This is a genomic window from Actinomadura sp. 6N118 (assembly GCF_044326415.1).
Taxonomy (GTDB): domain Bacteria; phylum Actinomycetota; class Actinomycetes; order Streptosporangiales; family Streptosporangiaceae; genus Spirillospora.
The window spans coordinates 518016-572877 of the sequence record NZ_JBIRAZ010000003.1 but is presented as its reverse complement, the minus strand read 5'-3'; the positions used below and the strand labels follow the sequence as shown (position 1 = coordinate 572877).

Here is a 54862-nt window from a genome sequence, read left to right as displayed (position 1 = left end):
GCACTCTCTACTTCGGCGGTGGTCCCGCGTTCGAGTACCACGGCGACAAGGCCAAGACCGAGTCCTCGCGCGACCCGGGGGGCCATGGCTGGACCACCCTCGGCGACGTCGGCCACGTCGACGACGACGGCTTCCTCTACCTCACCGACCGGCGCTCGTACATGATCATCAGCGGGGGCGTGAACATCTACCCGCAGGAGGCCGAGAACGTCCTGGCCGTCCATCCCAAGGTCGCCGACGTCGCGGTGTTCGGCGTGCCCGACGCCGAGATGGGCGAGGCCGTCAAGGCCGTCGTCCAGCCCCTGTCGATGGACGACGCGGGGCCCGAGCTCGAAGCCGAGCTGATCGCGTACTGCCGCGACCATCTGGCCCACTACAAGTGCCCGCGTTCGGTCGACTTCCGCGCCGAGCTGCCACGCCATCCCACGGGCAAGCTCTACAAGCGCCTCCTCAAGGACGAGTACTGGCAGGCGCCAACGTCCGATGAGGGCCAAACATCCCGCGTCGGCCTGTAAACGGCGCTGAAGGCGCTGAGAGCGCTGAGAAGCCCGTACACGGCGAACGCCCCGGACCGGGGAGTGTTTCCCTGGACCGGGGCGTTCGGCCGCTGAGCGCCCCTGGCGGGGCCGCTCAATGATCTTTTAGTGCATCGGCATCGGCGCGTCGACCGCCGGGGTGGCCGGCTTCTTGCGCGGCAGCAGCAGCGCCGGCAGGAACGCCAGGAGCAGCAGTGCCGCGGCCCACCAGAAGGTGTGCTGGTAGGCGTCGGCCATCGGCGGCGCGATCTTGGCGAGAACCTCCGGCGGGGGCTTCTCTCCCGAGCCGATCTCGCCGCCGCCACTGCCGCCGAGCTTGTCGCTCAGCTGGTTGGCCAGCAGCACCGCGATCATCGCGGTGCCCACGGACGCGGACACCTGCTGGATGATGTTGAGCATCGTGCTGGCGCGCGGCACCTCATCGTGGACGAGGGTCTGGATGGCCGCGGCCATGGTGGGCATCATCGTCATGCCCATGCCGAGTCCCATGACGAACAGGACGGCGCCGAGGCTCCAGTAGGAGGTGTCGGCCTGCAGCAGCGAGGCGAAGCCCGCCACCGACAACACGACGACCACAAGGCCGACCAGGACGACCCGTCCCGGGCCGATCTTGTCGGTGAGCTTGCCGCCCACCGGCATGGTGACCATCGCGCCGAGACCCTGCGGAGCGAGGAGAAGGCCGGACATGAGCGCGCCCTCGCCGCGGACCGTCTGGTAGTAGAGCGGCATCAGCAGCATGGCGCCCATGAACGCCGCCATGAAGAGCACCATCGTGCCCGACGCGGCGGCCACCGAACGGCGCTTGAGCAGGCGCAGATCGATGAGCGGGCTCTTGGCGTTCAGCGCGCGGAAGACGAACGCGATCGTCAGCAGAGCGCCGATGGCGGTCGGGATGAGCGCCTCGGTCTTGGTGAAGTCGCCCAGCTCGGCGCCCTTAGCCAGACCGTAGATCAGCGAGGCCAGACCCGGGGAGAGCAGGAGCAGCCCGAGGAAGTCCAGGCGTTCGCCGCGTTGCGGGCTGTCGGGCTTGAGGATCCGCGCGGCCATGACCAGCGCCACGATGCCGATCGGCAGGTTGATGAAGAAGATCCAGCGCCAGGACACGTCGTCGACCAGCCAGCCGCCGAGGATCGGGCCCATGATCGGGCCGAGCAACATCGGGATGCCGACGACGCTCATGACCTGGCCGACCCGGGACGGGCCCGCGGCCTGGGTGAGGATCGTCATGCCGGCGGGCATGATCATGCCGCCGCCGAGGCCCTGCAGGACGCGGAACGCGATGAGCGACTCGGCCGACCAGGCCGCGCCGGCCAGCATCGACCCCAGCACGAAGAGCGTGATCGAGATCATGTAGAGGCGCTTGGTGCCGAACCGCGCCGAAGCCCAGCCGGTGATCGGGATGACGGTGGCGAGCGCGAGGGTGTACCCGGTGGCCACCCACTGGATGGTCGCGAGCGGAGTCTTGAACTCCTTGGCGAGGTCGTTGATCGCGACGTTGACGACGGTCACGTCCAGGATGGACATGATCGCGCCGAGCACGACGACCATGGCCACCGCGAGCACGCCACGATCAAGGCCACCGCCGGAACCGGAGGGTTCCGGTGGAGTGTCGGCCACCTTTGGGGACGCTGGGGCGGTCAAGTGAAAGTTCCAATCGTCAGGCTCGGGCACACGGGCGCCAGAGGTAAAGATCATGTTGGGGGTGTCACTGGAAAATACTGCAGTGACTGACACTTTGCGAGCGATTAAACCGAGCTCAGATCAGCAGTATTCCGGGAGCCTCGGACATTCTGCGCTGGTCCCACCCCCTCAGGATGGAACCTCGACCAAACTTGAGGGCAAGCCGGTGTGACGTACCTGACACTCACCTCGGCCGGTAGGTGAGCAGCGTGTTTCCGGAAGCGAAACGGCGTGTGTCCAGGAGCTCTAACGCGACCCGATCCGCACCGCCGAACAGTGACCGTCCCTCACCGAGCGCGACGGGCATCACCATGAGCCGCAGCTCGTCCAGGATGCCATGACGCAGCAAACTGGCGGTCAACGCCGAGCTGCCGAGAACGGCGATCTCCCGGCCCGCCTCCAGCTTCAGCTCAGCGATCGCCGAGACGTCCCGCACGACCCGGGTGCGTGCCCACTCGCTCGCCCCCAGCGTCCTGGAGACGACGACCTTGGCGGAGTCGTTCATCCGCGCCGCGACCTCCGGATCACCCTCCCGCGCCTCCTTGGTCGGCCAATACGAGGCCATCACCTCATACGTTGCCCGGCCGAAGACGAGCGTGTCGGCCGCATCCAGCTGCTCGATCGCGAACGCGTTGAACTCCTCATCAACGTTGTGCCAGTCGAGTTCGCCCTTGGCGCCCTCGTGATACCCGTCGACGCTCACCGATATGAACGAGAAGACCTTCCTCATCGCGCCCTCCGCACCTCGCTGTCAGAGGGATAGACCGACCCGCCCACCCAAACTCATCTGTGACCCCCACCACACCTCGCGGCCATATCAGCACGCCGTCAGTGGCGTATCAGCGGTGGCTGTGACCTTGGGGCAGGTGTCGCTGCGACCGGCAGGGCGTCCAGATCAAGGGAGTCACCATGTCTACACCCTGGGATGTCCACAGGCTCCCACGCGCAGCGGGCAAGACCTTCCTGGTCACCGGTGGCAACGCAGGGATCGGGTACTTCACCGCCGAGCAGCTGGCCGGAACGGGAGCCACCGTGGTCCTGGGTAGCCGGGATCCCGCCAAGGCCCAAGCCGCGATGCTCTCCATCCGTTCACGCATCCCGGACGCGGATGTGCGTCACCTCCTCCTGGACCTGGCCGACCTGGCGTCCCTCAAGTCCGCAGTGGACGCTCTGGACGTGGACCGCCTCGATGCGGTCGTCCACAACGCCGGGGTGGCGCTGGACCATCCACCGAGGCGCGAGACCAAAGACGGCAACGAGCTGATGTTCGGCACCAACCACCTCGGCCATTTCGCACTGACCCACTGGCTGGCGCCGCGCCTGAAGGCCGCACCCGCCGCACGCGTCGTCACGGTGGGGAGTTTCGCGGCCAAGTCCGAACGCCTGGACCTGGACGATCTGCAATCCACGTTGGACTACCGGCCGAAACGCACCTACGGGCGGTCGAAGCTGGCGCAGATGTACTTCGGTTTCGAACTCGACCGCCGCCTCCGCGCCGCCGGCAGCTCGGTGCTCAGCGTGGTGACCCACCCCGGCGGCGCGCTGGACTCCCTCACCCCCTCACGTCCGCCGGTGCACGTGCGGACCACAGGGGAAAGACTGCGCGGCCTGCCCGCCGCTCTATTGGTCCAGGGCAAAGAGGCCGGTGCGTGGCCCGCGGTACGGGCTGTCCTGGATCCGCAGGTGTCGGGTGACGAACTGTGGGCGCCCCGCGTCTTCGGCCTGCGCGGCAGGCCACACGCCCAAACCGTCAAAGACCACCTGGCCGACGCCGAAGTCGCCGCACGCTTGTGGGAGGCAAGCCGCGACCTGACCGACGCCGACCCAAGCCGCCCCTTGACCTAGCGGCCGTGAAAACCACATGCATGCCTGGCAGGTCGTCGGAGATCCTGCGACGCATGGACTCTGTGCGCATCAGGCCCATGACGAATGACGATCTCCACGCCGCCGAACGCGCCGCAGCCGTGACCTTCCTGGACGCCGATCGGCGAGCGGACGAACCGGAGCCGGAACCACCCACCGCCGCCGATTCGCGCCGATGGACCGACCTGATTGGTTTCCTCCTATCCGTAGATCCGAACGGCTGCTGGGTGGCGGAGCACGCCGACGAGATCGTCGGCTTCGCCGTCTCGCAGAACCGGGAGCGACTGTGGTTTCTGGTGACCTACGGCGTCCTGCCCGGCTGGCAGGGAAAGGGCATCGGCAAGCACCTGATGGACGCCGTTCTGTCACACGCCGACGGCCGCCCCGGTCTGTTCTCCTCGACGGTGCATCCGGCGGCAACCCGTCGCTACCGGCTCGCGGGCTTCACCCTGTACCCCAGATGCGGATGGTTGGCAGGGTCGACCGTTCGACCCTTCCTGCGGTCAGCGGGCTCCGGGACGGCCAGGGCAGCGACGTCGAATGGATGGACCGGCTTGACCACAGCCTGCGCGGCGCGGGCCATGGCCCCGACCACGAGTACATGATGACAACGCTGCGGCTGGTGGTCTCCCGCGCACCTGACCGTCCGGGATACGTCTACATCGACGATGCCCGGGGACGGCCGGCGCTTCTGGCCGCCGCGCACCCCGAGACCGCGGAGACGTTGCTGTGGGAGGCGCTCGCATCGTCCCACGGAGACACGCTCGTCAACTGCATCACCACCGCCAACCACTGGGCGGTCGATGTCGGTCTCGCCGCCCGCCTCGACATCGGCCAAGAGGGCTACCTCGCGGTGCGCGGCATGACCGATCCAGCGCCCTACCTGGCCAACGGCAACTTCCTTTAATGATCAACCTGGCGTCCCGGTGTGCCCCTCGGTGTGGGTTACACCCACACATAGTTGTCGTCTGTGACGGCGGGCAGGGCCGCATCGGTGAGCGCAGCGAGCGGGCTGGGAAGAGCGGCGAGCGCCGGACCGATCGGCGGGTCGGCGGTCGCGCGGTAGTCCACCCATTGGATCAGGCCGATCTCGTGGCCGCCGGGGACCTCGTCGTACTCCTCAGTGGCCAGTGTGGCGCGGACCTCGGACGTGACGTGAAGCCGGTAGATCAGGTGCAGCTTGCGCGGCGGCGGGGTCTCCCCAGGTCGCGAGACCATCTGGTCGATCACCCAGAGCAACTCCGGCTCGCCAGCCTGAGACGGGGAGAGGTCGAGTTCCTCGAACAACTCGCGCCATAGTGCGGCCATTAGGTCCTCGCCGTGCTCGACATTGCCGCCCGGCGGGATGTAATGGGTCGATTCAAGCCGGTCGCGGCGGATGAGAGCGACCTCGTCGCCGCAGAACACCATCGCGCCGACGCGGATCTTGATGCGGGAGAACGGAGCCGCCATGGCGTCAGGCAAGGGGTAAGAGGTCATGGCGCCAGTATTAAGCCGCCGCCCGGTTCGTGATCGCGTTGGCGCAGGGCGGCGGCCGCGATGCTGGCTACTGTTTCGATCATGTCTGAGACTTCCGGTCAGCTCCCCTTCGACAGTGACTTCGGATCCCACGCTGAGCCGTCCACCTCGGTACCGGGACTGCACTACATCGCCGACTGGATCAGCCCGGACGTCGGAGACCCCCTGCTTGCGGACATCGACGTTGAGCCGTGGTCGACGCAGCTGAAGCGGCGCGTTCAGCATTACGGCCATCGGTATGACTACGGCCGCCGCAGTGTGGCCGCAGCCTCGCCGACCATCGCGCCGCCGCTTCCAGATTGGGCACAGAAGATGGCCGCCCGCCTGGTCAGTGAGGGGCTGATGGACCGCGAGGCGGATCAAGTGATCATTAACGAGTATCAGCCGGGGCAGGGGATCAGCGCCCATGTCGACTGCATACCGTGCTTCGGTCCGGTCGTCGCGGCGATCTCCCTGGGCTCCGGCTGCCTCATGGACTTCAGCAATCCCGAGGACGGTTCCAAACTGGCGGTGCGTCTGGCGCCGGGCAGCCTTCTCGTCATGACCGGTCCAGCCCGGTTCACGTGGCGCCATGCCATCGCCGCGCGCAAGAGCGACCCCGGCGCGACAGGACGCGTCCCGCGCGGACGGCGAGTGTCGATCACCTTCCGCACGATCATCAATCCCGGCCAGTCCTAGTAGACCTCCATACGGCCGCCGAACGCCGTGGCGCCGCGCATCTCCTGACCAGCATGGTGCCTGACGACGAGATCGCGGTTCCCCGCAAGCGGTGACAGGTCCGAGCCGACAACCCTGACGACAACAGCGCCCACCCGAAGGCACCCGGACAGCCTTCTAACCACGCAAAACACGGCGGAAGGTCTGCGGCGTGTCCGCTCCTACCCGAACCTCTTGACCAGAGAAGACGCCCGTAGGCTCAGACTCGGAGGTTCTTGGTAACAGCCGCACCCACTGTCTCACCGGGTCGGTAGGCTCCCGCCGTCGCGGATTGGGCTAAGGAGTGGGTATGGGAGCCAAAACCGGATTTTTGCTATACACCGACAGTGATGCCAAGGAGGTTCTTCGAACGGCGCCCGCACCGGATCCAGAGCAGACCGCAGCTTTGATCGAGTGCCTTTATGCGGATTGGGTGGTTCGAGAGGTTGAAGGATCATCGCTCGGCGACGGTTGTTACCCGCCCTATGGGACAACGTACGCCGCGAGGCTTCCGGGAGCCGACATCATCTGCGATCAGCGGGTGATGCTCGACCGCCCCTCACAACTCGCGGCTCATCTGGTTGAGGCGAGCGCGGGACGCCGGCTGGTGCTGCACGCGATGCACAGCGTCGTCGACTGGCTGGCCTTCGCTGTATGGGAGGACGGTCGGCTGATCCGTTCCCTTAGCCTGTCCCCTGACAACGGGGTCATGGAGAACATCGGCGCCCCGTTTCCATTCGAAGCGGGCTATTGGGCAGGGGAACATCCGGTCACGCACCATCCCGCCTGGTCGGACGAGCCGTACGCACTGCCGTTCCACCCTCTCGAGCTTGGTGAAGACGCGCTGCGTGAGTTGTGTGGCTTCATCCTGGAAGGCATGCCTGAGCCAGACGATGCCGATCCGTTCGATGTCGCCCTCCTCGGCTATCAGCTCACTGATCCGTCCGATCCGGACGAGGTGGCCAAGCACAACGCCGCCATCGAGGAAGCTGTCCAGGCCATGGGGCCGCCACGACGCTTCACGTTCGGCCCTGACGGCTCATTGGTCGAGATCGACGGCTTCTGAGCAGTGGGCTGGACGCGAGAGCTTGAAGATGCGGCGCCGACTCCAGCCGCGCCAGCAACATCGCCTCGTACGACGGCAACTGCTCGGGGCGTGCACGGCGTCTCTGCCCAGTGGCGCGGCGCGTCATGCCAATGCTTGACGAGCGCGCGGATGTCGGTCGGGTCCTGGTGGGGTGGAGTGGTGTTCGCCGAGCCGCCTGCAGGCCCCGATAGTGGGCCGCGCCGTGGAACTGGCGGCGCTCGACGAGCTGCTGGCAGCGGCCGGCGGGGGGAACAAGCTGACCTCCGGATGCCGATCGGAACCGGAGATCCCTTATGGGCGCCGCAAGGAAAGACGCCGCAGGAAAGGACAGGACAATGACCGGAGACCGCCTTCGATCACGCCGCTTTCCCCGGGCTGCGCGTTACCACCCCGACTGGATCCGCTCCAGCGTCAGTGGCGGAGCCAACTCGCTGTGGCTGACCGAATGGCTGACCGAGGCGATGGACCTGCGGCCGGACATGCGCGTGCTGGATCTGGGCTGCGGCCGCGGAGCCTCCTCGATCTTCCTGCACCGGGAGTTCGGGGTGCAGGTGTGGGCCACCGACCTGTGGTTCAGCGCGGACGAGCGCCTGCACCGCATCCGCGACGCCGGCGTCGGGGACGCGGTGTTCCCCATCCATGCCGACGCCCGCGCGCTGCCCTTCGCCGCCGGCTTCTTCGACGCGGTGGTGAGCATCGACTCGTTCGTCTACTACGGAACCGACGACCTCTATCTGAACTACCTGGCCCGGTTCGTCCAACCCGAGGGTCAGATCGGCATCGCCGGTGCGGGACTGACACACGAGATCGACGGCCCGCCTCCGGGGCACCTGGCGGCGTGGTGGGAACCGAGCATGGCCTGCCTGCACTCGGCCACCTGGTGGCGCCGCCACTGGGAACGCAGCAGCATCGTTCACGTCGAGTCGGCCGACGCCATGACCGACGGCTGGACGCACTGGCTGGAGTGGCAACGGGCCGTCGCACCGGACAACCAGATGGAGATCGACGCCCTCACCGCCGACCAGGGACGCTATCTCGGCTACGTCCGAGCAATAGCCCGCCGCCGCCCCGATGCCATACCCGATGAACCGGTCACATCAGTTCCCGTGACGTACGCCAAGCAGCCCCTGTACCGCCCTGAATGACGATACCCCGGCTCCCGTACGGCCTCGCTCCGCCACCGAAGCCCGGGCACGCGGACACCCCTTCCTCCCGTGGCGTCGGGGGTGGCTGACCAGCCAGCGCACGGATACTGGCCCAGCCCGTCGTCTCGAGGAACGCTGCGCCACAGACCGGCCGACGTTGAACGCGGCGACTTCAACCGACACGCCACCAGGTATGGCGACAGGCGTCAGATGTTGTCGCTCTTGATGCCCTCGACGAAGCTCTGGAACGCCCCGGCCGAGAACGCCAACACCGGCCCATCCGGATCCTTGGAATCCCGCACGGCCACTACGCCCCGCGAGTCGTCCACCTCAACGCAGGCCCCACCGTTCGAGCCACTCGCTGAGGACTTGCGCCAGTCGGCGACCTCAACACAGTCGCCGCCGTTCGAGCCACTCGCCGATGACTTGCGCCACGCCGCGAGCTCAACGCAGTCGCCGCCGTTGCCAGCGCTTGCGGACGACTTGCGCCACGCTGCGTCCTCAACGCAGTCGCCGCCGTTGCCGTCACTTGCCGGCGACGTGTGCCACGCTGCGAGTTCAACGCAGTTGCCGCCGTTTGCGTCACTCGCGGAGGCCTTGCGCCACGTTGCGAGCTCGACACAATGGCCACCGTTTGCATCGCTGTACGATGACTTCCGCCACTGGAGTCTCGTCAGGTCCATAGCTCTTCTGCCGTCCTGTGAATAAGGTCGATCGACATGCCCACGGGCAAGGCGTGTGCCCTGAGGCTCTCAAACGACTCTCTCACTGCACGGATGTCTTGGCGACTGCCAAAGCTCATCCCTCGAACAGCTGTGTCCAGGTGTGCGACTTCGCTGAGGTCTTCGAGTGTGGCCAAGGCGAACGACCCACCTCTGTTCACGGGTGGGTTTGCGCCATAAGGGACGATCTGTATGGCGAGTCGCGGAGTTACTGCTGCGCTCAGACGCTCCAACTGCTCCCGCATGGTGTGCTTGTCGCCAATGGGGTAATGCAGGGCAGCCTCGTTGAGCAGGACCGTGACGACTGGCGGGGGTGGGTCTTCCCGGGTGAGAACTTCCTGCCTGCTAAGGCGCGCCTCTACGAGGTCTTGGTCGCCACCCAGAAGCGCGCCCGCATAGGCAGGCGTCTGGAGCAGTCCGTCCACGAGCAGGGCTTGATAGGTCTGCAGGTGGATGGCTGCTCCCTCGATCTTGGGCCAGTCGAACCAGACGGGGAACGCGGCGTTCATCACGAGGTCGTCCCAGAGAGACGGGAGGGTGCCGCGGGTGTCGAGGACGTCGTCCAGGAGGACGGCGAGTTCGCGTTGGCAGCGGGATTCGCCTCGTTCGATCGCGCCTATGAACGAGCCTGTGACGTGCCCCTTCAGACCTAGCTGGTCCTGCGACAGGCCCGTCAGTTCGCGGAAGCGCTTGAGCTGGGAGCCGAAGAGTTTGAGTGGGGTCTTCTCGTCCGAACGACGGGGGGTCATCGTTCCTCCCTCACAAGTCGCGGCAACCGCCGGCAAATGACCGGGGAGCCCCGGCGAGCCACGACGTCCCTGTGACGCCTTTGTCGCTCTAAGTATCACGTTCGCGCCAGGCTGACACCAGATCGAACGAAGAGAGGTGGTGGTCTGGGTGTCCGTCGTGGTCCTCGGCATGGTCCGGCTGCCGGTTTCCGATGCGAGTCCAAAGGTGGCGCGGGATATGGCGAACGCCGTGGCGCGGAGCTGGGAGCTGGAGGACGACGTCGCGTACCGGGCTCGGCTGGCCACTTCGGAGCTCGCGACCAATGCCATCCGGTACGGGAACGGCGGCACGATCCAGGTCGTGGTCAGCCGGAGGCAGCGATGCTTGCGAGGCGAGGTGCATGACGGGTCGCCGGTGCTGCCCGTACGGCAGCAGCCGGGCCTGTGCGAGTCGGGGCGGGGGCTGATCCTCGTGGAGGACGTGGTGACGGCGTGCGGGGCGTACGTGACGCCGTTCGGGAAGGCGGCCTGGTTCGAGATCGAAGCCAAGTGGCCGCTGGACTCGTGAAGCGTCGTACCGTACGGGCGTGGATGTATCGCATCAGCTCAAGGCCGCGCGGGTGCTCGTCGAGCTTCTCTCCGACGATCTGCCTGCCACCAACTGGAGTCTCTTCAATCACACGCGCGCGGACCTGCAGGGACAACTGGACTGCTCGCGCGCGGAGACTCCCGAGGAGGTCGAGAGGGCCCGCGCGGAGATCAAGCGGTGGGCCGACTTCCTCGACGTTGATGTGTACTCGCAGCCGCACGGCGAGAGCGGCGAATACATCAGCCTGCATGCCGAAGGCAATTACAAGCGCGTCATGGTCAGCGTCTTCGTCGTCGTCCCCGCCGACGCACGGCGCTAGCCGAAGGGTCACTCGCCGGGGACGACGAGGCCTGACTCGTAGGCGACCACTACGGCTTGGGCGCGGTCGCGCAGGCCTAGCTTGGCGAAGATGCGGGCTACGTGGGTCTTGACCGTCGCTTCGCTGAGCTGGAGGTGGGCGGCCAGTTCGGTGTTGGACAGGCCGCTGCCGACCAGGTGGAGCACCTCCTTCTCTCTTGGGGTCAGGTCGTCCAGTCCCTGGGGTGCCGGCTTGGGGCGGGCGAATCGCTCGACGAGGCGGCGGGTGATGGAGGGGGCGAGCAGGGCGTCGCCGGTCGCGACGAGCCGTACCGATGACACGAGGTGTTCGGGGGTGACGTCCTTGAGCAGGAAGCCGCTGGCGCCTGCGGCGAGCGCGGAGTACACGTACTGGTCGAGGTCGAAGGTCGTCAGGATCAGCACCCGGCACGCCGGGTCGTCGGCGAGTACCCGGCGGGTGGCCTCCAGGCCGTCGATTCCGGGCATCCGGATGTCCATCAGGACCACGTCGGGACGCAGCCGCCGGGCGGCGGTCACCGCCTCCAGCCCGTCGGCGGCCTCGCCGACCACCTCGATTCCGGCCCTGGTGAGGATCATCCGGAACCCGCCGCGCACCAGCGTCTGGTCGTCGGCGATCAGCACGCGGGTCACGGCCGCTCCAGGGGAATGCGCGCCCGCACCCGGTAGCCGCCGCCCAACCGCCGACGTGCGTCGAGGTCGCCGCCGTAGACCGCGACCCGTTCGCGCAGCCCGGCCAGGCCCCGGCCGCCCTTGCTGTCAGGTGGGGCGGGGGTGGTCCCCGTGAGCACGCTCGGGCCGGTGTTGAGCACCTCCAGCCGCAGGTTCCGCGTTCCGTAGCTCACTGTCACCTCCGCCGTCGCCCCGGCCGTGCCGTGTTTCAGCGCGTTGGTGAGCGCCTCCTGGACGATGCGGTATCCGGTCGCGTCGATCCCGGTGGGCAGTGGCCGCGGTTCGCCGGTCACCTTCACATCGACCGGCAGGCCCGCGAACGCGATCCGGTCGACCAGGGTCCCCAGATGCGCCAGCGACGGCTGCGGGGCGAACGTGTCGCCGTCCGGGGCGGGCGCGAGCACCCCGAGCAGGTGCCGCAGTTCGGTCATCGCCTCCCGCCCGGTCTGCTCGACGGCCAGCAGCGCCTCTTCGGCCTCGCCGTCGACGCCGTGCCGGGCCGCGCCCGCCTGCACGACCATGACGCTGACGCTGTGACTGACGATGTCGTGCAGTTCCCGGGCCACCCGGGCCCGTTCCTCCTCGACGGCCATGCGCGCGGCGCCCTCGCGTTCGCGTTCCAGCAGCCAGGTCCGCGCGCCCAGCTCGGCGTGGCGCCTGCGCCGCTCCCACAGCGCCCACACGCACGGGACCGCCACGAGCAGGGGCACGATCCACGCGGGCAGCATCTGCCCATCCTGGCGCGGACCCGGACGGAACGCATCATCCTGGCGGTTCAGGGCCGTACATCCCTCGGATGACCCGGCCGCGTACTTACATCCAGGGCCCGACGCGTGGACGGTGACCCGGCCCATACCGTCACGGCCATGGAACTGATGGTCCAGCTCAAGGACGTACGCAAGGAGTACGGCGAAACCGCCGCGCTCGCAGGGGTGAGCCTCGATATCCAGGCCGGTGAGGCCGTCGCGGTGATGGGCCCGTCGGGGTCGGGCAAGTCGACCCTCCTGAACATGGTCGCCGGCCTGGACCGGCCCACCTTGGGCACGGTGGTGGTACGCGGCGAGGACATCACGGCGATGGGCGAGGCCGCGCTGGCCAGATACCGGCGCCGTCGCATCGGCATGGTCTTCCAGTTCTTCAACCTGATCGACGACCTGCCGGTACTGGAGAACGTGATGCTGGCCGCCCAGCTGCTCGGCACCCCGCGCAAGCAGGCGCAGGCCCGGGCGATGGAACTGCTCGACGAACTGGGCATCGCCGACCGCCGCAACGCCTACCCGGTCGTGTTGTCGGGCGGGGAGCGGCAGCGGGTCGGCGTCGCCCGCGCGCTGATGAACCGGCCCGCCCTGCTGCTGGCCGACGAGCCGACCGGCGCGCTCGACTCGCGGGCCGGCGAGCAGGTCATGGACCTGCTCCTGGACCTCAACCAGATCGGCCAGACCCTGCTCATCGTCACCCACGACGAGCGGCTGGCCACCCGGGTCGCCGACCGGGTCGTCGCGTTCGAGGACGGCCGCGTGGCCGCCGAGGTGACCCGGTGAAGGCGATGTGGACGGCCGCGCGGTTCGCGGTGCGGCGGCGCAAGCTGCAGACGTCCATCATCGCGCTGGTGTTGTTGCTGTCGACCGCGACGGTCGTGCTGGCGCTGGGCCTGCTCGCCACCGTGGACGGTCCGTACGACAAGGCGTTCGCGCAGCAGCGCGGCGCACACCTGACGGTCTCCTACGACCCGGCGAAGGCGACGGCCGCACAGGTGGCGGCGTCGGCGTCCCGGCCGGGCGTGACGGCGGCGGGCGGCCCCTACCGCTCGCAGGTCATGAACGTCCCCGAAGGGAACGGGCGGGAGCTGCTCCCGCCCGGCCCCCTCACGGTCACCGAGCGGACCGGACGCGGCGACGACCCGGTGGACCGGCTGACGCTCAAGAGCGGCCGCTGGGCCACGGCTCCCGGCGAGATCGTGCTGGGCACCGACTACGCGCGGTTCCCCTTCGACCCGATCGGGATGAAGGCGACCTTCAGCGACCGCCGGAGCTTCACCGTCGTCGGGATCGGCCGGTCGATCACCCGGTCCGCCCAGGCGTGGGTGGCGCCGGGACAGCTGGCCGCCCCGGACGGCCTGCACATGCTCTATCGGCTCGCCGACCCGGCCGCCCCGGCCGGCGCGATCACCGCGGGCCTGCCGGAGATCTCGAGCCAGAGCTATCTCGTGCCCCGCCGGCAGGCCACCGAGGCCGGGAAGGTCGCGATCCCGTTCCTGGTCGCGTTCGGGATCGCCGGACTCGTCGTCGCGGTCCTCATCATCGGCAATGTGGTCAGCGGCGCTGTGGTGTCGGGATTCCGGCACATCGGCGTCCTGAAGGCCCTCGGGTTCACCCCCACCCAGGTCACCGGCGTTTATCTGGTGATGGTCGCGGTCCCGGGGGTGCTGGGCAGCCTGGTCGGCCTCGTGGTCGGCAACGCCCTCGCCGGGGTGGTCACCACCACGCTGGGCGAGTCGTACGACCTGCCGGCCGCCAGCGGCGTCTCGGCCTGGGTGGACGTCCTGGCCTTCGCGGGCGTGCTCGCGGTCGTCGTCGTCACCGCGCTGGTGCCGGCCGTCCGGGCGGGCCGGATCCCGGCGGCGCTCGCGGTCAGCGCGGGTGCCGCACCGCGGCGAGGCCGGGCCCTGCGGGCGCAGCGGGCGCTGGCCAGGACACGGCTGCCGCGCCCGGTCAGCCTGGGCCTGGGCCTGCCGTTCGCCCGGCCGGGCCGCACCGCGCTGACCGTCAGCGCCGTCGCGTTCGGGGTGGCGGCGGTGACGTTCTCCGCCGGCCTCGACCGGTCCCTCAGCGCCTACCTCGCGGACGCGGAACTCACCGAGACCGTCCACGTCCTGGTCCCTGACGACCAGGGCCGGCCGATCTCGCTGGAGGGCCGGCCCGGCACCGCCAAGGTCGCGGTCACGCGGTTCGAGCTGGTCCACGTGCCGGGGTTCGAACGGGCGGTACCGATCAAGGGTTACCAGGGGGACGTCACCGACCGGCACGGCTACCGGATGGTGCACGGCCGCTGGCTGGCCGGGCCGGGCGAAGCCGTCGTGGGCGACCCGTTCCTGAAGACCAGCGGCAAGAAGATCGGCGACACCGTCGTCCTGGCCAAGAACGGCAAGAAGGTCACGCTGCGGATCGTCGGAACGGCGATCGTGGACGGCGGTGACACCGCCCTCACGGACTGGGCGTCCCTCACCTCGCTCGCCGACCGCACAGCCGTACCCGCCGCCCAGGCGTCCTCCGGCCCGGCCACCTCGCTCCTGGAGGTCACCCTCACCCCCGGCACCTCTCCAAAGGACTATGTCGCCGCGCTCAAGGCGGACGGAGTGAACGCCGACCCGGCAGGCGAGAGCATCGAACCCGGCCAGGTGATCCTCCTCGGGCTCATCACCCTGCTGACCCTCGGGCTGGCCACGGTCGCCGGGCTCGGGGTGTTCAACACGGTCATCCTCAACACCCGGGACCGTGCACGCGACTTCGGTGTCCTGAAGTCGCTGGGCGCGACGCCGCGGCAGGTGCTGACGGTCGTGCTCGCCTCGATGTCCGCGCTCGGCCTGGTCGGCGGGCTCATCGGAGTGCCGATGGGCGTGGCCGCCCACCATGTGGTGATGCCGGCCATGGCCGACACCGGCGGCATCGTCCTCCCCTACGGTCTGATGGAGATCTTCCCCTGGCCGCTGATGGTCCTGTCCGTCCTGGCGGGCATCGCCATCGCGCTGCTCGGCGCGCTGATCCCGGCTGGCCGGGCGGCCCGGATCAAGACGGCGGCCGTACTGCATTCGGAGTGAGGGTGTTGCATAGGGCGTTTAGCGTTTCTGGGTATTGGCGTTCGGGCGGGGCGGCGAAGCCGATGATGAGGCCGCCGGGGCTTGTGATGGGGTCGTGGTGGAGGTCGGTTAGGCCACGTAGGGCGATTCCTTGCTGGGCGCACCTTGCTAGGGCCTCGGCCTCGTTGAGTCCGGTGACCATCATGGACAGGCCGGCCGGGACGCCGTGAACGGTCAGCTCGGGGAAGGCGGCCAGGCGGTCGAGCAGGAGCTGACGTCGGCGGCGGTAGCGCAGGCGCGATGCACGGATATGCCGGTCGTACGCGTGTGAGGTGATCAGCTCGGCTACCACCAGTTGGCCGAGAGCCTCGGTGTAGAAGTCGGCCTCCTCCTTCGCGGCTGTCAGGGGTGCGACGAGGTCTTGCGGGACGGCCAGCCAGCCGAGGCGGAGAACGGGAGAGAGGGTCTTTGATGCCGAGCCGCCGTAGACCACGTGCTCTGGGGCGATGCCCTGGAGGGCGCCGATCGGCTGGCGGTCGTAGCGGAATTCCCCGTCGTAGTCGTCCTCGATCACCAGCCCGCCTGTGGCGCGTGCCCAGGCGCATACGGCCTGGCGTCGCTTCGGATGCAGCGGCACGCCGGTCGGGTACTGGTGGGATGGCGTCAGGAAGACCGCTCCGGCTTGCTTGCTGATCGTCTCGATCTGGGCGCCTTCGGAGCCGACGGGCAGGGCCTCGATCCGCAACCGTCGTTCGACGGCGCCTCGGTAGGCGTCGTGCCCCGGGTCCTCGCAGGCTGCGGTCTCGATCCCGCCCGCGCGAAGGGCCCGGCTCAGCAGGCCGACGCCCTGGTAGTAGCCGGACGTGACGATGATCTGGTCGGGGGAAGTGCGGACGCCGCGGGTACGGCCGAGGTACTCGGCGAGCGCGCGGCGGAGCTCGATGCGGCCCTGCGGATCGCCGATGCCGAAGACGTCCCGGGTGTTCCGGCTGAGCACGCGTCGCGTGGCGGCGAGCCAAGCCCGGGTGGGGAACGCGCTGACATCGGGGCGTCCGGGGCGGAGGTCGTGCAGGGGTGTGTGTTCGTCAACGTTCCGGATGGCCGGCGGGTTTTGCGGCGGGAGGTCGGCCACCCGCGTTCCCGAGCCTGGCCGGATGATCAGGTAGCCCTCCTCCGCCAGCTGGTCATATGCGGCGGTGACCGTTCCGCGCGAGAGGCCCAGCTCGGTGGCCAGCCCGCGCGTGGACGGCAGGAGCGTGCCGGAGGTCAGGCGTCCCTCGCGGATGGCCGCACGGAGCGCGGACTCCAGTCCCGAACGGCGGCCGCCAGGTGCGACTTCGAGGTGGAGGTCTACTCGTGAACTGGACCAAGATTCAGGCATCGGACTGGATCTTAACTCTGGTCCGGTTGCGTCCTAGCGTCGAGTGCCATGACGGTTGTGATCGCCCACCTCAGCGACGTGCATATCGACGACGACCCGCGCAGTGCCGAGCGCACGCGTGCTGTCATGGCCTACTTGGACGCCCTTCGGTTGGACGTGGTGGTCGTCACCGGCGACATCGCCGACCATGGGCTCCGGGTCGAGTACGAGCGGGCCCGCGAGCTGCTGGCGACTCGCCATCCGACGTTGATCTGTCCTGGCAACCACGACGAGCGTTCGGCGTTCCGGCAGTATCTGCTGGAGCGGGCGCCATCATCTGAGCCGATCAATCAGATCCACCGGGGCGAACGTTTCGTGCTCGCCTTGTGCGACTCGTCCGTGCCCGGCAAGGACCACGGCGAGTTGTCCGACGAGACGCTCGACTGGCTGGAGTACGTGCTCGCGGGTGCCCCGGGTGACACTCCCGTGGTGGTCGGGTTTCACCATCCGCCGGTGCCGCTGCACATCCCGTATGTCGATGGCATCCGGATGTTCGGGGAGGAACGGCTTGCCTCACTCGCCGAGCGGCATCCGCGGCTGGTCGCGTTCCTTGCCGGGCACGCGCACACCGCCGCCGCCACGACGTTCGCTGGGCGTCCGCTGCTCGTCGCGCCCGGCGTGGTCTCCACCACCCGGCTGCCCTGGGTGCCGGGAGACGGGCTCGTTCATCTGGACGAGCCGCCCGCCCTCGCCTTCCATGTGCTGGACGAGGGCAGGCTCACGACTCACTTCCGGACGGTCACGACGGCGGCAGACCCAGAGCCCGCGCGATGAGCATGCGCTGCACCTCGGACGTGCCCTCGCCGACTTCGAGGATCTTGGCGTCGCGGTAGAAGCGGCCGACCGCGTACTCGTTCATGAAGCCGTATCCGCCGAAGATCTGCGTCGCGTCGCGGGCGTTGTCCATGGCGGCGTTGGAGGCCACCAGCTTGGCGATCGCCGCCTCCTTCTTGAACGGCTCGCCGGCCAGCAGATTCGCCGCCGCCGCGTAGTAGGCCAGGCGTGCTGTGTGGGCGCGCACCTCCATGTCGGCGACCTTGAACTGGATGGCCTGGTAACGGCCGATCTCCTTGCCGAACGCCTCGCGCTCGCGCACGTACCGCAGGCACTCGTCGACGCAGCCCTGGGCGAGGCCGACGGAGAGCGCGGCGATGGCGATGCGGCCCTCGTCGAGGATGCGCAGGAACTGGGCGTAGCCGCGGCCGCGTTCGCCGACGAGGTTCTCGGCGGGGACGCGGACGTCGTCGAAGGAGAGCTCGCGGGTGTCGGAGGCGGACCAGCCGACCTTGGAGTACTTCTTGCCGACGGTGAAGCCCGGCGTGCCGTTCGGCACGATGATCGTGGAGATCTCGTTGTCGCCGGTGAACGCCGTGACCGTCACGAACGCGGTGATGTCGGTGCCCGAGTTGGTGATGAACGACTTGGTGCCGTTGATCACCCAGTGGTCGCCGTCGAGCCGCGCGGTGGTCCGCATGCCGCCGGGCACGTCCGACCCGCCGCCCGGCTCGGTCAGGCCGAACGCGGCGAGGCGCTCACCCGAGGTGAGCTTGGGCAGCCACTCGGCCTTCTGGGCGTCGGAGCCGAAGCGGTAGATCGGCATCGCGCCGAGCGAGACACCGGCCTCCAGCGTGATCGCGACCGACGAGTCGACGCGTGCGAGCTCCTCCAGGGCCAGGCAGAGCGTGAAGTAGTCGCCGCCCATGCCGCCGTGCTCCTCGGGGAAGGGCAGCCCGAAGAGCCCCATCTTCCCCATCGCCGCGACGATCTCGTACGGGAACTCGCCCCGTTCGTACAGATCGCCGATCACCGGGGCGACGGTCTCGCGGGCGAACCGCTCGACCGTGCTCCGCAGCTCCTCCTGCTCGTCATCGAGCCTGAAGTCGATCATGAGACGGTTACTCCTTGTCTGACAATGCCTGGACGACGCGGGAGGGGCTGGGGCGGCCGAGGCGCTCGGCCATCCAGCGGCTGGTCGCGACGAGCTTGGCGAGGTCGACGCCGGTGTCGATGCCGAGCCCGTGCAGCATCCACACCAGGTCCTCGGTGGCGAGGTTGCCGGTGGCGCTTTCGGCGTACGGGCAGCCGCCGATGCCGCCCGCCGACGCGTCCACCGTGGTCACACCGGCCCGCAGCGCGGCGAGGGTGTTGGAGAGGGCCTGGCCGTAGGTGTCGTGGAAGTGCACGGCGAGGCGGTCGGCTCCGATGCCCGCGGCCTCGTGTGCCTCGATGAGCGCCGTGACCTGGCCGGGGGTGCCGACGCCGATGGTGTCGCCGAGGCTGAGCTGCGAGCAGCCCATGTCCATGAGCCGGGTGGAGACGGAGACGACCTGGTCGATCGGCACGTCCCCCTCCCACGGATCTCCGCAGACCATCGACACGTACGCGCGCACCCACAGGCCTTCGGCCAGCGCGCGTTCGACGACGGGCGCGAACATCTCCAGCGACTCGCCGATCGTCCGGTTGAGGTTGCGGCGGGCGAACGTCTCGGTCGCGCTGCCGAAGATCGCGATCTCGGTGCAGCCGTTCGCCAGCGCGCGGTCGAGCCCGCGTTCGTTCGGCACGAGCACCGGATAGCGCAGGTCCGGGTCACGCGGGAGGACGTCGAGCAGCTCGGCGGCGTCGGCGAGCTGCGGGATCCACTTGGGGTGCACGAAGCTCGTGGTCTCGATCGTGCGCAGCCCGGCGTCCGCGAGGCGGACGACGAACTCGGCCTTGTCGGCCACCGGCACGATCGTGTCCTCGTTCTGCAGCCCGTCACGGGGGCCGACCTCGTAGATCGTCACCCGGTCCGGGAGCCCGTCAAGCGGTACGCGCATCTCTCATTCCTCCCCGGCTTCGATGACGGCCAGCACGGCGTCGAGGGCGACCTGCGCGCCCGCGCGGACGGGCAGTTGCGCCACCACGCCCGCGATCGGCGCCGTGACCGTGTGCTCCATCTTCATCGCCTCGACGACCACCAGCGGCTGGCCCTCGCCGACCTGGTCGCCCTCGGCCACCTTGACCGCGAGGACCGTGCCGGGCATCGGACTGCGCAGCACCCCGTCCCCGGCCACGTCCGCCGCGCCGCCGCTTTCGGCCCGTACATGCTCGGTGAGCGCCCACGCATGCCCGCCCCGCCCGAGCCACAGCGTGTCTCCCTCGCGCGCGGCGCGGAACGTCGAGGTCCGTCCGCCGTAGCTCAGCGTCAGAGCCGAAGGCCCGCCCGACGGCGAAGGCCCGCCCGACAGCGAAGCCCCGCCCGACAGCGAAGGGCCGCCCGAAAGCGAGGCGCGCACCGGGACCCTGCCGCCTACCGTGACCTCGGCGTCGTGTGCTCGGCCGCGCACGCCGACCTCGATCGCCTCGCCGCCGGTCGGTGTGATGATCCAAGGCGTTCGGGCGGGGGTGCCGGGGCGCCAGCCGTCCGGGATCGCCCAGGGGTCGGGGTCGCCGGTCTCCAGCGCGAGCATGCGTTCCAGGGCGGCGGCTGCGAGGACCTCGTCCGGCACCGTCGCTTCGCCGACCAGCTCGTCCAGCGAACGCTCGACGAGCCCGGTGTCGAGACGACCCGCTTCGACTTCCGGGTGGCGGAGCAGCGCGCGCAGGAACGCCACGTTCGTGCCGACGCCCAGCAGGGTGTACGAGGCGAGCGCGCGATCCAGCCGCCGCAGCGCCGCGGCCCGGTCCGGGCCCCAGGCGATGACCTTGGCGAGCATGGGGTCGTACGAGCCGCCGACCTCGGTTCCGGCGTCGAGGCCGGAGTCGACTCGCACGTGGTCTCCGGACGGCTCGGACATCGCCAGCACCCTGCCGCCGGTCGGGAGAAAGCCGCGCGCCGGGTCTTCGGCGTAGACGCGCGCCTCGACCGCGTGACCCCGGAGAACGAGATCGTCCTGGGTGAGGGGGAGCGGCTCGCCGGAGGCCACCCGGAGTTGGAGCTCGACTAGATCGAGGTTGGTGACCAGCTCGGTCACCGGGTGTTCGACCTGGAGGCGGGTGTTCATCTCCATGAAGAAGTACTCGCCCGGACGGTCGGCGGAGACGATGTACTCCACCGTCCCGGCGCCCACATAGCCGACGGCCTTGGCCGCCGCGACGGCGCTCGCGCCCATGCGTTGCCGCGTCGTCTCGTCCAGCAGCGGCGACGGCGCCTCTTCGATGATCTTCTGGTGGCGGCGCTGGAGGCTGCACTCGCGTTCGCCCAGATGGACGGCGTGGCCGTGGGCGTCGGCGAAGACCTGGATCTCGATGTGCCGCGGGTTCGTGACGAAGCGTTCGACCAGCAAGGTGTCGTCCCCGAAGGACGCCCGCGCCTCGCGCCGCGCCGACGTGATCGCTTCGGGGAGATCCGCGGCGTCGCGGACGAGGCGCATGCCCTTGCCGCCGCCGCCCGCCGACGGCTTCAGCAACACCGGCAGGCCGATGTCGAGCGCGGCGGCGGCCAGCTCGTCATCCGAGAGGCCCGCCTCGTCGCGGCCCGGCACGACCGGCACGCCCGCCGCGGCGACGGTCTGCTTGGCGCGGATCTTGTCGCCCATGGCCTCGATCGCCGAGGCGGGCGGGCCGATGAAGACGATCCCGGCGTCGGCGCACGCGCGGGCGAACGCGGTGTTCTCGGCCAGGAACCCGTACCCCGGGTGCACGGCCTCGGCGCCCGTCTCGCGCCCCGCCGCGATCACCGCGTCGATGTCGAGGTACGAGGGGATCCGCAGCGCCTCGTCCGCCTCGCGTACATGGCGGGCACCCGCGTCGGTGTCGGTGAAGACCGCCACCGAGCCGATGCCGAGCGCACGCAGGGTACGGAACACCCGGATCGCGATCTCGCCGCGGTTGGCGACGAGGACTTTCTCGAACACTGCGCCTTTCTCAGACATCCAGGCCCTCACATCCGGAAGACGCCGTAGCCGACCGGCTCCAGCGGTGCGTTCGCGGCCACCGACAGTCCCAGGCCCAGCACCCGCCGGGTGTCGGCCGGGTCGATCACGCCGTCGTCCCAGAGCCGGGCCGTGGAGTAGTACGGGTTGCCCTGGTGTTCGTACTGCTCGCGGATCGGCGCCTTGAACTCTTCTTCGGCCGCCGCCGGCCAGTCCTCCCCGCGCGCCTCCAGCTGGTCGCGCCGTACGGTCGCCAGCACGCTGGCCGCCTGCTCGCCGCCCATGACCGAGATGCGCGCGTTCGGCCACATCCACAGGAAGCGCGGCGAGTACGCCCGGCCGCACATCGCGTAGTTGCCGGCGCCGAACGAGCCGCCGATCACGACCGTGAACTTGGGGACCCGGGCGCACGCGACGGCCGTGACCATCTTGGCGCCGTGCTTGGCGATGCCGCCCGCCTCGTACTCGCGGCCGACCATGAAGCCGGTGATGTTCTGCAGGAAGACCAGCGGGACGCTGCGCCGGTCGCACAGCTCGATGAAGTGCGCGCCCTTCTGCGCCGACTCGCTGAACAGGATGCCGTTGTTGGCGATGATCCCGACCGGGTGGCCGTGGATGCGGGCGAAGCCGGTGACCAGCGTCGCGCCGTACTCCTTCTTGAACTCCTGGAACCGGCTGCCGTCGGCGATCCGGGCGATCACCTCGCGGACGTCGTAGGGCGTGCGCGGATCCGGCGGCACCACCCCGTAGAGCTCGCCCGGGTCGACCGCGGGCTCCTCCGACGGCGCCGTCTCCCACGGACGCGGCTCGCGCGGCCCCAGCGTGCCGACGATGTCGCGGACGATCCGCAGCGCGTGCGCGTCGTCGTCCGCCAGATGGTCGGTCACGCCGGAGGTCCGTGAGTGCAGCTCGCCGCCGCCGAGCTCCTCGGCGGTGACGACCTCGCCCGTGGCGGCCTTCACCAGCGGCGGGCCGCCCAGGAAGATCGTGCCCTGGCCCCGCACGATCACGGCCTCGTCGCTCATCGCCGGGACGTACGCGCCGCCCGCCGTGCACGACCCGAGAACGGCCGCGATCTGCGGGATGCCGCGGCCCGACATCGTCGCCTGGTTGTAGAAGATCCGCCCGAAGTGCTCGCGGTCCGGGAAGACTTCGTCCTGCCGGGGCAGAAACGCGCCGCCCGAGTCGACGAGGTAGACGCACGGCAGCCGGTTGTGCAGCGCGACCTCCTGGGCGCGCAGATGCTTCTTGACCGTGATCGGGTAGTACGTGCCGCCCTTGACCGTGGCGTCGTTCGCGACGATCACGCACTCGCGGCCGGCGACCCGGCCGACGCCAGTGATGATCCCGGCGCCCGGGGCCTCGTCGTCGTACATGCCGTGCGCGGCCAGCGGCGACAGCTCCAGGAAGGGCGAACCCGGGTCGAGCAGTGTGTCCACCCGGTCGCGGGGGAGCAGCTTGCCGCGCGCGACGTGCCGTTCGCGCGCCCGCTCCGGCCCGCCGCGCCCGGCGCGGTCGAGGTGCTCGCGGAGGCCGGCGACGAGCTCCGCGTTGTGCGCCGCGTTCTGCTTGAACGCCTCGCTCGCGGGGTCGGCGCGCGTGCCGAGCTCAGGTCCGGTCATCACCCGTCCTCGTTGACTGGTTGATCTCAAGTGCTGCCCAGGCAGTTAATGAACGTTAACAAGGTCGATGTTAACCATCATTAACATCGCCAGTCTAGACTTCCATCATGACCTCTCCCGCAGGGCGGACGACACCCGAGGTGCCCACGCGCCGGGCAGAGATCCTCGCCGCCGCCGCCGAGCTGTTCGCGCGGCGCGGCTTCCACGGCGCGTCGATCGGCGACGTCGGGCGCGCGGTCGGGCTGACGGGACCGGCCCTCTACCGCCATTTCAGCGGAAAGGAGGCCGTCCTCGCCGAAATGTTGCTCGACATCAGCCAGCGCCTGCACGCCGAGGGCCTCCGCCGGGCCGCGGAGCCCGAGCCCGGCCGCGCGCTCGACGCCCTTCTGAGCTGGCACATCGCCTTCGCCCTCGACAACCCGGCCTTGATCACTGTGCACGAGCGCGAGCTGGACAACGTCCCCGAGGCGCAGCGCCACGAGATCCGCCGCCTCCAGCGCGCCTACGTCGAGGAATGGGTCCACGTCCTGCGCCGCCTGCGCCCAGGCCTGCCCGAGGACCGCACCCGCGCCGCCGTCCACGCCTGCTTCGGCCTTCTCAACTCGACGCCCTACAGCGCCGCCGCCCTAGACCGCGACTCCATGGCAGGCCTGCTCCACGCCATGGCCCGATCCGCCCTCACCACAGCTTGACCGCCTCGCTACAGCCTGACCGCCTCGCCACGACCTGACCCTCGCCACAGCCTGAACTCTCGGCGGGGGCGTTCAGCAGGTGGCGGTTTTGCCGTCCAGGGAGGCGTTGATGGCTTCGGCGAACGCCTCGGGTGGCACGTTGGCGCCGGTGAGGATCTTGCGTGCGCAGTTGCGGAAAGTTGTGGAGAAGGTGGCGTAGTGCTCGGTCACCGGGCGTGGGCGGGCACGTTCTAGGGCGGCCACAACGGCTTTTGCCAGCTCGGTGAGCCGCTCGGGGGTCACGCTGTCGGGCTCGCCTCCGGCGTTGTCGCGGTTCGTCGCCTGCCGTTCCGAGCAGGTGGCGATCGGCCGTACTGCGTCCTGCCGTAGCACCCCGGGGGAGAGGCCGAACGCGGAGAACCGCGTCGGCGCGAAGCCCCCGCAGGCGAAGATCTGCTGCTGGCTCTCGGTGCCGGTGAGGTACTGGATCAGGGCTTGCGCGTCCTTTTCGTGTCGTGAGCGCGCCGAGATCGCCAGGCTCTGGCCGCCGAGCACGGTGTGGCCGGGCGGTGCGGTCACACCGAATCGCAGGTTCCCGCCGTCGCGCAGCCGTGGGTCGTTGGCGAAGTGGCGGTAGGCGTAGGGCCAGTGGCGCAGCAGCGCGTCGTCACCGCCGTCGGTGAACGCGTCGATGCTCTCCTGCTCCTTGAACCCGCGCATGAACGAGGTCCAGAGCGGTTTGCCGGGCCGCATCCGCTGCGCCACGGCCTTCAGCGCGGGATGGACGCGGTCGGTCAGGTCGGCGCGGGTGGGCCGGCGGGTCCCGGTGAGGACATCGGCGGCGCCGTGATTCCAGGCGAACTCCAGCGCGTTGACGGTCAGGCCCTCGTAGTCGCCGAGCTGGGCGGTGTGGGTCTCGCTCGGCCAATCCCGCGGCTGCGCCGGCACCTTGGCCTTGTCCCGGTGGTAGAGGAGCCCGACATCGAGGTTGAACGGCACCGCGTACTGGCGGCCCGCGTACACACCCATGGCGAGCGCGGCCGGGAAGAAGTCCTGGGAGCCCGCCAGCGCGCTCGCGCCGAGCGCCTTGAGGTGGCCGTCGCGGGCGAACTCCGCCGTCCACTGCGCATCCATGATCAGCACGTCGTAGGCGCAGGTGCCGGTCTCCTGCGCGGCCTTGAGCTGGCTGTACTGCAGGTCGGCGGACGGCGACACCTCGACGAGCCGGGCCTTCGGCCGCGAACCCCTGCCGCCCTCGTTCCAGCTCTCCACCAGGGCACGGCGCTGGTTGCCGAGGCTGACGTCGGAGCCGCCCGCGATGGTGAGCTGCTCGCCGCAGGCGTCGGGCAACGCGTCGTAGGAAGGCGGGACCACGACCGCGAGCACGACGATCAGCGCTCCCGCCACGGCGCACAGGACGGCCGCGAGCCAGTGCTCTCGTGTGCGTTCACGGATGCTCTTGTGCCCCATCGCCGTCACCTGCGCCCCATCGCGGTCACCTGTGTCCCATCGCCGTCACCGCAGCTCGGCGAGCAGGCGCGCGGCCTGCGCCTCGTCGGGGTCGCCGGTCAGCTCGCGGCATTTGCCGCCGACGGCCTTCCTGACCTGCTCGACCGGTGAACCGGCGCAGGCGGACGGCCCGGTCAGCAGGAACGTGACGACGACATCGGGATGCTTGTCGTGGAACGCCTCCAGGCGGTCGAGCGCCGCAGCGAGATCCGGGTTGGTGCGGGTGGACTGGCCGTCGGTGACGACGATGACGTGTTTCTTGCCGAACTGCAGATCCGCGGCCTGGATGGCGTCCGCCAAGGGAAGATCCGAGCGCGCGGCGGTCAGGGCCTGGAGCTTTCCGTTCACCAGGTCGGCCTGCTGGGAGGAGACCAGGCCGCTCCGCGCGTGCGTCGTCACCTGGGGCGTCTGATCGCCGCCCGTGGGGCGCGCGAACGACTGGAGGCCGAGGACGTCGTCACCCTTGAGCTGCCCGACGAGGCTGCGCAGGACCGAGACGCCGTGCGTGAGGCGTGAGCGGTTCACGCGCTTGGTCGTCGGCGAGCCCATGGAGCCCGAGGTGTCGATCAGCAGGGACAGCAGGACCTTGTCGCGGACGGCGCCGATGGCGTCGAGGGAGTCCTGGACGCCGGGCGCGTCCGTTCCCTTGACGACGGAGGGCACGGTGACGGCGCCCGGACGGTCGAGAGCGTCCAGATACGGGTGTACCGGATCGGGCTTGGCAGGCCGGTTGAAGGCGCCCGAAGCATCCCGCAGTCCTTGTGAGGTGAGTCGATGGTCCTGCAGCCATTCGCGGAACCGGCGCACCACGTTGTCGCGTTCACGGTCGTCCTGCCCGGGCCACTTCACCTGGACGAAGCGGTAGTCCAAAGCCGGAAGGTCACGCGCATAATAGGGGTAGAGCTTCCACCTGTCGTACGGAGCCTTGCCGGCGTCGACGGCGTCGCACCGGTCGCCGAGGGCACGGCCCGCGTTGTAGTCGTTCAGCACATGCTCCGGAACGGCGATCGCGAAGCCCTTGGGCGGCCCGTCGGCCTGCACCCACGCCCGCGCACGCAACTGGCACAGCAGCGACACGGCGTCGGGCGCCAGGAGGTCGGGAGGGCTGACGAAGCGTTCGGCCGCCTCACCCGACTCGGCGAGACCGGTGTTGGTGACCGCCTGGTGGAGCCTTGGCGTGAGGGCGAGCGCGGCCGTGGAGCTCTCCGGGATAGGCCGGGCGATGCCTTTCAGCCCTGCCTCCTTGAAGCGCTCCAGCAGTTCGGCCGTGGCCTCCCGGCCGGGCCTGGCGTTCTCCCGGTAGACCGTTCCGTCGTCGTCCCCGAACAGCGCGAGCACCATCGGCGAACGGCCGATCGTCGCGGGGTGCGGGCTCAACGCCGGAGGGGAACCGGACGCGGCGAGGTCCGTGCGGTCGGACGCGTACTCGTATTCGGCGGGGGAGGAGGGGATCCAGATGTCGGGCTGGGGGCCGAGCAACTGTGTGCCGATGCCGGTCCGGTCCTGCTCCCAGTCGCGGGCGAGCCCGTTGCGCACGGGCGTCGCGCCCGGCTCGGCCGTGACGGTCACCGCGTACTCGGGGCATCCGCCGTCCCGCGTGTCGGCGATGAAGCCGGCCGCCGCCGCCCGCAGCGGGGTGAGCGCCTCGGGGGTGGTCATCACTCGGATCTCCAGCGGCCGCTCGCACGCGTCGCCGGACCTGAGCCAGGTGCGCACCCCGGCGACAGAGCCGAGCACGAGCCCCGCGAGCGCGGCACCGGTACCGACCCAGACCAGCACGGTCCATGACCATCGCGCCAGATCGTCGGGAAGCAGCTCCAGCACCTTCCGGAAGAACTCCGGGTGCCTGTAGAGCACGGCCACCAGGACGGTCAGCAGGAGCAGCGAGACGCCACCCCAGACGACGAGCGCGATCCCGAGATCACGGGACAGAACGAGGAGCAGGGGCGAGGAGGCGACCAGCGAGGAGACGATCAGCGACGTGCTCAGCTCGACCGTGAGGGAGCGGACGAAGGTCGATCTCCGTGCGGGCGGTGGCGGCTCCTCGTGCTCGTCGTTCGATCGCTGGTTGTCGCCCGGTCCGACCATTCAACCCTCGTCGCCGTTTCGTCCCCCGGAACGGAGTCCGTTCCGATTGTATGAGGGGGATCGCTCTTCGTCAGGGCCTTGGATCAGGCCGGGATCGGCCGGATCTTGATGTGACCCAGCCGGATGTTGACGTGACGCAGCCGGATTTCGAAGTGATCCAAGGGGCCGAAGTTATTCGGGGACCGTTCGAACGCTTCGGGGGATCGGTGCGTACTACCCGGCATGACGGACCAGAAGGTGGCGCCTTTTGACGGCGGTGCGGCGGTCGGCAATGAGACCCGGGATGCGATGGCGGTCTGGCCGTGTGCGAACTGCGGGCGTCCCGTTCCGCAGCCTGTGCGGGGTGCGCGTACGGTGCGCTACTGCCAGGACCGCGATGGGAAATGCTCGGTGGAGGCCAAGGAGCGGCGTGAACGCGGCCGGGAGACACCGGGCCTGACCGGTCAGGTCGCCTGGGCCTGGGAGATCGTCGAACGGCTGGAAGGCGCGGCCGACCAGCTCGCCTGCTCGCTGGCCTCGGAGCTGAGCGTCGCCGGGGTCGAACGGAGGGTCGCCGCTGCCCACGCCGAGTCCGCCGGCCAGATCGCAGCCGCGCAGGACGAACGCGACGCCTCACAGCGCCAGGCGCAGTCCGCCTGGCAGGAGGCCACCCTGGCCCGAGCCCGGGCGGACCACGCCGAGAACGCCGTCACGACGGCGCGGAGCGAGGCCGACAAGGCGATCGCCGAACGTGACAGCGCCACCCGCGAATCCCATGAGGCCAGGCAGGCCCTCGAACAGGCGACGGCCGCGCGGCTCGCGGCGGAGAGCGAACGCGACCATGTGGTCGAGCGCGAGGGCGAACTGCTCGCGGCGCTGGAGGCCGCCCGCGCCGAGCTGGTCACGTTGCACTCGCGGCTCTCCGAGACCGAGACGACGGTCGAAGGACAGCGCATCGAGGCGGCCTCGGCCAGGCGGTCCGCCGAGGACCTGCGTTCAGCCGTACGCGACGCCGAGACCAAGCGAGGGCAGGCCGTCGCCGACCGCGACCAGATCCAGGCCCGGCTGCAGGACGTGGAGCAGCACAACTGGCATCTCTCGCAGGCGGTGGACGAGCTGCGCGCGGCCGTCCAGGCGCTCACCGGCGAACGCGACGCCGCGCGGTCCGAGGCCGACCGGGCGCGCCGCCACATCGACACCCTCACCCAGATCGCGGGCCGCAGCGCTGAGCAGCAGTACAACGGGATGCGGGCACCGGTCGAGCCGGAGCCGCCGACCGGAATCCACTCTCTCCACGAACTACGACTGCCACACGCCGGCTGACCGACCCCCAGGCCGGCGACCCAGGGAGGAGGTGACGCGTTCTTCCAAGCATCGGCCCAGCACCGGCCGCCGCACCGGGGCGGCGGCCGGTGCACGACCTTGTCCAAGGTCAGGGACGCTTTTCCAATTTCATGGGCGCTCCAGGGAGAGGTTCGGACGGCCCTCGGGCCCAGGGGAGACGCGCACGCGCGCGTCGAAATGCTCTGAGATCGCCGTCGCCGTCAGCACCTCCGAGGGTGGACCGGCCGCCGCCACCTGACCCGCCGACAGCAGGATGAGGCGATCCGCGTACTGCCCGGCCAGCGTCAGGTCGTGGATCGTCGTCACCACCGTCAGCTCGTCGGCCAGCCGGAGCTGGTCGATCAGTTCCATGACCTGCTGCTGGTGGCCGATGTCGAGCGCCGTGGTCGGCTCGTCGAGCAGCAACACCGAGGTCTGCTGCGCGAGCGCGCGGGCGAGCACCACCCGCTGGCGCTCGCCACCGGACAGATGGTCGAGGGGACGCGCGGCCAGCCCGGTCAGGTCCAGGCGTTCGAGCACCTCGGACGCGACCGCCCGGTCATGCGTGCTCTCGCGGCCCAGGTGCGGGATGTAGGGGGAGCGGCCGAGCAGCGTGTAGTCGAAGACCGTCATGCCGACCGGCAGGTTGGGGATCTGCGGCGCGTACGCGACGACTCGCGCGCGCTGGCGCGGCTTGAGCGTGCGCAGGTCGGTGCCCGCCACCTCGACCTCGCCGCGTCCGGGCCGCAGGCCGAGGATCGCGCGGAGCAACGTGGACTTGCCCGCGCCGTTCGGCCCGATGACGGCCGTCCACGACCCGCCGGGCACCTCCAGCGAGACGCCCTTGAGCACCGGACGGCCGTCCAGTTCCACGTTCAGGTCCCGTACCGCGATCGTCATGTGTCCACCTGCCTGCGGGTTGCGCGCAGGATGACCACGAAGAACGGCGCGCCCACGAACGCCGTCACCACGCCCAAGGGAAGCTCCCCGGGGGCGACGACCGTACGGGCGACGAGGTCGGCCAGCTCCAGGAACGCGGCGCCGAGCAGCAGCGAGAGCGGGAGCACCACGCGGTACGAGCCGCCCGCGAGCCGCCGCACGGCGTGCGGGACCACGATCCCGACGAACCCGATCAGGCCGCTGACCGCCACCGCGCACGCCGTGGCCAGCGACGCCGCGATGAGCACGATCAGCCGCACGCGCGCGGCCGACACACCCAGCGAGTTGGCCTCCTCCTCGCCGACGCTGAGCACGTCCAGCAGCCGCCCGTGCAGGAGCAGCACGACCGTCGAGACGAGCGCGTACGGGGCGATCATGGCGAGCGTGGGCCAGTCGGCCAGGCCCAGCCCGCCCAGGATCCACGAGAAGATCCGCTGCAGCTCCTCCGCGTTCGCCTGCTGCAGGAACGTCTGCACGGCGGCGAGGAAGTTCGACACCGCCACCCCGGCGAGCACGAGCGTGGCGGCGCCCGGCCCGTTCCCCCGGCCCGCCGTGCTCCCGAGCGCGTACGCCAGGAACACCCCGGAGATCGCGCCGACGAAGGCCGCGAGCGGGATCGCGAACGCCGGGTCGCCCGGGACCACCACGATCACCAGCGTGGCGCCGACCCCGGCCCCCGCGGCGGCGCCGAGCAGGTACGGGTCGGCGAGCGGGTTGCGGAAGACCCCCTGGTAACCGGCACCCGCGATGGCCAGCAGCCCGCCCACCATCGCGCCCAGCAACACCCGGGGCAGCCGCAACTCGAACAGCACGTTCCGCTCGACGGTGCTCAGTCCCGAGTCGGCGTCGACGAACGGCACCCGGTCGAGCAGCGCCTTCACGACGCCGGTCACCGGAAGGTCGGCCGCGCCCACCAAGAGGGCGGCGAGCATCGTCGCCGCCAGCACCGCGACGGCGCCGCCGAACTGAAGAGGCCGCAGCCGAGCCGGTGTCACGCGCCGGCGGACGCCTTCTGCACCGCGGCCCCGATGACCTTGACGAACTCGGGCAGGCGCGGGCCCCAGCGGGAGGCGATGTCGTCGTCGAGGGGGATCACGCTCTTGTCCTTGACGGCGGTGAGGTCCTGCCAGCCGCTCCGCTTGGCGACGGCTGCCTCGTTCTGCCCGCAGCACTTGGTGTCGGCCAGGAAGATGAGGTCAGGGTTGCTCTTGAGCAGGTATTCGCGGGACAGCTGCGGGTAGCCGCCGGCCGCCTTCTCGGCCTTATCGGCGACGTTGCTCAGCCCGAACAGCCCGTACACCTGGCCGATGAACGTCTTGGACGTCACGGTGTGGAGCTGGTTGTCGAGCTCGTGGTAGTAGCTGAGCTGCTTCCCGGCAGGCTTGCCTGCGGCGCCGGGCTTGGCCGCCGCGACGGCCTGCTGGATGCTCGTGCGCATGCCGTCGGTGAGCTTCTTGGCGTCGGCTGCGCGGCCGGTGGCCTGGCCCAGGTCGGTGATCTCGTCGTACGCCTCGTCCAGCTTGGTCGGCGCGGGCTCCAGCAGGACGGGGATCTTGACCTTGGTCAGCGCCTTCACGATGCCGTCCAGGTCGTCCGACAGCACCACCAGATCGGGCTTGTACCCGATGATCGCCTCGGCGTTGGGCTTGAAGCCCGAGAGCTTGGTCTTGGGCACCCCGGCCGGGAAGGTGGAGTACTCGTCGGCCGCGACGACCTGTTTGCCCGCGCCGATGGCGAAGAGCGTCTCGGTGTGGGTCGGGGACAGCGACACGATCCGCTTGGGCGTCGCGGGGATCGTGACCGCGCCGTTGGCAGCCTGGACGGTGACCGGTTTGCCCGCGGCGCCGGAGGCCTTGTCGCCGCCGGACTCGGTCGTGTCGCCGCACGCGGCGGCGGACAACGCCATCACACCGACCAGAACGGCGGCGCGCAGGGAACGCACGTGCCTCAGCGCGAGCCTCGGCGCAGGCCTCAGAGCGGGCCTCAGCGCGGGCCTCAGCGCGGGTTTCACTGCGGGTCTCGGTGCGGGTCGCAAGGGGGCCTCCAAGGCTGGCCGGAAGGCGTGACCCGTGGGAGACGGATCGCCCCTTCCGCGAGGGTCGAGTGTCATCGGCGCGTGCGGAGGCGACCTGGCTCGGCCGTTCGGGAGGGAATCCTCGAAGGGCATCACAGTTGCGGGACAGCGCCGGGATCACACCGGACTTCGCTCCATGACGCGCGTGAACCGCAACGTTAGCAGCAGCCGCCGGAGCCCCTCGTCACGGCCTCGAGCTTGACGGAGTGAGTACTCACTCCGTAGCCTCCCCGGCATGGTGGAACGACCGACCCGCCGCCGCGCGCCCGGCATGAGCCCCGAGCAACGCCGCGAGATGATCATCCGGACCGCGCTGCCGCTGGTCGCCGAGCACGGCACCGCCGTGACCACCGGCCAGATCGCGCGCGCCGCCGGCATCGGCGAGGCGACGATCTTCCGCGTGTTCGCCGACAAGGACGCACTGCTGGACGCCTGCGTCGCCGAGGCCCTGCGCGCCGACCACGTTCTGGCGGAGCTCGCCGACATCTCCCTCGACCAGCCCCTGCCCGCACGGCTCCGCGAGGCCGCCGCCGCGATGGAGGCCTACATCGAACGTCTGGGCCTGGTCATCGGCGCCCTGCACGCCACCGGCCGCCACGACCGAGGCCGCCACGACCGAGGCCGTCACGCCGGCGGCGGAGCGGAGGGCCCCGGGGGGTCTGGGGAGTCGGCACCCCAGAGCGACACGGCCGCCCTCGATCGCGACTCGGCCATGAGGTCGACCGTGGAGGCGCTGACGGAGCTGTTCGAGCCAGAACGCGACGTGCTGCGGCTGCCTCCGGAGCAGATCGCGGCCATGTTCATGGGCCTGGTCTTCGGCCGTGCCCGTCCGCCCGCACAACCCGTCCCGTCCCTGGAGGAGACGCTCCAGGTGTTCCTGTACGGGGCGCTCGCCGAAGGAGAACGAGCATGACGATCAGCCTCAACCACACCATCGTCCCGGCCGCCGACAACGAGGAGGCCGCCCGCTTCTTCGCCGCCGTCATGGGCCTGGAGTTCACGGGCCCCCACCCGTACGCCCCGCACTTCGTCCCCATCAAGGTGAACGACGGGCTCACGCTCGACTTCGTGTCCGCGCCGGACGAGCCGGGCCACCATCTGGCGTTCGATGTCGACCCGGCCACGTTCGACGCCGTCCTGGCACGCCTCCGCGAACGGGGCGCGCCCTTCGGCGACCATCCGGCTCATCCTGACAACGGCCGTGTCGACGGGAACCACCCCTTGGGCGCCAAGGGGATCTACTTCGCCGACATGACCGGCAACCTCTACGAGGTCATCGCTACCGATTGAGCGACTTGAGGAAGTCACGGGTGCGGGCGGCCTCGTCGCGCGGCAGGAACTCGCCCGCCACGAAGTCGGTGACACCGGCCTTGGCGAGCTCGTCGAGCTTGGCGCCGACCGTGTCCTCGTCGCCCACGATGGCCAGGTCGGCCGGGCCGTCCGCGCCCTCCCGGTCCATCATCGCCCGGTAGGACGGCAGCGTCCCGTACACCTCGAACGCCTTGGCCGCCCGCTCCTTCGCCGCCGCGACGTCGCCCGTGACGCCCACCGGCAGCACGCACACGATCCGCGGCGCCGGGCGTCCCGCGGCCTGCGCCGCCGCCGTGATCGTCGGTGCGATGTGCTCGCGCACGGTCGTCGGCCCCGTCATCCACAGGATGGTGCCGTCGGCCCGTTCGGCGGCGAGCCCCAGCATCTTGGGCCCGAGCGCGGCCAGCAGGACGGGCACCCGGCCCTCGTTCGGCACCGACAGCGCGACCTGCGCCTGGACCGTCTCGCCGCTGAACGAGGCCGGCTGCCCGTCCAGCAGCGGCAGCAGCACCGACAGGTACTCGTCCATGTGCCGCAAGGGCCGCCCGAAGTCGTAGCCGAACATGTCCTCGATGACGACCTTGTGCGAGAGCCCGATGCCGAGCGTCAGCCGCCCCGACCCCAGCGCGAGCGCGGTCGTGCGGGACTGCTGCGCGAGCGTCGCCGGGTGGCGCGGGTAGGTCGGTACCACGGCGGTGCCGAGCTCGATCCCGGGTACCTGGCTGCCGGCGACGGCCAGCGCCGTGAGTGCGTCCAGGCCGAAGATGTTCGACAACCATGCGGAGGTGAACCCGTCGTCGGCCGCCCGCCGCACGTCGTCGGTCAGCTTGACCAGCGCCTCCGGGCCGGAACGTTCTCGCAACGACACGCCGATACGCACAAGGACCTCCTCGGTTGCACGAATGAACTATCCGATCCTGTCACACGCCGCATCGACGCCGTCGCTCAGGAGGTCCCGCAGTGGTCGACGGCGAGCAGGGCCAGCGTCTGTGCGGCGGTGGCCACCTCGTCGATCGACACGCATTCGTCCGGAGCGTGCATGCGGTCGATGTCGCCCGGGCCGTACTGCACGGTCGGGATACCGCCGAGCCCGGTGAGGAGGCGCAGATCGCTGCCGTAAGGGGCACCCCACGACGCGGGCGCCGCGCCCGTCACCGCGATGTGCGCCTCGGTGAGGCGGCTGAGCAACCCGCCGTCCTCCTCGGGCAGGCGGCCCGAGGCGAAGCTGCCTCCCCACCACTCGACCTGCACCGGATGTTGCGACAACCAGCCGTCGGAGGCACACGCCTCGGCGACCGCCTGTTCCAGCGCGTGCCGGGCGGCGCGGGTGTCCTCGCCGAGCGCGACGCCGAGGCGGCCCTCGGCCACCAGATCGCCCGGGACGGTGGACGACCAGTCGCCCGCCTGCACGGTGCCGATCTCGATCGCGTACGGGATGGTCCAGCGGCGCATCAGCGGGTCGACCTCGGTGTTGCGCCCCGCCTCCAGGGCGCGCAGCGCGGCGAAGACCGGCCAGAACTTCTCGATCGCGCTCACACCGGAGTCGCGCTGGGCGGCATGGGCCGACCGGCCCGGGACACGCAGCCGGAACGTCAGGGCACCCGCGTTGGCGGGGACCAGCTCCAGACCGGTCGGCTCGGGGATCACGCACGCGTCGGCGCGCCAGCCCCGGCGCAGCAAGGAGTACGTGCCGAGGCCGCCGTCCTCCTCGCCCGCCACGCACGCGACGAGCACGTCGCCGCGCAGCCGGACGGGCAGGCGGCGCAACGCCCGCACCGCGAACAGCGCGGCGACGAGACCGCCCTTCATGTCGCAGGCTCCACGCCCGTACACCAGGCCGCCCTGGACGCGCCCGCTGAACGGATCGTCGCTCCAACTGGAGAGTTCGCCGGGCGGCACGACGTCGACATGCCCGTTCAGCATCAGCGAGCGGCCGCCACCCACCCCGGGGAGCCGCCCGACCAGCCCCATCGCCTGCGTGCGCGGCGCCTCCATCCCGGGGAACGCGGGCTCGGCGGCGACCTCGTCCACCGGGATGTCCCAGTGGTCGGTCTCCAGTCCCTCGGCGCGCAGCCATTCGGCCAGCCGGTCCTGGATCTCGGACTCGGCGAGCGAGCCGCCGACGCTCGGGATGCGGACCAGCTCGGCGAGAAGCGCGGTCATGGCGGCGGTCTCCTCCTTGACCGTGGCCGCGATCTCCGCTCGTACGTCGTCAGGCGCCATCGGTGAGGTAACCGCCCATTTTGCGGAACAGCTCGCGGGCTGGGAGGTCCTTGCCGTCCTCGGTGCGGACGCGTTCGATGACGAGCCCGTGGTTGCGTCCGCGCCGCGCGTCGGCGCCCGCGACGATGACGACGCCGTCGCCCTCGGGGATGAACACCCGGCCGGGAGTGCCGCCGTAGATGCCCTTGGAGACCGAGGCCTTGAGCACGCGGATGCGCTCGCCCTTGTAATAGGTGAAGGCGTTCGGGTACGGGTCGGACTGCGCGCGGACGAAGCGTTCCAGGTCTTCCGCAGGCCACGTCCAGTCGATGGCGCTGTCCTCGATGGAACGCTTGTGGAAGAAGCTGGCCTTCGTGCGGTCCTGCGGTGTGAACTTCGCCTCACCGGAGGCGATGAGGGCGAGCGACTCCTGCACGATGGGGCCGATCAGGTCCACGGTCCGGTGGAACAGATCGGTCGCGGTGTCGGCGGGCCCGACCGGGACGGCGCGCTGCAGCACGATGTCGCCGGCGTCCAGCTCGTCGTCCATCATGTGCGCGGTGACGCCGACTTCGCTCTCGCCCGCGATGAGCGCCCAGATGATGGGGGAGAAGCCGGCGAACTTGGGCAGCAGCGAGTCGTGCACGTTGAGGGTGCCGTGCCGGGGCAGGTTGAAGATCTCCGGCGGGATCCAGGTGCGCCAGTTGTTGGCGACGATGAGATCCGGGTCGGCCTCCTTGAGCCGCATCATCAGCTCCTCGTCGTCGGGCCGGTTGCGCAGCAGCACGGGAACACCGTGTTCCTGCGCGAGGTCGGCGACCGAGTCGCTCCAGATCTTCTCGTACGCGTGGTCGCTCTTCGGGTGCGTCACGACCAGGACGACCTCGTGCTCGGACTCCAGAAGTGCCTGCAGTGTGCGGTGCCCCCAGGTCTGGTAGCCGAACATCACGACCCGCATGGTGCCTCCTTGTGAGGGGGAAGAGGACAGGTTAGGCTCGCCTTCATTAGGTGAGCCTAACCTAAACGCTTTGAGCGCGCCCCCTCCCGGAAAGGCCCCCCATGTCCCTCGCCTCGACGCATGTCCACGATCTGGTCGGCATCGGTTTCGGACCCTCGAACCTCGCCCTCGCGATCGCACTGCGCGAGCACGGCGGCGAACCGATCGACGCGGTCTTCTTCGAGAAGCAACCGGCGTTCGGATGGCATCGCGGGATGCTCATCGAGGGCACGACGATGCAGGTCTCGTTCCTCAAGGACCTGGTCACCATGCGCAATCCGGCGAGCAAATACAGCTTCCTCCACTACTTGCAGGACAAGGGCCGCCTGGTCGACTTCATCAACCACAAGACGATGTTTCCGTCGCGGATGGAGTTCCACGACTACCTGGAATGGGCGGCGTCCTCCTTCACCGACGAGGTCGAGTACGGCGCCGAGGTAGTGGCCGTCACCCCGGTCACGCACGACGGCACCGTCGAGGCGTTCGACGTGCTGGTCCGCGCGGGCGGCTGCGCCGACGAGCTCACCACCCGCCGCACCCGCAACCTCGTCATCGCGGCCGGCCTGGAGCCGTTCCTCCCCGAGGGAGTCGTCACCGAAGAACGCGTCTGGCACAGCGAAGACCTCCTCGACCGGCTCCCCACCCTCCGCGACCCCAAGCGCGTGATCGTGGTCGGCGCCGGCCAGAGCGCCGCTGAGGTGACCGACCACCTGCACAGCACCTTCTCCGACACCGAGGTGTGCGCCGTCTTCGCCAAGTACGGCTACACGCCCGCGGACGACAGCTCGTTCGCCAACCGCATCTTCGACCCCATCGCGGTCGACCACTTCTACGAGGCGTCCGAGCCCGTGAAGGGGATGCTGCGCGACTACCACGCGTCCACCAACTATTCGGTAGTGGACCTAGACCTCATCGACGAGCTCTACCGTCGCCACTACCAGGAGAAAGTCCAAGGGGTCGAACGCCTCCGCATCATGAACGCCTCCCGCCTGGTCGACGTGGCCAAGACCCCGGACGGCATCCGGGCCACCGTCCACTTCCTGCCCACCGGCGAACGCACCGTCCTCGACGCCGACCTCCTCGTCTACGCCACCGGCTACCGCCCCGGCGACCCGCTCACCCTTCTAGGCGAAGCGGGCAAGTACTGCGACCGCCTCCCCGAGGGCGGCCTCCGCATCGAGCGCGACTACCGCGTCGCGACCTCCGACGAGGTCCGCTGCGGCATCTACGTGCAAGGCGCCACCGAGCACACCCACGGCATCACCTCGACACTCCTCTCCAACACGGCCGTGCGCGCAGGCGAGATCGCAGAGTCCATCGCCCTCCGCAAGAACCAGCCGTCCTACGCCCTCTCCCGCTGATCCCTTGGCAGGATGGAGAAATGGACACGGCTCGACATTTGGGAATTCTCGCCCACAGCACGGAGGGCGCCGCGCTCAGTTTTCTCTCGTACTGCCAGGAGGGCTTCGAGCGCACCGGCCGCCACGAGCAGCCCGACGTGACCATGGACTACATCGCGTTCGGCCGCAGCATGCCCGCCTGGGACGCGGGCGACTACGCGACCGTGCGCAAGACCCTCTCGACGAGCGTTGACCGCCTCGCGCGTGCGGGCGCGGAGTTCTTCGTCTGCCCCGACAACACCGCGCACATCGCCTTGGAGGAACCGGGGCCGGACCTCGCCCTGCCCGGACTGCACATCGCCGAGGTGCTGGCCGACGAGGGGGCACGCAACCGCTTCACCTCGGTAGGCGTGCTCGGCACCAAGTACACGATGGACGGCCCGGTCTACCGCAGCGCTCTCGGCGCCCGCGGCATCGCGGCCGAGATCCCGGATGAGAAAGACCGGCTGATCGTCAACCAGATCATCTTCGACGAGCTGGTGAACGGCGTCTTCACCGACGAATCGCGCGCCGAGTACGTACGGATCATCAAGGACCTGGCGGCGCGGGGCTGTGACGCGGTGGCGCTGGTGTGCACGGAGATCCCGCTGCTGGTGACGCCAGAGAGCTCACCGCTGCCGACGCTGGACTCGACACGGCTTCAGGCTCGTGCGGCGTACGAGGTGGCCTCTGGCGAGCGCCCTCTCCCGACTTGGCGCGGTGGGCCTGTGCGATGACGCCAGAGACCGCAGCGGTGCGAACGACGCGGTGTAGCCGGAACGGTCTGGCCTGAGACCGCCGCCGTCGAGGCACCCAGGATGATGCCGCTGCCCAGGTAGGACATCATGCGGCGTGGGTGTCGGTGCCGCGTTCGGCGAGCCTGTGCCCGTCGACGTATGCCTGGTTGCGCTTGCGCGCCTCAGTCACCGCTTCCTCGCCGCCTGCCGCTGCGACGACGTCGGCGCGGACCTGGCTCCACTTGGGGAAATTCGTCATTCGCCACCCACCTCCGCGCGTACCAGAGCTCCTACGCCCTCTCCCGCTAGTTCCGGACGAGCGTGAACGTGAGCGCTGCGGCAACGTCGAGCCCGACACCGACCGCGAGTGCCAGCAGAAGCGGAGCGCCGGTGACCAACGCCAGCGCGAGCCCCACCAGGCTGCCGACCACCACGACCGCAAGGTTGATCGCAATCGCCACGGCGGGATCAGATGAGGAGGTCATCGAGGGGTCCTTCCTGTGAAGCGGTCCACGTCTTCACGGTGGAAGCGCAGCCGGCCCGACGGGGTACGAACGTACGGGAGAAGACCCCGGGCCGCCCAGCCCGAGACGGTGGATGAGGAGACCCGGAAGATCCTCGCCACCTCGGCCGTGGTCAGCAGCTCGGGATCACCCTGCATCGAGATCTTCTCCGCACTGGACGATGGCTTCTGCGGCCTCGGTCAGATCCCAGGTCGGGAACGTCACCGTCCCACGCGGCGGAAGCGTGACCGAGAACGTCTCGCCCCGGGTCCACACGGTGATCCCGGCGCGGACCGACAGGACGGCGATTCCCCAGCCGTGACAGTGGTGCAGCGGGCCCATCCCACGTGCCGCGAGGGTCGCCGCCAGATCGTCCGTCGCCTGATGAGCAGCTCGGCGCGGGGCTCTCCAGGCGACCGCCGGGACCGGAACGGTGAAGAAGACGACCTTGCCGGGAGCCGCATCCAGTCGTGACCGGGTACGGTGCACGCCCCAGCTCCCACCATGTTCGGCGGCCAACGCGGCGACGACCTCCAGCCCCCGCCCGCTCTCCGCTCCCGCCTCAGGCCGTCGCGGCATGGCACCTTTCCAGGGCACCCGATCGAAGACCTTGACCACGAGCTCCGGCCGATCGCCGCGCCGGTAGAGGTACAACTCCGGCACGAACGCCGCTGGCCCACGCAGTGGGTTGCGTCCGCCCAGCGCATGCGCGAACACGTTCGTGGCCAGCTCGGACGCCATCGTCGCCGAGTCGCGGACCAACTCCTCGGACGACCCCAGACCGCGCATCGTCTCGCGCACCCGCGCTCGCGCCACGCCCGCACACGTCTCGTCCGGCGGCAACGCCCACACCATGCACCCGCCGTCCAAGTTCGCCGTCCCGGGCCCAGGGGCCGGACCGGTCGGGGGGACCCGCATCACGATCACCACCTAGCCCAGCCCCGTTGCCGGGCGTATCGACACCGTTGCCCAGTGTGGCAGTCGGTAGATTCTCGTGTAGTAGAAATTCGAATCCTGATTTCAGATTCCAGAACGCCAGGTCCCTCGGAGTGCAGGGTGGGAGGGTGGATACATGCCTGAGATCCATGCTGACGGCTACAGCCCCACGATCAAGAAGCGCGCGCTCAGCAGGAAGCTGGTTGCGGCTCGTAAGGAGGTCGGGCTCACCACGACCGATGTGTGCAATCAGCTCGGTTGGAGCCCGAGCAAGCTCAACTACATCGAGAAGGCGAAGTGGATCGAGCCCAACAGCGATGCGGTGGCCGACCTCTGTGAGGTGTACGGGATTGAGGAGGATGATCGCGATGCGCTGATTCGGCTAGCTCGCGAGGCCCGGCAGCGCAGTTGGTGGACCAGGTATAACGACGTCTTCCAGAACGAGTTCCCCGGCTTCGAGTCCGCTGCCAGCTCAGTCAGAACCTTCCAGAACACCTTTCTCCCTGGGCTGCTGCAGACTGCCGGTTACATCGAGGCCGTGACCATCGCCGCTGGTATCGAGGATCCGGCCGAGATCAAGCGTCACGTGAGCGCTCGCCTTGAACGGCAGAAGATCCTTGCGCGCGCGGACAACCCTTGCCAGTTGCATGCCGTGGTGGATGAGAACGCGGTAATCAGGGTCGGCTCCACCAAGGTCCGCCAATCACAACTGCTGCATCTCCTGGAGGCGGCCGAGTATCCCCATGTGACGCTCCAGGTAGTGAGCACCGAGGTGGGCCCCTATCGAGGAGCCGGTGAGTCCTTCACCTATCTAGGCTTCAATGACCCCGCTGAGCGCGACATCGTATACCTGGAAACTACAGTCGATGGTCGACTTCTTGAGGAGAAGGGCGAGCTGCGGCGTTATATGGATAGATTTGATCGATTGTGTACAGTTGCGCTGTCCCCGGAAGCAACCCGGACCTACTTGAGTGAACAGGTGGAGATGGCCACATGACGTGGACGAGGCTCACTTGGCGTAAGAGCAGCCACTCACAGGGGGGTGGTGCCGATTGTGTCGAGGTGGCCGGGGCGGTGGGGTCATGCGCTGTCCGGGACTCCAAGGATCCCAACGGCCCTGTTCTGAGGTTTGGTCAGGAGGAGTGGGCCACGTTTCTCAACTCTGTCAAGAATGACGGCCACGACCTGCCATAAGCCTCAGCGCTACAGGGTCAGGTTCGAGACATTGTGTGCGGCCGCTCTCTCGCCGGAGGCGACCTTCGCCCGCCTGCAGGAAGGGATCGACTGATGCTGATGGACCTCTCAACGGTCATCTGGCGGAAGAGTAGTTACTCAATGCCTGCAGGTGAGGACTGTGTCGAGGTCGCGTGGGCCGCGCCGGTGCATGCGGTCCGTGACTCCAAAGATCCAGACGGCCCGGTGTTGGCCTTCGGCCATGAGGGGTGGGCCAGTTTCCTCAGCTCTGTCAAGGCCCATGACCACGACCTCCCGTGAGCCTCGGCGCTAAACGGTGAGGTACGAGCCGTTGTGCACGGTTGCCCTCACTCCAGAGGGGACGAACTCGCCAGAAGGGGCGTAACTTCGATGAGCCTGTCCCGAACTGCCTGGCGCAAGAGCAGTCACTCCCGGCCAGATGGCGATGACTGTGTTGAGGTCGCCAGGTTGGCCGAAGCATGCGGCGTACGCGATTCCAAGGACCCCGGCGGCCCGGTGCTGACCTTCACCATGGGCGAGTGGGCTTGCTTCCTCGGCGCGATCAAAGCGGTAGGCCACGACCTGCCATAAGGTCTGGGCTCAGTTCCACAGGGTCGCTTCCAAGCGCGTGACCTCCTTGGGCGTCCGTTGCAGGGCGTCCTCGGTGGCTTGAATCAGGCGGCGAAGGCTCGCACGGAGCCGGTGACGCTGGTCGATGAGCTCACGTTCGAAGGCATCTGCGGCGCCACGTTTGCCGCTCACCCATACCTGACGGCTGGCCATCCGCCTGATCGGCTTGTCCAGCGCGCGTTCGGCGTATTCGGCGTCCTGCCTGAGACTGCGCAGCAGCCGCTCCAGCTCCTGGTACTTCGGGTTAGGCACCATGTCGGGAGTCGTCATGCTCGCCGATCCTCCCCCTCGGTGGCGGAGACGCCGGAACCCCGGCATTCTATGTGCATGCCGAGGCCTCGCTCTAGCCGCGTGAGCACCCTCGTTCTCCTGACGGCGTTTGCCCTGTCGGCCTGTGGTGACGACAAACCCGACGGCCCCACCGTCGCCGAAGCCGACAAGACCCTCCACGACCACATCGCCGAACTTGTCGGTGTTGGGGTCGGCAATGTCCGGAATCTCAAGATCATCGACCCGGGTGGCAAGAACATTCCTTGTGGCGAGGGTAGGGCTAAGCGGACCTATGCGGTAAGTGGCGACAAAAAGGATCCCAAGCGAGACAACATCCATCGGTCCCCCCGAGATCAGGCGACTCTACTCCTTGGCCTACTGGAGAACCACATCGGTGGATATGACCTCACTTACGACAAGCCTGGTGAGCCGATCTTGAAGCTGCGAAATCCGCAAACTCGGACAAGTCTCACTATCGAGGTGCCTACCCAAGGGGTGGTACGAGTCGGAGGTAGTACTGACTGTCTCCGTGACCGTTAAGTGGGTGGCCCTATTCGGACTTCTCCCACAACCGCGCTGTATCGCTCGCGTCCTTCGCCTTTCCCGAGAACGCACCTGAGGCGTTTACGCCGACTTGACCGAGTGCCGCATCGCTGTCGCCGCCTCGGCCGTTGGCCTCCAGCCATGCCAGGTAGTTGTCGAGGATCTTGGGGTTCTTGGTCATCTCGTCGTAGGGGATGAGGCCCTCGTCGTTCCAGAAGAGGTGGCCGGGGTGGGGGAGCTTCGCGTCGGCCGGTTTCACCTTTAGGGGATAGCCGCCCTGGAGGAGGCGCTGGACCATGGCGTGCTGGAGGCCGAGTGACATCTGGAGTTCCTTGTCCTCCAGCATGCTGAGCCGGGTTTTCTGATCGGCCTTGTCCTTGATGGCGTCGAGTGTCTGTCCGGACTGTTTGGTGACCACGTACCAGATGGCCTCGACGGCCTGTGCGCCGGCTTCGCTGACGGGCAGGCCGCCTACGAAGACGTCTGCAACGTCGAAACCCAGGTCGGCGAGCGTGCGCATCATTTCGCGGTTGCGGGCGTCGCGTTCGTCCAGGTCGCCTTGGACGGTCTTCTGGGCTTGGGTCTGGAGGCCGCTGACGTAGCCGAGGGCTTGCATGATGCGTTCTAGGCCGGGGGCGTCTGGGCGGATCTTGCCTTGTTGTTTGGCGATTTCGATGTGGATGCCCAGGCGCACCAGACGGTGCGACAGGCGGCCCATGCCCTGGTCGAGGAGTGCCATGTGTTCGGGGGAGTCGGCGAACAGCTTGAGATAGGCGTAGGTGTCCTGCGGGCTGAGGCTGAACATCGGCTTGAGGCCGGGCGTGTGGGTCTTGACGTTGCCGAAGGCGGTGTCGGTGACGCGGTCGTCGAGGTTGGCGCCTTCGGTGATCTCGGTGGCGTAGGAACCGGCGATGCGGGCCAGTTCGATGCGCATCGGGTCAGGGAGGCGGTCGGACACTTCGGGGAGTGCGGTCATTACGGCGAAGGCAAATCGTGCGGAGTGTGAGCTGTGGGCACCGTCGGTCTCGTCCTTGGCGCCCGCGCCTGCGGAGAGCGCCCGGCCGAGTTGCTGGGCGGTGGCCTCGTCGAGGCTGGCGATCCGGGTGAACGTGGCGAGGGTGTGGCCGAGGTCGGGCTGGTGGGGCGGTGTCAGATCGCCGGGAGTGCGCCCATTGGGCTGGGGGAAGGTGTGCGCGACGCCTTGGAAGGCAAGTCGGGCTGCCACCGGGTTGTTGCTGAGTGCCTGGAACATCCGCTGCAGGGTGTGCCAGTCGGTGGCAGTCAGGTCTGGGCGGGCCGTCGCGCCGCCTGCGGTGAACTGCTGGTAGGCCGGTTCGAGGGCGTGCAGGCGGGCCAGTGCGACCAGCCATTCGGGTGGGAACGATCCGTATGAGACGAGTGTGGCGACGCCTTGCCGGTCGGCCACTGGGAGATTCTTGTCGAACATGGCCTGGGTGACCGTGCCGAAGCCCGGCACGTCCATGCCGCCGGACACGGCACTTGCGAACGCCTCGCCGGTCTCGCGCAGCTGTCGTGCGACGTGGCCGTCGCGGCCGTGTGCCTCGATGAGGGCGGGTAGCCGGCGGGTGAGCTCCGGGCCGAGCCTCGCGAAGAACGCGGCGGCGTAGTCGGCGTCGAAGCGGTATGTGCCCAGTTCGTTGAGGATGTCGTGGTAGTCGCTCGATTTAAGGAAGCGGGCGGCGAGTTCGGCGCCCATCTGCCTCGCTCGGGAGGGAGAAAGGATGAGGGATTCGTCGACCGAGGCGAGCCCGGGTTGGGACGAGTCGTCCAGCGCGATCGCCAGGTCGCGGCGCCGGGTCAGCATCGGCAGCTGCTCGTCCACCCAGGCGCACACCTGGTCGATCTCCCGCAGTGCGGCGGTGTCGATGCCGTAGCGGGCCAGCCTTGGCCGGTAGGGCCCCATCGCTCCGGCGATGTCGGCGTGGCCACGGCGGAACTCGTTGATCAGCCCGTCCATGAGCGTGGGGTCGATGCCGCTGAACCCTGGTGGGAACGGCGTGCTCATCCGGCACCACCCCGGTGACTGTCCCGTGCGAGCCCCTCGCCGCACCCGTACCGCCACGGTTAGTGCATCGGGGTACAGGTGGTCAAGGCGTCGCGTTGTCTCCAAGTGGCCCGCCTTCGGCCAACGAGGGGACATTCCGGTCAGCTGTGGTGGCGGCCCAGTGCCGGGTCCACCGCGGACACCAGCCAGATCGCGGATTGTCGGGCGGGTGGCCTACGGTGTGGCGGCATGGTTGATCAACATCTCCCGGTGCGGGATGAGGATGTTCTGGTGCTTCCGGCCGAGTTGCGGCGGCAGCTGCATCCGCGGCGAGGCGGCCACCCCGGGCCGGCGATCAAGGCCGACAAGGGGTCCGCGGCGCGGCTTTGGGCGCGGTGGAGAGCCGGGTGGCCGGACCCCGAGTCGCTGATCGCCCTGGTGGCACCGGGCGGACACTGGGCGGACGCCGCGCGAAGGTACCTTGCCGGTGAGGCCGACCCGGCCGGGGCGGCGGCGGTCGCCTTGATTCCGTGGAAGGTCGCGCGGACAGTACCCGGCAATTGCGGGAAGCCGAACGACTGGATCTGGAAGGGCGGCGCCTGGGTCAACAAACGTGGCATCTCGGACAAGCAGCTTGATGGGCGCGAGGACGACTGGGTCCGGAGTGGTTACGGCGGCTGGTCCAAAGGGAGCATGCCCGAAGATCTTCTGGAGTTGCAGAGCGCGCTCGTGGACGCGTGGTGCGTGGAGCATGGCGTGGCGTTCGCGGCCTGCGCGCTGGTCGAGCTGAGCACGGTCGGGGCGACCTGGGTCGCCGGCTCGAAGGTCAAGTTCCGGACAGGTAAGAAGCCCTGGCTCGGCCTGGAGGGCGCACGGCGCATGCGCACCCTGCTGGCGGCGGCCGATGACCGCGACTACGAGGAGGCGGTCGAAAGGCTGGCGGAGCACCGCCGGACCCTCCATCAGAAGGTCGTCACGTCCTACCTGGTGCCGGCGCGGCAGGACTGGCTGGACGACTGCCAGGAGTGGCTGGACGGCGGCCCCACCTGGCAGCTGGAGTGGCTGCATATTGCGATCGCCAGCACGAAGCGCCTTGCAATGGACAACACGCTGGCCCATGAGGAACACCCTGTGGGTCTGCTCGTCACGCTGGCCGACACCGCCGGGGCGGACACCCTTCCGCTGTTCGCCCGGGGCCTGGACGGCCACGCCGACGACGTCGAGCGCAAGCGGCTGCTCAAGGTGATCGGCCTGATGCCCTTCGACGAGACGTTCCAGGTGCTGCTCGATCGTGTCGATGGTCAGCACGTCAAGCCGGCGCTGACCACGGCGATGACGAGGTTCCCGGCGCGGGCGCTGCGGATGCTGGCCGCGGCGGGCGCCACCGACCTGCTCGCCGGTCACGTTCAGGCCCACCCGGATCTGGCCGCGGCGATGCTGGCCGATCTGCCGGGCGAGTCCCGTGCGCTCGTCGAGAAGGTCACCGCGGCCGCCATGCGGATACCGGAAGCGGAGCCGGATGACCTGCCAGGGCTGCTCGTCCAGCCGCCGTGGACCCGCGAGCGGCAGAATCCGGTGGTCATTCCGGGTCTGGAGCCGCCCGGCGAGGTGACGATGAGCTGGGCACCGGGTGAACGGGAGGCCTGGAACACTCCCTTCCAGCCGGAGCTTGACGCGGCCGCCATGGACTGGGAGGAGGCTGCCCGAAGATTCCGATCCGGAGGCTACTCCTGGCAGGAGGAAATCGAAGTACTGCTGCTGGGACCAGAGGATGTGGTCCGGCCCTTGCTCGCCGACTGGGGGAGCGGCTGGTTGCCCATCCACTGGAGGAAGCGCGTGGCGAGCCGATTCCCCGAGGACGTCGTGGGAGTGACGCTGGCCGCCGCCAAGCGGTTCCCTGAGGAGTGCGGAGAACTTCTCCTCCCGTATCTGAACGCTGAGGTCGCAGCGCTGGCGGCCGACTGGCTGGCCACCAGGAAGCTGACCCGGCGGACGGCGATCGACTGGTTCGACCGGCATGGCGCCGACGCGGCCCGGATGCTCTTTCCCTCCGCACTCGGAAAGCCCGGGAAGAAGCGCAGGCAGGCCGAACGAGCGCTGCGGCTGCTAGCCTGCCGGGTGGGTGCCGAGAAGATCGTGGCGGCCGCGCGCGACCTTGGCGCGGAGGCGGCGAACGCGATCGAGGCGCTGGTGGCCGACCCGCTGGATCACATCCCGGACCCGGTGCCGTCCGTGGGGGGCTGGGCCGTCCCGGGTGCGCTCCCGCAGATCCTGCTGCGCGGCCGTGAGCGGGCGCTGCCGGTCGCGGCGGCCGGTCACGTGATCACAATGCTCGCGATGTCGAAACCGGACGAGGTCTACGCGGGCGTCGAGGTGATCCGAGGACTCTGCGACAGCCGTTCCTTGGCCGAGTTCTCCTGGGCGTTGTTCGAACGCTGGGAGCAGCACGGCGCACCGGCCAAGGACGGCTGGGCCATGGACCAGCTCGCCTGGCTCGGCGACGACGAGACGGTCCGCAGGCTGGCCGCCGCGGTCCAGGTCTGGCCCGGCGACGGCGGCCACCAGAAGGCGGTGCGGGGCCTGGACGTGCTCGCCGCGCTCGGCACCGACCTGGCGCTCATGCACCTGCACGGCATCTCGCAGCGGGTGAAGTTCAAAGGGCTCAAGTCCCGGGCCCAGGACAAGATCGCGGAGATCGCAGGGAACCTCGGCCTCACGACCGAGCAGCTCGCCGACCGCACGGTGCCGGACTTCGGGCTGGACGATGACGGAAGCATGACGCTCGACTACGGGCCGCGCCGCTTCACCGTCGGCTTCGATGAGGCGCTCGTCCCGTTCGTCCTCGACGAGGACGGCCACCGGCGCAAGACGCTGCCCCGTCCGAGTGTGAACGACGACACCGAACTCGCCCCCGCCGCCCATCAGCGCTTCTCCTCGATGAAGAAGGTGGCGCGAACCGCCGGCGCGGAACAGATCCGGCGCCTGGAGCGGGCCATGGTCGCGCGACGGCGGTGGAGCGCGGCCGAATTCCAGGCCCTGTTCGTCAAGCATCCCCTGGTCTGGCACATCGCCCGCCGCCTCGTCTGGCTGGCCGAGGAGGACGGCACGACGACGGCCTTCCGGGTCGCCGAAGACCGCACGTTCGCCGACGTCCACGATGACGCGTTCACGCTCCCCGAGACGGCGACGGTCGGCATCGCGCATCCCCTGTGCCTCGGCGACGATCTCGCCGCCTGGCGGGAGACGCTGGAGGACTACGAGATCCTGCAGCCGTTCCCCCAAGTCGAAAGGGGGACCTACGCGCTCACCGAGGCGGAGCGCCACAGCGACCGGCTCGCCCGCTTCGAGGACCTCACCGTGCGCACGGTGCGGGTCCTCGCCCTGCGCCACCGTGGCTGGGAGCGCTCCGGTTTCGGGCTCTCCCGCGTTCTGCCCGCTGGTCGGAGCGTCGTCCTTGAGGTGAACCCGGGTCTGCCCTTCGGCAGCCCGGACGACGAGCCGGAGCAACGGATCGATACCGTCCAGCTAACCGATGGAGCCCTTTTCGGCGACCTGGACCCGGTGACCGCCTCGGAGATCATCGCCGACCTGACGTCGCTTAAGGGAACGCCCTAGACGTGCTGGAGGTCGAGTCATCGGTGGTGGCGGCCTATGGGGATGACCAGGGGGGTGCCGCTGACGGGGTCGGGGGTCACCTGGCAGCGCATGCCGAAGACGTCCTCGACCAGGTCCGCGTCGATCACGTCGGCCGGGGGGCCCTCGGTCACGATGGCGCCGGACTTCATGACGATGAGGTGGTCGGCGTAGCGGCACGCCTGGTTGAGGTCGTGCAGCACCATGACCACCGTGCGGCCGTCGTTGCGGTTGAGGTCCACGACCAGGTCGAGCACGTCGATCTGGTGGGCGAGGTCGAGGAAGGTCGTCGGCTCGTCCAGGAGGAGGATCGGGGTGCCCTGCGCGACGGCCATGGCGATCCAGGCGCGCTGGCGCTGGCCGCCGGAGAGCTCGTCGATGGGCCGGTCGGCGTGCTCCAGCATGGCGGTGGCGCGGAGGGCCTCGGTGACGGCGTCCTCGTCGCCGGACGACCATTGGCGCCACCAGGTCTGATGGGGGGAACGGCCCTGGCCGACCAGGTCGGTGACCGTGAGCCCCTCGGGAGCGATGGGGGACTGGGGGAGGAGGCCGAGGCGCTGGGCGACCTGGCGCGTCGGCATCGAGTGGATGGAACGGCCGTCGAGATGCACCGTGCCGCTGCGGGGGGACAGGAGGCGGGCCAATGCGCGGAGGAGGGTCGACTTGCCGCAGGCGTTCGCGCCGATGATGACGCTGATCTGGCCGGAGGGGACGGTGAGGTCGAGGTCCTCGACGACGACGCGGTCGTCGTAGGCGAGCTTCAGGCCGTTTGCTCGCAGGTCGGGAGCAGGGAGGGTGTCCTGTGCCGGGGCAGGCATGCGGGACTTGAGGAACGTCACAGGTTTCAACCTCCAGAGCCGGCGCGGTTGGCCCGGGCCAGTTGCCACAGCAGGAACGGTGCGCCCAGGACGCCGGTGACGACGCCGACCGGTATCACCATGTCGGACAGGAGCCGCTGGCTGATCAGGTCGCTCACCAGCACGATGGCCGCGCCGGTGAGCGCGGCGGCGGTGAGCGGCGGTGCGGGTGTGCGGGCCAGCCGCTGGGCGATCTGCGGCGAGGACAGCGCGACGAAGAGGACGGGACCGGTGGCGGCTGTCGCGAACGCGGCCAGAGCGGACGCACAGAGAACGAGGGCCAGGCGGGTGCGCTGTACCGGGGTGCCCAGCCCCGCGGCGACCTCGTCACCCAGCAGCAACGTGCGTTGCAGACGGGTGAGCAGGATCAGGATCGGCAGTGTGAGGAGGAGGGCGAAGGCGAGTGGGCGTGCCTCGGCCCAGCCGCGGTCGTTGAGGCTGCCGACGAGCCAGCCCACGATCTTCTGTGCCTGGTAGAGCTCCATGCGGCTGACCAGGTAGACCGTGACACTCGTGCACATCCAGCTGATGCCGATGCCGACCAGGACGATCCGGTAGCCGGTCGTGCCGCGGTTCCAGGCCAGCAGGTAGATCAGCACCCCGGCCGTCAGCGCGCCCGCGAGCCCGAGCGTCTGCGAGCTCAGCCCGCCGCCGATGCCGAACGCGACGCCGGCGGCCACAGCGGCTCCGGCGCCTTGGGTGATGCCGAGCATGTCCGGACTGGCTAGTGGATTGCGCGTGACCGTCTGGAAGACCGCCCCAGCGGCGCCGAACGCGGCGCCGCTGAGCAGCGCGACCATGGCGCGGGGCAGGCGTAGCTCCCTTACCGCGAAGAGCGTCGCGGGGTCGCCACTGCCCCAAAGCGCGGGCACGACGTCGGGCAGCGCGACCGGGAAGTCGCCGCTCCCGAACGCGATCGCTGTGCAGAAGACGCCGAACGCGACTGCGGCAAGCGTCAGCCACACGAGGATCAGGCGCGGGCGCACGACTCCGGAGACGGCGGGATGCGCTATGCGGAACGTGGCGCGGCCCGGTCTGCGGGCGGCGTTGATACCGAGCATGGGGCTACAACTCCGCTAGCCGGCGGCGGCGGACCAGGGCGATGAAGAAGGGCGCTCCGAGGAACGCCGCGACGAGGCTCACATCGATCTCCTGCGGGCGGGCCACGACGCGGCCGATGATGTCGGCGGCGAGCAGCAGGCACGGCGCGACCAGCATCGAGCCGGGCAGCAGCCAGCGATGGTCGGGGCCGGTGATGAGCCGGACGACGTGCGGCACGACCAGGCCGACGAAGACGATCGGCCCGACGACGGCGGTGATGGTGCCGGTGAGGAGGGTGACGGCCAGCGCGGCGCGCAGCCGGACCAGGCCGAGCCGCCGGCCGAGCGCCACCGCGACGTCGTCGCCGAGGGCGATGCTGTTGAGCGCCGTCGCGGTGCTCAGCGCGAGCAGCGCGCCGGCGGCGAGGAACGGCGCGATGCGCAGCAGCGTGCCGCCATCGTGGCCGGTCAGCGAACCCGACGACCAGTAGCGGTAGCGGTCGAGCGCCTCGGGGTCGGTCAGCGCGATGCCGCTCGTCAGCGAGTCGAGCAGGTAGGTGACCGCTATTCCGGCGAGTGCGAGCTTGACCGGTGAGGCGCCGCCGCGTCCCCGGCTGCCCAGCAGGAAGACGACGACGGTCGCGACGAGCGTGCCGCCGAACGCGAACCAGATCGAGCCCATCAGCGCGGTGATTCCGAACACACCGACGGCGACCACCGTGCCGAACGCGGCGCCCGCGGTGACGCCGAGCAGGCCCGGGTCGGCGAGCGGATTGCGGGTGAGGCCCTGCATGACCGCGCCCGCCAGCCCGAGGGCCGTTCCGGCGAGCACGGCGACCAGCGTGCGGAACATCCGCGTGCTCCGGACGATGGCCTCGGTCTCCGGGTCCACGCCCGGATGGTCCGGGTCGAAGAGCGCACGGACGACCAGGTCAAGGGGGATGGAGCGGCTTCCGATCGCCAGCGACGCGAGACACAGCACGACCAGCGCGACGGCGGCGGCGGTGACGAGCAGCGGGCGCCTCAACGGGCGGGGCGGAGGCGCCGTTCCGGCGGCCGGGGAGGCCACGTCCCGCCCTGTGTCTTGCCCTGTCACTGTGTCTTGCCCTGTGCGCACGGGTGCCGTGCTTTCACGTGTCACAAAGATCCGATCTGGCCGTTTTAGGCAAGGCATACCTCAGTAACCGGCGGTATGCAAGGCCTCCGCCGGGATTGAACATAGGTAAGGCTTACCTTAGTATCGCCGCCGACTGGCGTTCGACTCGAGCCCGAAAAAAAGAGGAAGCAATGTCTCGACCCCCCAAGCAACTCGCAGGCGTCCGGCGGGCCAAGCGCCTGCTGACGGCGTTCGCCGCACTCACGCTCGGCATGACGCTCGCCGCGGGCTGCGGCGACTCGGACTCCACCGACAAGGCGGCCGGCACGGCCGCACCGGGCGCCGCCGGAGGGTCCTTCCCCGCCACGGTCGAGCACATGCACGGCACGACGACCATCAAGAAGAAGCCGGAGCGGATCGTCACGATCGGCCTCAGCGACCACGAGCCCGTGCTCGCCCTCGGCTACAAGCCGGTCGGCGTCGTCGACTGGTTCGAGCGCAAGCCGTTCAGCGACTGGCCGTGGGCCAAGAGCGCCTGGGGCGGGACCGAGCCGACCGTCCTCGGGCTGCGCGAGGACGGCGTCAAGATGGAGAAGCTGCTCGCGCTGAAGCCCGACCTCATCTTCGCCATGTACGCCGGGATCGAGAAGAAGCAGTACGACCAGCTGTCGAAGATCGCTCCGGTGGTCGCCCAGCCGAAGGGCTACGACCCGTACGCCGCGCCGTGGAAGGACTACACCCTCCTCGCCGGCCGCGCGCTGGGTGTGGAGCCCAAGGCCAAGCAGCTGATCAGCGACATCGACGCGAAGTTCGCGCAGGTTCGCAAGGACAACCCGCAGTGGGCGGGCAAGACCGCGGTCTCGGCCGACAGCTTCAAGGCCGGTGCCTACTCGGCGTTCCAGAAGGGCGACCCCAAGTCGGCGTTCCTGGCCGACCTCGGCTTCACCGTCCCCGAAGAGATCACCAAGAAGGCCGGCAAGTCCAACGTCGTCGACTTCGGCTCTGAGGGACTCAACATCCTGGAGGTCGACCGGCTGGTCTGGCTGACCACCGGCAAGGAACCGCACGCGCGCATCAAGGCCGACAAGGTCTACAAGGAGCTCAAGGTCGCCAAGGAGGGCCGCGACCTGTTCCTGACCTACCAGGACCCGCCGATCGGCGCGGCGCTCTCGTTCTACACCGTCCTGAGCATTCCCTACGCGATCGAGCAGATGGTCCCGCTGATCAAGAAGTAGTCCCGCTGCGCAAGAAGTAACGGGACGCGAACGACGACACTCACTGCGGCAACGTGCGGAAAGGCTGGGGGCCGATGTCCGGTGGCGGGTTCGAGCTGCCTGAGACCGAGCTGGCGGAGAACGAGCTGGCCCTGACCGGGGCACAGACCGGAATCTGGCTGGCCCAGCAGATCGAGCCGGACAGCCCGGCCTACACGGTCGGCTGTCACGTCGAACTGCCGCCGGGCGCGGACGCGACGCGGCTCACCGCCGCCGTGCGCCAGACGGTCATGGAGGCGGACAACCTCCATGTCGTGTTCGGCGAACGGGACGGACGGCCGGTCCAGATCACACGGCGCCGCAGTGAGTGGTCGCCCACGCTGCTGGATCTGGCCGCTGAGCCCGATCCCGAATCGGCGGCTCGCGCCTGGATCGGCGCGGACATGGCGCGGGTCCCCGATCTCGTAGAGGGCCCGCTCTTCGCGCACGCTGTCATCGTGCTGGGCGACGGGCGGATCTGGTGGTACCACCGCTACCACCACCTCGTCACCGACGGCTCGGGGACCCTGAATCTCATCCAGCGGGTGGCCACGCTGTACGGCGACCCGGAGGCCGCCACCCCGGACTGGTCGTTGTCGAGGCTGGTCGCCTCGGACGGCGAGTACCGGCGTTCCGAGTCGCACGAGGCCGACCACGAGTTCTGGCGTGCACGGCTGGCGGGCCTCTCCGACGAGCCGGCCCGGCTCGTGGAGTGCCCACCGGTCCAGGCACGCGGGTTCGAACGGCGGACGGCCGAGCTGGCGGCCGACCTCACCGCGCGCGGCCGGGCGGTGGCCGCCGACGTGGGGACGCGTTTCTCGCGGCTGGCGATCGCGGCGGTGGCGGCCTACCTCCACCGGTCGACGGGCGCGCAGGACGTGGTCCTCGGCCTGCCCGTCACCGGCCGCCTGGACGCGGGGTTGCGGGACTCACCGGGCCTGTTGTCCAACGTCCTGCCGTTGCGCCTCACCGTGCGGCCGGACACGACGCCCGCCGAGCTGATCGCGGCGGTGGCCCAGGAGATCCGCGACGTCGCCGCGCACGGCCGGTACCGCGGCGAGGACCTCGCCAGGGAACTCGGCAGACCGGGTGGCCTGCGCGAGCTGACCGGGCCGTCGGTGAACGTCCTGCCGTACCACGAGGGGATCCACTTCGGGGATCTCCCTGTCACGGTCCACTACCACTCGATCGGGCCCGTCAGCGACCTGTCCGTCGTCATGTACGACCGTCCCGCCGGGGAGGGCATCCGGATCGACCTGGACGCCGACGCGGCGGTCTGCGGCCCGGACGAGCTGGCGGCGCACGAGCGGCGGCTCCTTGCCGTGCTCGACGCGATGATCGAGCACCCCGGCCGTCCGCTGGGCGCCATCGACCTCACGACGTCCGGCGAACGCCGGCAGGTGCTCGGCGAGTTCGGCGGTTCGGTTCCTGAGGTCCAGGAGCTGTCGTGGACGGCCGCGTTCGAACGCCGCGTGGCGGAGACGCCGGACGAGATCGCGGTGATCTGTGAGTCCGAGCGGCTGACCTACCGGGAGCTCAACGGCCGGGCCAACCGGCTCGCCCGGCTCCTGCGCGGCCGTGGCGTGGCCGCCGAGGACATCGTCGCGGTCGCCGTGCCGCGCTCAGCCGACATGGTCGTGGCGTTGTTCGGCGTGATGAAGGCGGGCGCCGCCTATCTGCCTCTCGACCTGGACCACCCGGCGGACCGTGTCGCCTACATGGTGGAGGACTCGGGCGCGCGTGCCGTCGTCTCCCTGAGCGAGCTCGCCGACGACCTTCCGGTGATACCGCACGTGCTGCTGGACGACCCCGCGGTCGCGGACGAGCTTGCGGGCCTGGACGAGGACGACCTGCCGGATCCGGCAGGCGGTGACCTCGGCCGCGCCGCGTACGTCATCTACACCTCGGGCTCGACGGGCCGTCCCAAGGGCGTCGTGGTGTCCCATGACGGGATCGGCAGCCTCATCGCGACCGCCGTCGAACGGCTGGGCGTGGCGCCCGGCAGCCGGGTCGTGCAGTTCGCGTCGGTCGGGTTCGACGTCGCGGTCTGGGACCTGGTCATGTCGTTGTGCGTCGGCGGCACCGCCATCGTCGTCCCGGCCGAACGGCGCGTCGCGGGGGAGGAGCTGACCGGCTACCTCGCCGAGCACCGCGCCACCCACATGATCCTGCCGCCCTCGCTTGTGGCGGCTCTGCCGGCCGAGTGCGAGCTGCCCGCGGGCGCCGTGCTGGTCGTCGGCACCGAGGCGGTGCCCGCCGAGCTCATCGCGCGATGGAGCGACCGGATGCGGGTCGTCGTCGCGTACGGCCTGACCGAGGCGAGTGTCAACTCCACGCTCTGGCTCGCGGAGCCGGAGACCGAGGGGCCGGTGCCCATCGGCGTGCCCGACCCGGGCACCCGCTGCTACATCCTCGACTCGGCGCTGCGGC

At 69.5% G+C, this 54862-nt stretch carries 54 protein-coding genes and 1 riboswitch (2 of these 55 only partly in view); of the genes, 25 read left to right on the top strand and 29 right to left on the bottom strand.

From position 1 onward, the window contains the following. Positions 1–515 carry the end of an acyl-CoA synthetase gene (locus ACH34W_RS10385; RefSeq protein WP_395960554.1) on the top strand. It extends 1042 nt beyond the left edge of the window, so the window shows 515 of its 1557 coding nt (coding positions 1043–1557); its start codon lies beyond the left edge, outside the window; it ends in the stop codon at positions 513–515. A 126-nt stretch (positions 516–641) separates the two neighbouring features. Here ACH34W_RS10385 and ACH34W_RS10380 read toward each other — a convergent pair whose 3' ends face one another. Together ACH34W_RS10380 and ACH34W_RS10375 are read right to left on the bottom strand one after the other, a co-directional pair. Further along, positions 642–2153: a DHA2 family efflux MFS transporter permease subunit gene (locus ACH34W_RS10380; RefSeq protein WP_395960553.1), complete on the bottom strand. Its 1512-nt coding sequence runs from the start codon at positions 2151–2153 to the stop codon at positions 642–644. A 247-nt stretch (positions 2154–2400) separates the two neighbouring features. Further along, the gene (locus tag ACH34W_RS10375) at positions 2401–2946 is read right to left on the bottom strand and encodes a dihydrofolate reductase family protein (protein WP_395960552.1); all 546 of its coding nucleotides are present in this window, start codon (positions 2944–2946) and stop codon (positions 2401–2403) included. A gap of 179 nt (positions 2947–3125) precedes the next feature. On the opposite strand from ACH34W_RS10375, the gene ACH34W_RS10370 reads away from it, so the two are divergent. From ACH34W_RS10370 to ACH34W_RS10360, 3 genes are all read left to right on the top strand, one after another. After that, positions 3126–4061 carry an SDR family NAD(P)-dependent oxidoreductase gene (locus tag ACH34W_RS10370; protein ID WP_395960551.1) on the top strand — a complete coding sequence of 312 codons (936 nt, stop codon included), beginning with the start codon at positions 3126–3128 and terminating at the stop codon, positions 4059–4061. Between the two features lie 77 nt (positions 4062–4138). Beyond that, positions 4139–4684, top strand: coding sequence for a GNAT family N-acetyltransferase (locus ACH34W_RS10365; RefSeq protein ID WP_395960550.1), 546 nt, complete (start codon positions 4139–4141; stop codon positions 4682–4684). Next, on the top strand, positions 4681–4986 hold the full coding sequence (locus ACH34W_RS10360) for a hypothetical protein (protein WP_395960549.1): 306 nt from the start codon (positions 4681–4683) through the stop codon (positions 4984–4986). The genes ACH34W_RS10365 and ACH34W_RS10360 overlap by 4 nt, the downstream gene beginning before the upstream one ends. A gap of 38 nt (positions 4987–5024) precedes the next feature. Here the strand turns inward: ACH34W_RS10360 and ACH34W_RS10355 are convergent, their stop codons facing one another. Then, positions 5025–5558, bottom strand: coding sequence for an NUDIX hydrolase (locus ACH34W_RS10355; RefSeq protein ID WP_395960548.1), 534 nt, complete (start codon positions 5556–5558; stop codon positions 5025–5027). Positions 5559–5639: 81 nt separating this feature from the next. Here ACH34W_RS10355 and ACH34W_RS10350 point away from each other — a divergent pair, with 81 nt between their 5' ends. From ACH34W_RS10350 to ACH34W_RS10340, 3 genes are all read left to right on the top strand, one after another. Then, complete coding sequence (locus tag ACH34W_RS10350; RefSeq protein WP_395960547.1) at positions 5640–6275, top strand: alpha-ketoglutarate-dependent dioxygenase AlkB; 636 nt, start codon at positions 5640–5642, stop codon at positions 6273–6275. A gap of 328 nt (positions 6276–6603) precedes the next feature. Further along, positions 6604–7359 carry a DUF6928 family protein gene (locus tag ACH34W_RS10345; protein ID WP_395960546.1) on the top strand — a complete coding sequence of 252 codons (756 nt, stop codon included), beginning with the start codon at positions 6604–6606 and terminating at the stop codon, positions 7357–7359. A 356-nt stretch (positions 7360–7715) separates the two neighbouring features. After that, positions 7716–8525 (top strand): SAM-dependent methyltransferase, encoded by an 810-nt coding sequence (locus ACH34W_RS10340; RefSeq protein ID WP_395960545.1) that lies wholly within the window; start codon positions 7716–7718, stop codon positions 8523–8525. Between the two features lie 206 nt (positions 8526–8731). Here the strand turns inward: ACH34W_RS10340 and ACH34W_RS10335 are convergent, their stop codons facing one another. Both ACH34W_RS10335 and ACH34W_RS10330 read right to left on the bottom strand, forming a co-directional pair. After that, a complete protein-coding gene (locus tag ACH34W_RS10335; RefSeq protein WP_395960544.1) occupies positions 8732–9208 on the bottom strand; it encodes a DUF397 domain-containing protein in 477 nt (158 codons plus the stop codon). Continuing rightward, a complete protein-coding gene (locus ACH34W_RS10330; RefSeq protein ID WP_395960543.1) occupies positions 9199–9996 on the bottom strand; it encodes a helix-turn-helix domain-containing protein in 798 nt (265 codons plus the stop codon). The genes ACH34W_RS10335 and ACH34W_RS10330 overlap by 10 nt, the downstream gene beginning before the upstream one ends. A gap of 169 nt (positions 9997–10165) precedes the next feature. Here ACH34W_RS10330 and ACH34W_RS10325 point away from each other — a divergent pair, with 169 nt between their 5' ends. Continuing rightward, positions 10166–10543 carry an ATP-binding protein gene (locus ACH34W_RS10325; RefSeq protein WP_395960629.1) on the top strand — a complete coding sequence of 126 codons (378 nt, stop codon included), beginning with the start codon at positions 10166–10168 and terminating at the stop codon, positions 10541–10543. 19 nt (positions 10544–10562) lie between these two features. Continuing rightward, entirely contained in the window at positions 10563–10883 is a 321-nt protein-coding gene (locus ACH34W_RS10320) for a hypothetical protein (protein WP_395960542.1), read from the top strand. Positions 10884–10891: 8 nt separating this feature from the next. On the opposite strand, the gene ACH34W_RS10315 is transcribed toward ACH34W_RS10320, so the two are convergent. Together ACH34W_RS10315 and ACH34W_RS10310 are read right to left on the bottom strand one after the other, a co-directional pair. Then, positions 10892–11533, bottom strand: a complete 642-nt coding sequence (locus tag ACH34W_RS10315; protein ID WP_395960541.1) for a response regulator — start codon at positions 11531–11533, stop codon at positions 10892–10894. Next, a complete protein-coding gene (locus tag ACH34W_RS10310; RefSeq protein WP_395960540.1) occupies positions 11530–12300 on the bottom strand; it encodes a sensor histidine kinase in 771 nt (256 codons plus the stop codon). Before ACH34W_RS10310 ends, ACH34W_RS10315 begins: the two co-directional genes overlap by 4 nt. Before the next feature lie 138 nt (positions 12301–12438). On the opposite strand from ACH34W_RS10310, the gene ACH34W_RS10305 reads away from it, so the two are divergent. Then, positions 12439–13113 carry an ABC transporter ATP-binding protein gene (locus ACH34W_RS10305; RefSeq protein WP_395960539.1) on the top strand — a complete coding sequence of 225 codons (675 nt, stop codon included), beginning with the start codon at positions 12439–12441 and terminating at the stop codon, positions 13111–13113. Between the two features lie 5 nt (positions 13114–13118). Further along, positions 13119–15389: an FtsX-like permease family protein gene (locus tag ACH34W_RS10300; protein WP_395960628.1), complete on the top strand. Its 2271-nt coding sequence runs from the start codon at positions 13119–13121 to the stop codon at positions 15387–15389. Here the strand turns inward: ACH34W_RS10300 and ACH34W_RS10295 are convergent. After that, the gene (locus tag ACH34W_RS10295) at positions 15358–16749 is read right to left on the bottom strand and encodes a PLP-dependent aminotransferase family protein (protein WP_395960538.1); all 1392 of its coding nucleotides are present in this window, start codon (positions 16747–16749) and stop codon (positions 15358–15360) included. The genes ACH34W_RS10300 and ACH34W_RS10295 overlap by 32 nt on opposite strands. Positions 16750–16797: 48 nt before the next feature. Here ACH34W_RS10295 and ACH34W_RS10290 point away from each other — a divergent pair, with 48 nt between their 5' ends. Beyond that, positions 16798–17562: a metallophosphoesterase gene (locus ACH34W_RS10290; protein WP_395960537.1), complete on the top strand. Its 765-nt coding sequence runs from the start codon at positions 16798–16800 to the stop codon at positions 17560–17562. Here the strand turns inward: ACH34W_RS10290 and ACH34W_RS10285 are convergent. Genes ACH34W_RS10285 through ACH34W_RS10270 form a run of 4 tightly spaced genes read right to left on the bottom strand, consistent with a single transcriptional unit; the run spans position 17528 to position 23263 of the window. Next, positions 17528–18676 (bottom strand): acyl-CoA dehydrogenase family protein, encoded by a 1149-nt coding sequence (locus ACH34W_RS10285; protein WP_395960536.1) that lies wholly within the window; start codon positions 18674–18676, stop codon positions 17528–17530. The genes ACH34W_RS10290 and ACH34W_RS10285 overlap by 35 nt on opposite strands. Positions 18677–18683: 7 nt before the next feature. Next, on the bottom strand, positions 18684–19604 hold the full coding sequence (locus tag ACH34W_RS10280) for a hydroxymethylglutaryl-CoA lyase (protein ID WP_395960535.1): 921 nt from the start codon (positions 19602–19604) through the stop codon (positions 18684–18686). A gap of 3 nt (positions 19605–19607) precedes the next feature. Then, entirely contained in the window at positions 19608–21641 is a 2034-nt protein-coding gene (locus ACH34W_RS10275; RefSeq protein WP_395960534.1) for an acetyl/propionyl/methylcrotonyl-CoA carboxylase subunit alpha, read from the bottom strand. Between the two features lie 8 nt (positions 21642–21649). Further along, positions 21650–23263: a carboxyl transferase domain-containing protein gene (locus tag ACH34W_RS10270; protein ID WP_395960533.1), complete on the bottom strand. Its 1614-nt coding sequence runs from the start codon at positions 23261–23263 to the stop codon at positions 21650–21652. A 107-nt stretch (positions 23264–23370) separates the two neighbouring features. Between ACH34W_RS10270 and ACH34W_RS10265 the strand changes: the two genes are divergently transcribed. Further along, a complete protein-coding gene (locus tag ACH34W_RS10265) occupies positions 23371–23955 on the top strand; it encodes a TetR/AcrR family transcriptional regulator (RefSeq protein WP_395960532.1) in 585 nt (194 codons plus the stop codon). A gap of 72 nt (positions 23956–24027) precedes the next feature. Here ACH34W_RS10265 and ACH34W_RS10260 read toward each other — a convergent pair whose 3' ends face one another. Together ACH34W_RS10260 and ACH34W_RS10255 are read right to left on the bottom strand one after the other, a co-directional pair. After that, positions 24028–25404 (bottom strand): extracellular solute-binding protein, encoded by a 1377-nt coding sequence (locus tag ACH34W_RS10260; protein ID WP_395960531.1) that lies wholly within the window; start codon positions 25402–25404, stop codon positions 24028–24030. Between the two features lie 45 nt (positions 25405–25449). After that, a complete protein-coding gene (locus ACH34W_RS10255) occupies positions 25450–27531 on the bottom strand; it encodes a vWA domain-containing protein (RefSeq protein ID WP_395960530.1) in 2082 nt (693 codons plus the stop codon). Between the two features lie 222 nt (positions 27532–27753). Here ACH34W_RS10255 and ACH34W_RS10250 point away from each other — a divergent pair, with 222 nt between their 5' ends. Further along, positions 27754–28833, top strand: a complete 1080-nt coding sequence (locus ACH34W_RS10250) for a hypothetical protein (protein WP_395960529.1) — start codon at positions 27754–27756, stop codon at positions 28831–28833. Between the two features lie 129 nt (positions 28834–28962). Here ACH34W_RS10250 and ACH34W_RS10245 read toward each other — a convergent pair whose 3' ends face one another. The 3 genes from ACH34W_RS10245 to ACH34W_RS10235 are packed head-to-tail and all read right to left on the bottom strand — an operon-like array spanning position 28963 to position 31714. Further along, positions 28963–29733: an ABC transporter ATP-binding protein gene (locus tag ACH34W_RS10245; protein WP_395960528.1), complete on the bottom strand. Its 771-nt coding sequence runs from the start codon at positions 29731–29733 to the stop codon at positions 28963–28965. Further along, positions 29730–30767 (bottom strand): FecCD family ABC transporter permease, encoded by a 1038-nt coding sequence (locus ACH34W_RS10240; protein WP_395960527.1) that lies wholly within the window; start codon positions 30765–30767, stop codon positions 29730–29732. Before ACH34W_RS10240 ends, ACH34W_RS10245 begins: the two co-directional genes overlap by 4 nt. Further along, on the bottom strand, positions 30764–31714 hold the full coding sequence (locus ACH34W_RS10235) for an ABC transporter substrate-binding protein (RefSeq protein ID WP_395960526.1): 951 nt from the start codon (positions 31712–31714) through the stop codon (positions 30764–30766). The genes ACH34W_RS10240 and ACH34W_RS10235 overlap by 4 nt, the downstream gene beginning before the upstream one ends. Before the next feature lie 160 nt (positions 31715–31874). After that, positions 31875–32016: riboswitch (cobalamin riboswitch) on the bottom strand. A 65-nt stretch (positions 32017–32081) separates the two neighbouring features. On the opposite strand from ACH34W_RS10235, the gene ACH34W_RS10230 reads away from it, so the two are divergent. Further along, positions 32082–32759: a TetR/AcrR family transcriptional regulator gene (locus ACH34W_RS10230; protein ID WP_395960525.1), complete on the top strand. Its 678-nt coding sequence runs from the start codon at positions 32082–32084 to the stop codon at positions 32757–32759. Beyond that, the gene (locus tag ACH34W_RS10225) at positions 32756–33136 is read left to right on the top strand and encodes a VOC family protein (RefSeq protein WP_395960524.1); all 381 of its coding nucleotides are present in this window, start codon (positions 32756–32758) and stop codon (positions 33134–33136) included. The genes ACH34W_RS10230 and ACH34W_RS10225 overlap by 4 nt, the downstream gene beginning before the upstream one ends. Here the strand turns inward: ACH34W_RS10225 and ACH34W_RS10220 are convergent. The 3 genes from ACH34W_RS10220 to ACH34W_RS10210 form a co-directional block, all read right to left on the bottom strand. Further along, positions 33126–34037 carry an LLM class F420-dependent oxidoreductase gene (locus ACH34W_RS10220; RefSeq protein ID WP_395960523.1) on the bottom strand — a complete coding sequence of 304 codons (912 nt, stop codon included), beginning with the start codon at positions 34035–34037 and terminating at the stop codon, positions 33126–33128. The two genes, ACH34W_RS10225 and ACH34W_RS10220, sit on opposite strands and share 11 nt — an antisense overlap. Positions 34038–34102: 65 nt before the next feature. Beyond that, positions 34103–35380, bottom strand: coding sequence for an ArgE/DapE family deacylase (locus ACH34W_RS10215; RefSeq protein WP_395960522.1), 1278 nt, complete (start codon positions 35378–35380; stop codon positions 34103–34105). Then, the gene (locus ACH34W_RS10210; RefSeq protein WP_395960521.1) at positions 35370–36317 is read right to left on the bottom strand and encodes a methionyl-tRNA formyltransferase; all 948 of its coding nucleotides are present in this window, start codon (positions 36315–36317) and stop codon (positions 35370–35372) included. Before ACH34W_RS10210 ends, ACH34W_RS10215 begins: the two co-directional genes overlap by 11 nt. A gap of 101 nt (positions 36318–36418) precedes the next feature. On the opposite strand from ACH34W_RS10210, the gene ACH34W_RS10205 reads away from it, so the two are divergent. Together ACH34W_RS10205 and ACH34W_RS10200 are read left to right on the top strand one after the other, a co-directional pair. Further along, positions 36419–37717 carry a lysine N(6)-hydroxylase/L-ornithine N(5)-oxygenase family protein gene (locus ACH34W_RS10205; protein WP_395960520.1) on the top strand — a complete coding sequence of 433 codons (1299 nt, stop codon included), beginning with the start codon at positions 36419–36421 and terminating at the stop codon, positions 37715–37717. Positions 37718–37737: 20 nt separating this feature from the next. Beyond that, complete coding sequence (locus ACH34W_RS10200) at positions 37738–38472, top strand: aspartate/glutamate racemase family protein (protein WP_395960519.1); 735 nt, start codon at positions 37738–37740, stop codon at positions 38470–38472. Positions 38473–38578: 106 nt separating this feature from the next. Here ACH34W_RS10200 and ACH34W_RS10195 read toward each other — a convergent pair whose 3' ends face one another. The 4 genes from ACH34W_RS10195 to ACH34W_RS10180 are packed head-to-tail and all read right to left on the bottom strand — an operon-like array spanning position 38579 to position 39896. Next, complete coding sequence (locus ACH34W_RS10195; RefSeq protein WP_395960518.1) at positions 38579–38731, bottom strand: hypothetical protein; 153 nt, start codon at positions 38729–38731, stop codon at positions 38579–38581. 46 nt (positions 38732–38777) lie between these two features. After that, positions 38778–38957 carry a hypothetical protein gene (locus ACH34W_RS10190; RefSeq protein WP_395960517.1) on the bottom strand — a complete coding sequence of 60 codons (180 nt, stop codon included), beginning with the start codon at positions 38955–38957 and terminating at the stop codon, positions 38778–38780. Then, on the bottom strand, positions 38954–39133 hold the full coding sequence (locus ACH34W_RS10185; RefSeq protein WP_395960516.1) for a helix-turn-helix domain-containing protein: 180 nt from the start codon (positions 39131–39133) through the stop codon (positions 38954–38956). The genes ACH34W_RS10190 and ACH34W_RS10185 overlap by 4 nt, the downstream gene beginning before the upstream one ends. Next, complete coding sequence (locus ACH34W_RS10180; RefSeq protein WP_395960515.1) at positions 39123–39896, bottom strand: ATP-binding protein; 774 nt, start codon at positions 39894–39896, stop codon at positions 39123–39125. The genes ACH34W_RS10185 and ACH34W_RS10180 overlap by 11 nt, the downstream gene beginning before the upstream one ends. A gap of 151 nt (positions 39897–40047) precedes the next feature. On the opposite strand from ACH34W_RS10180, the gene ACH34W_RS10175 reads away from it, so the two are divergent. From ACH34W_RS10175 to ACH34W_RS10160, 4 genes are all read left to right on the top strand, one after another. Further along, complete coding sequence (locus tag ACH34W_RS10175) at positions 40048–40908, top strand: helix-turn-helix domain-containing protein (RefSeq protein ID WP_395960514.1); 861 nt, start codon at positions 40048–40050, stop codon at positions 40906–40908. Further along, complete coding sequence (locus ACH34W_RS10170) at positions 40905–41105, top strand: DUF397 domain-containing protein (RefSeq protein ID WP_395960513.1); 201 nt, start codon at positions 40905–40907, stop codon at positions 41103–41105. The genes ACH34W_RS10175 and ACH34W_RS10170 overlap by 4 nt, the downstream gene beginning before the upstream one ends. A 93-nt stretch (positions 41106–41198) precedes the next feature. Beyond that, positions 41199–41405 (top strand): DUF397 domain-containing protein, encoded by a 207-nt coding sequence (locus ACH34W_RS10165; RefSeq protein WP_395960512.1) that lies wholly within the window; start codon positions 41199–41201, stop codon positions 41403–41405. A 90-nt stretch (positions 41406–41495) separates the two neighbouring features. Continuing rightward, positions 41496–41696: a DUF397 domain-containing protein gene (locus ACH34W_RS10160; RefSeq protein ID WP_395960511.1), complete on the top strand. Its 201-nt coding sequence runs from the start codon at positions 41496–41498 to the stop codon at positions 41694–41696. Between the two features lie 9 nt (positions 41697–41705). Here ACH34W_RS10160 and ACH34W_RS10155 read toward each other — a convergent pair whose 3' ends face one another. Together ACH34W_RS10155 and ACH34W_RS10150 are read right to left on the bottom strand one after the other, a co-directional pair. Beyond that, positions 41706–42005, bottom strand: a complete 300-nt coding sequence (locus ACH34W_RS10155; RefSeq protein WP_395960510.1) for a hypothetical protein — start codon at positions 42003–42005, stop codon at positions 41706–41708. A gap of 550 nt (positions 42006–42555) precedes the next feature. Continuing rightward, positions 42556–44574, bottom strand: coding sequence for a hypothetical protein (locus ACH34W_RS10150; protein WP_395960509.1), 2019 nt, complete (start codon positions 44572–44574; stop codon positions 42556–42558). Between the two features lie 228 nt (positions 44575–44802). On the opposite strand from ACH34W_RS10150, the gene ACH34W_RS10145 reads away from it, so the two are divergent. Continuing rightward, on the top strand, positions 44803–48168 hold the full coding sequence (locus tag ACH34W_RS10145; RefSeq protein WP_395960508.1) for a DUF4132 domain-containing protein: 3366 nt from the start codon (positions 44803–44805) through the stop codon (positions 48166–48168). A 17-nt stretch (positions 48169–48185) separates the two neighbouring features. On the opposite strand, the gene ACH34W_RS10140 is transcribed toward ACH34W_RS10145, so the two are convergent. From ACH34W_RS10140 to ACH34W_RS10130, 3 genes are read right to left on the bottom strand one after another with little or no spacing between them, the layout of a single operon-like run. Further along, entirely contained in the window at positions 48186–49004 is an 819-nt protein-coding gene (locus tag ACH34W_RS10140; RefSeq protein ID WP_395960627.1) for an ABC transporter ATP-binding protein, read from the bottom strand. 26 nt (positions 49005–49030) lie between these two features. Further along, complete coding sequence (locus tag ACH34W_RS10135; protein ID WP_395960507.1) at positions 49031–50104, bottom strand: FecCD family ABC transporter permease; 1074 nt, start codon at positions 50102–50104, stop codon at positions 49031–49033. Positions 50105–50108: 4 nt separating this feature from the next. Further along, complete coding sequence (locus tag ACH34W_RS10130; RefSeq protein WP_395960506.1) at positions 50109–51152, bottom strand: FecCD family ABC transporter permease; 1044 nt, start codon at positions 51150–51152, stop codon at positions 50109–50111. Positions 51153–51370: 218 nt separating this feature from the next. Between ACH34W_RS10130 and ACH34W_RS10125 the strand changes: the two genes are divergently transcribed. Next, entirely contained in the window at positions 51371–52414 is a 1044-nt protein-coding gene (locus tag ACH34W_RS10125; protein WP_395960505.1) for an iron-siderophore ABC transporter substrate-binding protein, read from the top strand. 74 nt (positions 52415–52488) lie between these two features. After that, positions 52489–54862, top strand: partial view of an amino acid adenylation domain-containing protein gene (locus tag ACH34W_RS10120; protein WP_395960504.1) — the start only. The gene runs 12932 nt beyond the window's last position; the window shows 2374 of its 15306 coding nt (coding positions 1–2374); its start codon is at positions 52489–52491; the stop codon falls past the right edge of the window.

Bases quoted from the DNA above. Each gene is read 5' to 3' on its own strand.
- ACH34W_RS10330 (WP_395960543.1), bottom strand. From the start codon at position 9,996: ATGACCCCCCGTCGTTCGGACGAGAAGACCCCACTCAAACTCTTCGGC.
- ACH34W_RS10370 (WP_395960551.1), top strand. From the start codon at position 3,126: ATGTCTACACCCTGGGATGTCCACAGGCTCCCACGCGCAGCGGGCAAG.
- ACH34W_RS10140 (WP_395960627.1), bottom strand. From the start codon at position 49,004: ATGCCTGCCCCGGCACAGGACACCCTCCCTGCTCCCGACCTGCGAGCA.
- ACH34W_RS10250 (WP_395960529.1), top strand. From the start codon at position 27,754: ATGACGGACCAGAAGGTGGCGCCTTTTGACGGCGGTGCGGCGGTCGGC.
- ACH34W_RS10175 (WP_395960514.1), top strand. From the start codon at position 40,048: ATGCCTGAGATCCATGCTGACGGCTACAGCCCCACGATCAAGAAGCGC.
- ACH34W_RS10145 (WP_395960508.1), top strand. From the start codon at position 44,803: ATGGTTGATCAACATCTCCCGGTGCGGGATGAGGATGTTCTGGTGCTT.
- ACH34W_RS10225 (WP_395960524.1), top strand. From the start codon at position 32,756: ATGACGATCAGCCTCAACCACACCATCGTCCCGGCCGCCGACAACGAG.
- ACH34W_RS10265 (WP_395960532.1), top strand. From the start codon at position 23,371: ATGACCTCTCCCGCAGGGCGGACGACACCCGAGGTGCCCACGCGCCGG.
- ACH34W_RS10350 (WP_395960547.1), top strand. From the start codon at position 5,640: ATGTCTGAGACTTCCGGTCAGCTCCCCTTCGACAGTGACTTCGGATCC.
- ACH34W_RS10270 (WP_395960533.1), bottom strand. From the start codon at position 23,263: ATGACCGGACCTGAGCTCGGCACGCGCGCCGACCCCGCGAGCGAGGCG.
- ACH34W_RS10170 (WP_395960513.1), top strand. From the start codon at position 40,905: ATGACGTGGACGAGGCTCACTTGGCGTAAGAGCAGCCACTCACAGGGG.
- ACH34W_RS10280 (WP_395960535.1), bottom strand. From the start codon at position 19,604: ATGCGCGTACCGCTTGACGGGCTCCCGGACCGGGTGACGATCTACGAG.
- ACH34W_RS10215 (WP_395960522.1), bottom strand. From the start codon at position 35,380: ATGGCGCCTGACGACGTACGAGCGGAGATCGCGGCCACGGTCAAGGAG.
- ACH34W_RS10260 (WP_395960531.1), bottom strand. From the start codon at position 25,404: ATGGGGCACAAGAGCATCCGTGAACGCACACGAGAGCACTGGCTCGCG.
- ACH34W_RS10355 (WP_395960548.1), bottom strand. From the start codon at position 5,558: ATGACCTCTTACCCCTTGCCTGACGCCATGGCGGCTCCGTTCTCCCGC.
- ACH34W_RS10345 (WP_395960546.1), top strand. From the start codon at position 6,604: ATGGGAGCCAAAACCGGATTTTTGCTATACACCGACAGTGATGCCAAG.
- ACH34W_RS10340 (WP_395960545.1), top strand. From the start codon at position 7,716: ATGACCGGAGACCGCCTTCGATCACGCCGCTTTCCCCGGGCTGCGCGT.
- ACH34W_RS10200 (WP_395960519.1), top strand. From the start codon at position 37,738: ATGGACACGGCTCGACATTTGGGAATTCTCGCCCACAGCACGGAGGGC.
- ACH34W_RS10365 (WP_395960550.1), top strand. From the start codon at position 4,139: ATGACGAATGACGATCTCCACGCCGCCGAACGCGCCGCAGCCGTGACC.
- ACH34W_RS10125 (WP_395960505.1), top strand. From the start codon at position 51,371: ATGTCTCGACCCCCCAAGCAACTCGCAGGCGTCCGGCGGGCCAAGCGC.
- ACH34W_RS10160 (WP_395960511.1), top strand. From the start codon at position 41,496: ATGAGCCTGTCCCGAACTGCCTGGCGCAAGAGCAGTCACTCCCGGCCA.
- ACH34W_RS10310 (WP_395960540.1), bottom strand. From the start codon at position 12,300: ATGCTGCCCGCGTGGATCGTGCCCCTGCTCGTGGCGGTCCCGTGCGTG.
- ACH34W_RS10190 (WP_395960517.1), bottom strand. From the start codon at position 38,957: ATGACCTCCTCATCTGATCCCGCCGTGGCGATTGCGATCAACCTTGCG.
- ACH34W_RS10295 (WP_395960538.1), bottom strand. From the start codon at position 16,749: ATGCCTGAATCTTGGTCCAGTTCACGAGTAGACCTCCACCTCGAAGTC.
- ACH34W_RS10195 (WP_395960518.1), bottom strand. From the start codon at position 38,731: ATGACGAATTTCCCCAAGTGGAGCCAGGTCCGCGCCGACGTCGTCGCA.
- ACH34W_RS10165 (WP_395960512.1), top strand. From the start codon at position 41,199: ATGCTGATGGACCTCTCAACGGTCATCTGGCGGAAGAGTAGTTACTCA.
- ACH34W_RS10305 (WP_395960539.1), top strand. From the start codon at position 12,439: ATGGAACTGATGGTCCAGCTCAAGGACGTACGCAAGGAGTACGGCGAA.
- ACH34W_RS10150 (WP_395960509.1), bottom strand. From the start codon at position 44,574: ATGAGCACGCCGTTCCCACCAGGGTTCAGCGGCATCGACCCCACGCTC.
- ACH34W_RS10290 (WP_395960537.1), top strand. From the start codon at position 16,798: ATGACGGTTGTGATCGCCCACCTCAGCGACGTGCATATCGACGACGAC.
- ACH34W_RS10255 (WP_395960530.1), bottom strand. From the start codon at position 27,531: ATGGTCGGACCGGGCGACAACCAGCGATCGAACGACGAGCACGAGGAG.
- ACH34W_RS10205 (WP_395960520.1), top strand. From the start codon at position 36,419: ATGTCCCTCGCCTCGACGCATGTCCACGATCTGGTCGGCATCGGTTTC.
- ACH34W_RS10325 (WP_395960629.1), top strand. From the start codon at position 10,166: ATGGTCCGGCTGCCGGTTTCCGATGCGAGTCCAAAGGTGGCGCGGGAT.
- ACH34W_RS10375 (WP_395960552.1), bottom strand. From the start codon at position 2,946: ATGAGGAAGGTCTTCTCGTTCATATCGGTGAGCGTCGACGGGTATCAC.
- ACH34W_RS10155 (WP_395960510.1), bottom strand. From the start codon at position 42,005: ATGACGACTCCCGACATGGTGCCTAACCCGAAGTACCAGGAGCTGGAG.
- ACH34W_RS10300 (WP_395960628.1), top strand. From the start codon at position 13,119: ATGTGGACGGCCGCGCGGTTCGCGGTGCGGCGGCGCAAGCTGCAGACG.
- ACH34W_RS10285 (WP_395960536.1), bottom strand. From the start codon at position 18,676: ATGATCGACTTCAGGCTCGATGACGAGCAGGAGGAGCTGCGGAGCACG.
- ACH34W_RS10245 (WP_395960528.1), bottom strand. From the start codon at position 29,733: ATGACGATCGCGGTACGGGACCTGAACGTGGAACTGGACGGCCGTCCG.
- ACH34W_RS10335 (WP_395960544.1), bottom strand. From the start codon at position 9,208: ATGGACCTGACGAGACTCCAGTGGCGGAAGTCATCGTACAGCGATGCA.
- ACH34W_RS10210 (WP_395960521.1), bottom strand. From the start codon at position 36,317: ATGCGGGTCGTGATGTTCGGCTACCAGACCTGGGGGCACCGCACACTG.
- ACH34W_RS10135 (WP_395960507.1), bottom strand. From the start codon at position 50,104: ATGCTCGGTATCAACGCCGCCCGCAGACCGGGCCGCGCCACGTTCCGC.
- ACH34W_RS10230 (WP_395960525.1), top strand. From the start codon at position 32,082: ATGGTGGAACGACCGACCCGCCGCCGCGCGCCCGGCATGAGCCCCGAG.
- ACH34W_RS10275 (WP_395960534.1), bottom strand. From the start codon at position 21,641: ATGTCTGAGAAAGGCGCAGTGTTCGAGAAAGTCCTCGTCGCCAACCGC.
- ACH34W_RS10185 (WP_395960516.1), bottom strand. From the start codon at position 39,133: ATGCAGGGTGATCCCGAGCTGCTGACCACGGCCGAGGTGGCGAGGATC.
- ACH34W_RS10360 (WP_395960549.1), top strand. From the start codon at position 4,681: ATGATGACAACGCTGCGGCTGGTGGTCTCCCGCGCACCTGACCGTCCG.